The 57,671-nt window shown below is 62.3% G+C and carries 54 protein-coding genes and 1 riboswitch (1 of these 55 running past the window's edge); of the genes, 30 read left to right on the top strand and 24 right to left on the bottom strand.

The genetic code is table 11. The features are described 5' to 3' along the window. The 5 genes from QMG25_RS09865 to QMG25_RS09845 form a co-directional block, all read right to left on the bottom strand. Positions 1-2,445, bottom strand: partial view of a hypothetical protein gene (locus tag QMG25_RS09865; RefSeq protein ID WP_283459787.1) — the 5' portion only. The gene continues 849 nt to the left of window position 1, outside the view; 2,445 of the gene's 3,294 nt are visible here — the first part of the coding sequence; its start codon is at positions 2,443-2,445; the stop codon falls past the left edge of the window. After that, a complete protein-coding gene (locus QMG25_RS09860; protein ID WP_283459786.1) occupies positions 2,442-2,756 on the bottom strand; it encodes a hypothetical protein in 315 nt (104 codons plus the stop codon). The genes QMG25_RS09865 and QMG25_RS09860 overlap by 4 nt, the downstream gene beginning before the upstream one ends. 173 nt (positions 2,757-2,929) lie before the next feature. Next, on the bottom strand, positions 2,930-3,139 hold the full coding sequence (locus QMG25_RS09855) for a hypothetical protein (protein WP_283459784.1): 210 nt from the start codon (positions 3,137-3,139) through the stop codon (positions 2,930-2,932). A gap of 225 nt (positions 3,140-3,364) precedes the next feature. Next, the gene (locus QMG25_RS09850; protein WP_283459782.1) at positions 3,365-6,019 is read right to left on the bottom strand and encodes an AAA family ATPase; all 2,655 of its coding nucleotides are present in this window, start codon (positions 6,017-6,019) and stop codon (positions 3,365-3,367) included. A gap of 374 nt (positions 6,020-6,393) precedes the next feature. Next, the gene (locus QMG25_RS09845) at positions 6,394-7,008 is read right to left on the bottom strand and encodes a TetR/AcrR family transcriptional regulator (RefSeq protein WP_283459780.1); all 615 of its coding nucleotides are present in this window, start codon (positions 7,006-7,008) and stop codon (positions 6,394-6,396) included. Positions 7,009-7,100: 92 nt separating this feature from the next. On the opposite strand from QMG25_RS09845, the gene QMG25_RS09840 reads away from it, so the two are divergent. The 7 genes from QMG25_RS09840 to QMG25_RS09810 all read left to right on the top strand — a co-directional run bounded on the left by QMG25_RS09840 (position 7,101) and on the right by QMG25_RS09810 (position 14,970). Further along, entirely contained in the window at positions 7,101-7,973 is an 873-nt protein-coding gene (locus QMG25_RS09840) for a CoA transferase (protein WP_283459778.1), read from the top strand. 2 nt (positions 7,974-7,975) lie between these two features. Further along, on the top strand, positions 7,976-9,499 hold the full coding sequence (locus QMG25_RS09835; protein WP_283459776.1) for an acyl-CoA synthetase: 1,524 nt from the start codon (positions 7,976-7,978) through the stop codon (positions 9,497-9,499). A gap of 51 nt (positions 9,500-9,550) precedes the next feature. Next, on the top strand, positions 9,551-10,723 hold the full coding sequence (locus QMG25_RS09830) for a thiolase family protein (RefSeq protein ID WP_283459774.1): 1,173 nt from the start codon (positions 9,551-9,553) through the stop codon (positions 10,721-10,723). A gap of 28 nt (positions 10,724-10,751) precedes the next feature. Beyond that, positions 10,752-12,434, top strand: coding sequence for a long-chain-fatty-acid--CoA ligase (locus tag QMG25_RS09825; protein WP_283459772.1), 1,683 nt, complete (start codon positions 10,752-10,754; stop codon positions 12,432-12,434). Positions 12,435-12,518: 84 nt separating this feature from the next. Beyond that, positions 12,519-13,673 (top strand): acyl-CoA dehydrogenase family protein, encoded by a 1,155-nt coding sequence (locus QMG25_RS09820; protein ID WP_283459771.1) that lies wholly within the window; start codon positions 12,519-12,521, stop codon positions 13,671-13,673. Beyond that, entirely contained in the window at positions 13,670-14,125 is a 456-nt protein-coding gene (locus tag QMG25_RS09815) for a MaoC/PaaZ C-terminal domain-containing protein (protein WP_283459769.1), read from the top strand. The genes QMG25_RS09820 and QMG25_RS09815 overlap by 4 nt, the downstream gene beginning before the upstream one ends. A gap of 182 nt (positions 14,126-14,307) precedes the next feature. Then, on the top strand, positions 14,308-14,970 hold the full coding sequence (locus tag QMG25_RS09810; protein ID WP_502866378.1) for a response regulator: 663 nt from the start codon (positions 14,308-14,310) through the stop codon (positions 14,968-14,970). Between the two features lie 32 nt (positions 14,971-15,002). On the opposite strand, the gene QMG25_RS09805 is transcribed toward QMG25_RS09810, so the two are convergent. Next, on the bottom strand, positions 15,003-16,616 hold the full coding sequence (locus QMG25_RS09805) for a GAF domain-containing sensor histidine kinase (RefSeq protein WP_283459765.1): 1,614 nt from the start codon (positions 16,614-16,616) through the stop codon (positions 15,003-15,005). 250 nt (positions 16,617-16,866) lie between these two features. Here QMG25_RS09805 and QMG25_RS09800 point away from each other — a divergent pair, with 250 nt between their 5' ends. Next, positions 16,867-17,337, top strand: coding sequence for a pyridoxamine 5'-phosphate oxidase family protein (locus QMG25_RS09800; protein WP_283459764.1), 471 nt, complete (start codon positions 16,867-16,869; stop codon positions 17,335-17,337). An 87-nt stretch (positions 17,338-17,424) separates the two neighbouring features. Here the strand turns inward: QMG25_RS09800 and QMG25_RS09795 are convergent, their stop codons facing one another. Further along, complete coding sequence (locus QMG25_RS09795; protein WP_283459762.1) at positions 17,425-17,940, bottom strand: universal stress protein; 516 nt, start codon at positions 17,938-17,940, stop codon at positions 17,425-17,427. 223 nt (positions 17,941-18,163) lie between these two features. Between QMG25_RS09795 and QMG25_RS09790 the strand changes: the two genes are divergently transcribed. Then, positions 18,164-18,634, top strand: a complete 471-nt coding sequence (locus QMG25_RS09790) for a pyridoxamine 5'-phosphate oxidase family protein (protein ID WP_283459760.1) — start codon at positions 18,164-18,166, stop codon at positions 18,632-18,634. A gap of 171 nt (positions 18,635-18,805) precedes the next feature. On the opposite strand, the gene fbaA is transcribed toward QMG25_RS09790, so the two are convergent. Then, complete coding sequence (gene fbaA / locus QMG25_RS09785) at positions 18,806-19,840, bottom strand: class II fructose-bisphosphate aldolase (RefSeq protein ID WP_283459929.1); 1,035 nt, start codon at positions 19,838-19,840, stop codon at positions 18,806-18,808. Beyond that, positions 19,840-20,868 carry a LacI family DNA-binding transcriptional regulator gene (locus QMG25_RS09780; protein WP_283459758.1) on the bottom strand — a complete coding sequence of 343 codons (1,029 nt, stop codon included), beginning with the start codon at positions 20,866-20,868 and terminating at the stop codon, positions 19,840-19,842. The genes fbaA and QMG25_RS09780 overlap by 1 nt, the downstream gene beginning before the upstream one ends. A 114-nt stretch (positions 20,869-20,982) precedes the next feature. Between QMG25_RS09780 and QMG25_RS09775 the strand changes: the two genes are divergently transcribed. The 10 genes from QMG25_RS09775 (at position 20,983) to QMG25_RS09730 (ending at position 31,106) form a co-directional block, all read left to right on the top strand. Further along, a complete protein-coding gene (locus tag QMG25_RS09775) occupies positions 20,983-22,032 on the top strand; it encodes a substrate-binding domain-containing protein (protein WP_283459756.1) in 1,050 nt (349 codons plus the stop codon). Between the two features lie 246 nt (positions 22,033-22,278). Beyond that, positions 22,279-23,109, top strand: coding sequence for an ABC transporter permease (locus QMG25_RS09770; protein ID WP_283459754.1), 831 nt, complete (start codon positions 22,279-22,281; stop codon positions 23,107-23,109). Further along, entirely contained in the window at positions 23,106-23,897 is a 792-nt protein-coding gene (locus tag QMG25_RS09765; RefSeq protein ID WP_283459752.1) for an ATP-binding cassette domain-containing protein, read from the top strand. The genes QMG25_RS09770 and QMG25_RS09765 overlap by 4 nt, the downstream gene beginning before the upstream one ends. Beyond that, positions 23,887-24,852, top strand: a complete 966-nt coding sequence (locus tag QMG25_RS09760; protein WP_349307125.1) for a PfkB family carbohydrate kinase — start codon at positions 23,887-23,889, stop codon at positions 24,850-24,852. The genes QMG25_RS09765 and QMG25_RS09760 overlap by 11 nt, the downstream gene beginning before the upstream one ends. After that, a complete protein-coding gene (locus tag QMG25_RS09755; RefSeq protein WP_283459750.1) occupies positions 24,849-25,487 on the top strand; it encodes a nucleoside/nucleotide kinase family protein in 639 nt (212 codons plus the stop codon). Before QMG25_RS09760 ends, QMG25_RS09755 begins: the two co-directional genes overlap by 4 nt. Positions 25,488-25,875: 388 nt before the next feature. Further along, a complete protein-coding gene (locus QMG25_RS09750) occupies positions 25,876-27,027 on the top strand; it encodes a glycerol dehydrogenase (RefSeq protein ID WP_283459748.1) in 1,152 nt (383 codons plus the stop codon). Positions 27,028-27,202: 175 nt separating this feature from the next. Then, complete coding sequence (locus QMG25_RS09745) at positions 27,203-28,219, top strand: App1 family protein phosphatidate phosphatase (RefSeq protein ID WP_502866377.1); 1,017 nt, start codon at positions 27,203-27,205, stop codon at positions 28,217-28,219. 123 nt (positions 28,220-28,342) lie between these two features. Next, a complete protein-coding gene (locus tag QMG25_RS09740; RefSeq protein ID WP_283459746.1) occupies positions 28,343-29,194 on the top strand; it encodes a phosphatase PAP2 family protein in 852 nt (283 codons plus the stop codon). A gap of 116 nt (positions 29,195-29,310) precedes the next feature. Beyond that, positions 29,311-30,300 carry a diacylglycerol/lipid kinase family protein gene (locus QMG25_RS09735; RefSeq protein WP_283459744.1) on the top strand — a complete coding sequence of 330 codons (990 nt, stop codon included), beginning with the start codon at positions 29,311-29,313 and terminating at the stop codon, positions 30,298-30,300. Then, positions 30,297-31,106: a DUF1206 domain-containing protein gene (locus tag QMG25_RS09730; protein ID WP_283459742.1), complete on the top strand. Its 810-nt coding sequence runs from the start codon at positions 30,297-30,299 to the stop codon at positions 31,104-31,106. Before QMG25_RS09735 ends, QMG25_RS09730 begins: the two co-directional genes overlap by 4 nt. Positions 31,107-31,173: 67 nt before the next feature. On the opposite strand, the gene QMG25_RS09725 is transcribed toward QMG25_RS09730, so the two are convergent. The 9 genes from QMG25_RS09725 to QMG25_RS09685 all read right to left on the bottom strand — a co-directional run bounded on the left by QMG25_RS09725 (position 31,174) and on the right by QMG25_RS09685 (position 40,661). Next, complete coding sequence (locus QMG25_RS09725) at positions 31,174-32,598, bottom strand: NADH-quinone oxidoreductase subunit N (protein ID WP_283459740.1); 1,425 nt, start codon at positions 32,596-32,598, stop codon at positions 31,174-31,176. Continuing rightward, a complete protein-coding gene (locus QMG25_RS09720; protein ID WP_283459738.1) occupies positions 32,595-34,082 on the bottom strand; it encodes a complex I subunit 4 family protein in 1,488 nt (495 codons plus the stop codon). The genes QMG25_RS09725 and QMG25_RS09720 overlap by 4 nt, the downstream gene beginning before the upstream one ends. 5 nt (positions 34,083-34,087) lie before the next feature. Beyond that, a complete protein-coding gene (locus QMG25_RS09715) occupies positions 34,088-36,013 on the bottom strand; it encodes a proton-conducting transporter transmembrane domain-containing protein (RefSeq protein ID WP_283459736.1) in 1,926 nt (641 codons plus the stop codon). Then, positions 36,010-36,312: an NADH-quinone oxidoreductase subunit NuoK gene (locus QMG25_RS09710; protein WP_283459733.1), complete on the bottom strand. Its 303-nt coding sequence runs from the start codon at positions 36,310-36,312 to the stop codon at positions 36,010-36,012. The genes QMG25_RS09715 and QMG25_RS09710 overlap by 4 nt, the downstream gene beginning before the upstream one ends. After that, positions 36,309-36,887, bottom strand: coding sequence for an NADH-quinone oxidoreductase subunit J (locus QMG25_RS09705; protein WP_283459731.1), 579 nt, complete (start codon positions 36,885-36,887; stop codon positions 36,309-36,311). Before QMG25_RS09705 ends, QMG25_RS09710 begins: the two co-directional genes overlap by 4 nt. Next, complete coding sequence (locus QMG25_RS09700; RefSeq protein ID WP_283459729.1) at positions 36,887-37,825, bottom strand: NADH-quinone oxidoreductase subunit H; 939 nt, start codon at positions 37,823-37,825, stop codon at positions 36,887-36,889. Before QMG25_RS09700 ends, QMG25_RS09705 begins: the two co-directional genes overlap by 1 nt. Then, positions 37,818-38,945: a hypothetical protein gene (locus QMG25_RS09695; protein WP_283459727.1), complete on the bottom strand. Its 1,128-nt coding sequence runs from the start codon at positions 38,943-38,945 to the stop codon at positions 37,818-37,820. Before QMG25_RS09695 ends, QMG25_RS09700 begins: the two co-directional genes overlap by 8 nt. Further along, positions 38,936-39,286, bottom strand: a complete 351-nt coding sequence (locus tag QMG25_RS09690; protein ID WP_283459725.1) for an NADH-quinone oxidoreductase subunit A — start codon at positions 39,284-39,286, stop codon at positions 38,936-38,938. Before QMG25_RS09690 ends, QMG25_RS09695 begins: the two co-directional genes overlap by 10 nt. A gap of 532 nt (positions 39,287-39,818) precedes the next feature. Next, the gene (locus QMG25_RS09685; RefSeq protein ID WP_283459723.1) at positions 39,819-40,661 is read right to left on the bottom strand and encodes a M23 family metallopeptidase; all 843 of its coding nucleotides are present in this window, start codon (positions 40,659-40,661) and stop codon (positions 39,819-39,821) included. A gap of 5 nt (positions 40,662-40,666) precedes the next feature. After that, positions 40,667-40,870: riboswitch (cyclic di-AMP (ydaO/yuaA leader) on the bottom strand. 683 nt (positions 40,871-41,553) lie between these two features. Between QMG25_RS09685 and QMG25_RS09680 the strand changes: the two genes are divergently transcribed. The 4 genes from QMG25_RS09680 (at position 41,554) to QMG25_RS09665 (ending at position 45,060) form a co-directional block, all read left to right on the top strand. Continuing rightward, positions 41,554-43,167 carry an FMN-binding glutamate synthase family protein gene (locus QMG25_RS09680; protein WP_283459721.1) on the top strand — a complete coding sequence of 538 codons (1,614 nt, stop codon included), beginning with the start codon at positions 41,554-41,556 and terminating at the stop codon, positions 43,165-43,167. Positions 43,168-43,356: 189 nt separating this feature from the next. Further along, positions 43,357-43,692 (top strand): hypothetical protein, encoded by a 336-nt coding sequence (locus tag QMG25_RS09675; RefSeq protein ID WP_283459719.1) that lies wholly within the window; start codon positions 43,357-43,359, stop codon positions 43,690-43,692. 339 nt (positions 43,693-44,031) lie between these two features. Further along, positions 44,032-44,328 (top strand): FCD domain-containing protein, encoded by a 297-nt coding sequence (locus QMG25_RS09670; RefSeq protein WP_283459717.1) that lies wholly within the window; start codon positions 44,032-44,034, stop codon positions 44,326-44,328. A 36-nt stretch (positions 44,329-44,364) separates the two neighbouring features. Beyond that, the gene (locus QMG25_RS09665; protein WP_283459715.1) at positions 44,365-45,060 is read left to right on the top strand and encodes a maleylpyruvate isomerase family mycothiol-dependent enzyme; all 696 of its coding nucleotides are present in this window, start codon (positions 44,365-44,367) and stop codon (positions 45,058-45,060) included. A 94-nt stretch (positions 45,061-45,154) separates the two neighbouring features. Here QMG25_RS09665 and QMG25_RS09660 read toward each other — a convergent pair whose 3' ends face one another. Beyond that, positions 45,155-45,898 carry an SDR family NAD(P)-dependent oxidoreductase gene (locus QMG25_RS09660; protein ID WP_283459713.1) on the bottom strand — a complete coding sequence of 248 codons (744 nt, stop codon included), beginning with the start codon at positions 45,896-45,898 and terminating at the stop codon, positions 45,155-45,157. 114 nt (positions 45,899-46,012) lie between these two features. Here QMG25_RS09660 and QMG25_RS09655 point away from each other — a divergent pair, with 114 nt between their 5' ends. Further along, complete coding sequence (locus QMG25_RS09655; protein ID WP_283459712.1) at positions 46,013-46,285, top strand: hypothetical protein; 273 nt, start codon at positions 46,013-46,015, stop codon at positions 46,283-46,285. Between the two features lie 234 nt (positions 46,286-46,519). Next, a complete protein-coding gene (locus QMG25_RS09650) occupies positions 46,520-46,657 on the top strand; it encodes a hypothetical protein (RefSeq protein ID WP_283459711.1) in 138 nt (45 codons plus the stop codon). 81 nt (positions 46,658-46,738) lie between these two features. Here QMG25_RS09650 and QMG25_RS09645 read toward each other — a convergent pair whose 3' ends face one another. The 3 genes from QMG25_RS09645 to QMG25_RS09635 form a co-directional block, all read right to left on the bottom strand. Further along, on the bottom strand, positions 46,739-47,200 hold the full coding sequence (locus QMG25_RS09645) for a hypothetical protein (RefSeq protein WP_283459709.1): 462 nt from the start codon (positions 47,198-47,200) through the stop codon (positions 46,739-46,741). Between the two features lie 191 nt (positions 47,201-47,391). After that, complete coding sequence (locus QMG25_RS09640) at positions 47,392-47,940, bottom strand: cyclodeaminase/cyclohydrolase family protein (RefSeq protein WP_283459707.1); 549 nt, start codon at positions 47,938-47,940, stop codon at positions 47,392-47,394. Further along, entirely contained in the window at positions 47,940-49,631 is a 1,692-nt protein-coding gene (locus QMG25_RS09635; RefSeq protein ID WP_283459705.1) for a formate--tetrahydrofolate ligase, read from the bottom strand. Before QMG25_RS09635 ends, QMG25_RS09640 begins: the two co-directional genes overlap by 1 nt. A 455-nt stretch (positions 49,632-50,086) precedes the next feature. On the opposite strand from QMG25_RS09635, the gene QMG25_RS09630 reads away from it, so the two are divergent. Continuing rightward, positions 50,087-51,160, top strand: coding sequence for an alkene reductase (locus tag QMG25_RS09630; RefSeq protein ID WP_283459703.1), 1,074 nt, complete (start codon positions 50,087-50,089; stop codon positions 51,158-51,160). On the opposite strand, the gene QMG25_RS09625 is transcribed toward QMG25_RS09630, so the two are convergent. Continuing rightward, positions 51,157-51,315 carry a hypothetical protein gene (locus tag QMG25_RS09625; protein WP_283459702.1) on the bottom strand — a complete coding sequence of 53 codons (159 nt, stop codon included), beginning with the start codon at positions 51,313-51,315 and terminating at the stop codon, positions 51,157-51,159. The two genes, QMG25_RS09630 and QMG25_RS09625, sit on opposite strands and share 4 nt — an antisense overlap. 209 nt (positions 51,316-51,524) lie before the next feature. Here QMG25_RS09625 and QMG25_RS09620 point away from each other — a divergent pair, with 209 nt between their 5' ends. From QMG25_RS09620 to QMG25_RS09605, 4 genes are all read left to right on the top strand, one after another. Further along, complete coding sequence (locus tag QMG25_RS09620; RefSeq protein WP_283459700.1) at positions 51,525-52,166, top strand: DUF1684 domain-containing protein; 642 nt, start codon at positions 51,525-51,527, stop codon at positions 52,164-52,166. A gap of 1,415 nt (positions 52,167-53,581) precedes the next feature. Continuing rightward, entirely contained in the window at positions 53,582-54,211 is a 630-nt protein-coding gene (locus QMG25_RS09615; RefSeq protein ID WP_283459698.1) for a hypothetical protein, read from the top strand. Between the two features lie 18 nt (positions 54,212-54,229). Beyond that, positions 54,230-55,621: a sensor histidine kinase gene (locus tag QMG25_RS09610; protein ID WP_283459696.1), complete on the top strand. Its 1,392-nt coding sequence runs from the start codon at positions 54,230-54,232 to the stop codon at positions 55,619-55,621. Next, positions 55,618-56,244 (top strand): response regulator transcription factor, encoded by a 627-nt coding sequence (locus tag QMG25_RS09605; RefSeq protein ID WP_283459694.1) that lies wholly within the window; start codon positions 55,618-55,620, stop codon positions 56,242-56,244. The genes QMG25_RS09610 and QMG25_RS09605 overlap by 4 nt, the downstream gene beginning before the upstream one ends. Positions 56,245-57,124: 880 nt before the next feature. Here QMG25_RS09605 and QMG25_RS09600 read toward each other — a convergent pair. Next, positions 57,125-57,367, bottom strand: a complete 243-nt coding sequence (locus QMG25_RS09600; RefSeq protein WP_283459692.1) for a hypothetical protein — start codon at positions 57,365-57,367, stop codon at positions 57,125-57,127. Between the last annotated feature and the right edge of the window lie 304 nt (positions 57,368-57,671).

The following is a 57,671-nucleotide window of genomic DNA, read 5'->3' as shown; positions in this document are numbered from 1 at the left end:
GTCAAAGCCGGCGATCTCCGCGACGATGTCAACGGCCGGAGGCGCACTGGCAGAGGCGCGGACTTCCACGTCAAGGTGCAGGGCGTGCTCGTCCGAGGGTGCGAAGATGTTCGGCACACCCGGTAGCCCCCATGATGCAATGGCTGGCCGCCATTGCATCCGCGCAGTGACTTGTCCGCCTGCAGCGCCTTGGAGCAGGCTGGCCAGGCCCACTGCGTCCTTGGCGATGCCGGTCAACGCGGCGAGAGTCTGAACAGGCTTCTCCAACGCCGAGCGGACAGCAGCGGGGACGCCGGGGGCCCCGATGGCGTCCAGCAGCGGCTGCAGTTCGCCGGCGAGGGCGACGGCGGCGCTGCTCACGGCGTCCGGGTTGCCCGGCAGGCCCTGCACGGCGCCGACGAGCGCGTCGAGCCGTGTTTCCAGCGTGCCCGCCCGTGCGTCGAGCGCGTCCTTGGCATGCTGCGCCACGGCCCGGGCGCCGTCGTGCGCTGCCCTATTTACCTCTTGGTCCAGTCGCGTTTGCGCGTCGGAGAGTGCCTGCCCCAGTCGCTGGGCTTCGGAAAGCAGTTTCGCGACGGCCCCGACGGCGTCGGAGACGAATGCCGGCGCCTCCTCGAGCCCGGCGGCCTTCAGCAGATCCAACAGGCTAAACAGGCCGAAGAGCTTGGGCAGCGCGCCTGCCAGGAATGAGGCAGGGTCGAAAGTGCCGGCGTCGAACGGCGAGGGCCCGTTGCCGCTCTCCCCTATGGCTCCCAGTGCACGGGAAATGCCCTGTACGGAAAGGTTGGGCGCCATAAAACCGCCCGCCCGGTCCGAGCCGCTGGTGAAATCGACGGCCGCGGGGGCGCTCTTCAGTGCCAGTATGAGTTCGCCTGCGTTGGGGGCACCGGGTACGGGCTTGTCATCCGGCCCGCGCGAGGGCAGACCGTGGGCCAAGTATGGCTCGGCGAAGACAAGGTCCACGGCCGGAGCCTGCGGGGCGAGGTGCCGCATGGACGGCACAATGGCCCTCGCCTCGGTGAGGAACGGCCGTGCTGTGACGGCATCCTGGTCAATCTCCCCGTCAAAGACCAGGTGCCCCACCTCAACGGAGGTGTCTCCCGCCTTGACCTGCGCCGCCACTGCAAGCATCTGGCCGCGCCCTTGTATTTGGCGCACCGGGAAGTAGCGTGGGGAAGCTTTTTCGGGGCTGATCAAGAACGTTTCCTGCCTGCGCTGGCGCGCCTGCACGAACACCAGCGGTGCGGCCCAAGTCTTGGTCCCGCCGCCGCGGTCAACGGTGGTGAGCGTGAACGGGAATGGGACGCCGTTGCGGGTGGGCACGAAGGGCTCGTGGTCATCAGGGGGCTTGTCCAGATCCGGGGTGACCAGGGGACTCAGCGTGATTTGCCCGAACGGATTGTCTCGGTCCTCGGGCGGGTAGGAGCGCGTGGGCTGGCGCAGGATGATGAACCAGCGCTGCCAGAGGTAGGCAACCGGTGTGTCCCGGTGCTTGATGTCCCGCTCCGTGACCTGCACCAAAAAACACCTATGCCCAAACGGGAACAGGAACCCGGGATAGGCCACCCTGACATACCCGTCCCTGCCCATGAACGCTTGGTGCCGGTAGTCCACAATGTCCGCCGGAATCTCCCACGATTGCCGCCAGCTGAACCAAGCGCCGAGGCTGGAAAGCGCCAGCTCGCCGACCAACAGGGGTGTGGCGGCATTCTTGGGGTCCCCTCCATGGGTCTGCGCCACAATGGCGTGCCGGTCAAAGACGGTCAGGGACTGCAGGAACTCCGGGGCGTCCTGCTCCTTGTCGCGGTTCCACAGGGCACGCACAATACGCTTGGCCGCATCCTTGTCATCCACGTCATTATTGTCAGCTAGCGTCCCGTCATCTCGGCGCACCGTCAGGTGCGTGCGCCAGAGTTCTGCACGGTTCGGGGGGCCAAGAGGTGCGCTGCCATGGTTGAATGCACCCTGCGTGCTTGGGGAGATGATCAAGTGATACGGAGCCTCGATGGCGGTCTCAAGCTCACCCGGCTTCTCGACACCCCCGCCACCGGCTTCTCCGGCCGGGGTGGCATTGGATGAGACACGCAGCACCAAGCCCGGCAGCGCCTCAAGCAACGCTTCGAGCGTATAGGAAATGCGGCTGCCTTCAGGCAGCTCGTAGACCAGCCGACTTGGGCCGGCCGCGATGTGGCTGGAGGGCCGATCAGGTTTTGGTGGCGCGGGAGGCGGTGCGCCGCCCTGCCAGACCTCCTCACCAATGTGCTGGGGCGGGAAGTGGACCACGACGAAGGCGCTCGGGCCGGCAACGAGTTCTGCACCGGCGTCGGTGGGCTCCAAGGTGCAGCCTGGCGCCTCCAGGCGCAGATCGACGAGGTCCTGGGTGCGCAGGAGACGCACGTCAACCGGCCCTGGTTCCTCTGGTAGATTCTCCCCAAGCCGTCTCACAGCGCAGCCTCCACGACACTCGAGGCTTCCAGCGCCGGGCCCGGCACGGCGGCAGACCGTACGGGAAGCCGAAACGGTGTCTGCAAGGGGATGTCTTCCGCTTCGCCGGGGAGCTGCCCAGGCGCCATGGCCGGGTCCTCGGCAGGAACTGCGATCCGCAGTATGGTGTCGCCATCCCGCCCCGTGACGATGGCAACCATGCTGCCAGGCAGGATTTGCCCGCCGCACTCCGGCGCGGCCTTGGCGGCACTGCCATAATGGGCACGCTGCCACAACGCATTGTCGGCACCGCGAACATGGATGTTGCGCACGTCCTTGTTCGGCGAAATCGTCGCCGGACCACCCGTCGACCCACCGCACGGTCCCCCCATATTAAACCAACCGCTCCATGACATTTCTGTTCCATTCCGGGCCCTGACGGGCTCTCGTTGAGAACTGCTGCATTCGATGGCGGGCGCCTCGAGCAAGCCAAGACGGTGGAGTTTTAACCCGTCGACTTAGGTGGTGATTCTCCTCTTTCCGGAAACGTGACTTTCGCTCCGAGTGATTCGGCCGCTGCGCCCCGGATGGCTTCACGGGCCATATTCTGCAGGTCCTTGCCGATGTCGGACTGCAGCCTGGCGGCGAGGGCGTCGATGGTGTTCAGGATCTGCAGATGAGCCCATGGGTCCAGGTCCGGCCCCTGGGCTGCCATTGGACCAAGAGGTCGGGGATATGGAGACACACAGGGCGACGCGGAAACTCGTCGGAGACATTTGCATGGAAGCAGACGTTTGTCATGATGCTTGCCCTTGCCTAATTTCTTCCGGTGACCGGACCATCCGATCCGGTTACTTTCACCGTAGGGGCCGGCTTCATGTCCGTCATGAGCGGGGCACCACTCATCTGCGCCGCAACGTCTTCGTCAGCCGGACCGGCCTCAGCGTGGCGGCGGCGCAAATATTGACGCCAGCTCATGCCTGCCGGGGATGGCGAGTTTTTCATAGACGTGATGCAGGATGTTTTCCACCGTGCGAACCGAAATGACGAGCCGGTCCGCGATCTCCCGGTTGCCAAGCCCCATGGCCACCAGCCTGCTGATTTCGGTTTCCCGCGGGGTGAGGCCCGTCGGCTCATAGAGGTGCGAAAGTGCCGGAGTGCGGGCCCCCTCGCATATGGATGCCCACATGAGGGCGCGCTGCAGGGAGCCGGCGGATGCTGCGGCCTTCCCCTGTTGGCGTGAAGCGTGGGCGGACTGCGCAGCGGCCTCCGCCGCCAGCAACATGAAGCCGAGGTCGTGGAACCCGTCGGCAACCCGGTCCAGTGCCGCACCATCGCCGTCCGCGAGAGCCGTCGCGTGTTCGGCGTACAGCGCGGGAATCGCACCGCTGATTTGCGTGGCCAGCTCATTGAGCCTGTCGACGGCCCGCCGAGGCCGTCCGAACCGCACCAGCTGGTGAAGTGCCTGGAGCTCCCAGCCAAATTGTTGGTCCCGTCGGGCACGAGTGGCCGCAGCCAGGGCAAGTCTGGTTGCTAGATCAACTTCGCCTCGTGAAACGGCCAGCCAGGCCTGGCCGGATCCTCCCCACACATCCAACGCCCCCAGCCACGGCTTTGCATGCACGTCAGCCGTGGAAAGGGCCGCCGCCGCCAATGCAACATCGCCTGTTTGCGCGGCAGCATGGCCCAAGTGGCTCCATGCGAACCTCATCAGCCATTCCAAATACGGATGTCGCTCATCGATGGCCACGGCCAACCCGTTGCGGAAATATTTAGTTGCCGTCACGGGCAGCCCCCGGGCCAGACTGAGATCGCCCCGCCACACACTCCACATGCCGGCACCCACGCGCCATCCGGCCTCAACCGCTCGGGAATGGGCTGCATCGATCAAGACTTCGGCCTCCGCCAAGTCTCCATTCTGGATCAGCGCACCAGCCAGGGACCCCTCGGCTTCGTCTTGGGACATGGCCCAGTCGCCGTGGAGTATCTCGGAGCTCAGACGGCAGGCTTCCCGGCCGCAATGCACTGCCTCCATCGTTCGGCCTTGTATCGACAGGGACTCGCAGCGCGATGTCATGGCCTTGGCTGTGGCAGAGGCTGATGCCCCTGAGTCATTGAGGACCTGTTCCGCCATGCCGAGGGCAGCTTCTGGAAGCCCCGCATACGTCAGAATGTTGGACCACTGCGCCGCCAGTATGTCCCGCCCCGCGCCTGCCCGGGCCCACGCGGACGCCAACACAGCATCCGCGTCTTCTGGTCGTTGCAGTCCAAACGCCAAGTTCCAGGCACGTGATGCCGCCAGCTCGGCCAGCAGGACACCCGGCACGTCACCGCGCATCAGGGCACCCAACAATTCTTCGGCTTCATGGGCCTTTCCGCGCAGGGTCAAAACTCGGGCGAGCACAATTTCCGAATCAATCCCGCCCCCAGCCTCCACAGACCCCCTGGCCAGTCTTTCGGCCATGACCAAATCAAGTGCAGCCAAGGCACGCAGTGCGCCCCTGCCCAGCAGATCCGGGTCCGGCACGGTACCGCCTGCCAGCTGCCATAAAGCCCGGCGAATAATCCGTTCCGGGCCGTCAGCGGATCGGCTGGCGGAGCTGTCAGCCTGCAGCAGGATCCGAGCCATCCGTGTTTGCGCCAGGGAGGAAGACAGTCTTCGGGCCACCTCCCCGTAGAACGGATGGCTGACACGGATTTCCGTTACGCCGTTGACGGACTCGGATCGGATGAGGCCCGCTTCCTCTCCAAACTCAATGAGTTCAGCGGAACAACCGGCAGTTTCCAACGTCCCCAAACTCAAAGGTTCGGCAAAAGCCACCAGGTCCACAAGTCTGCGAACCTCCGCGCGCTGCCCTTGGAGTCGGCGCATCACCAGTTCGTTCAGCCGTGCGGAAGGAGAGAGCTGACCCGTCCACCGCCAAAGACCGTTCACGGAACTGATCTCACTCTCTTCAACGGCCCCACGCACCAGTTCGCACAGGTAGAGGGCGTTTCCTCCGCTGAGGCTCCACAACCGCGACTCCGAAACCGAATCCGGTGTGCCAGCCACAAGGGATTTCAACAGTCTCACGGTGTCCATTCGATCTAACGGATATATGTCCAGACGTTCCCCCAGTCCGTCCTTCCACAACGCAGTCACGGCCTCGGGTGCCATCTCGTTGGCACGGATGGTGGCGATGATGAATGCCGAGCCTGTCACAGCCAAGTGGTGGATCAGGGCCGCAGAGGGCTCATCAAGTCGGTGTGCATCGTCCACGACGATGACCGGCGGCCTGTCCCCGGGAAATCCATCCCTCAACCAGGCGGAAGTTTGGCGCAGCAGCCGGTACCGGTCTCCGCCGTCGATGTCGGGGATCAGGTGCAGGACAGCGCCAAAGGGGATCGCGGAGGCCGACGCCGAGGCCCCAACCCAGAAAGGGACGCGTCCTTGGGATGCAGCCGCATCGAGCGCAGTTCGTGCCAAAGAGGACTTGCCTACACCCATGTCCCCTGCCAAAACGATTGCCCGGGACACGCCGTCGTGCATGGCCGAACGGATCGCTGCCAGTTCTTTCTCCCGCCCGACGAAACGCCGGGTCACCCCACTGTCCATCAGCCACCCCACCCCCATCCCAGCCGATGTACTTTCGGAAGCACCAAGAATTTTCGTCCAGACTGTCTTGGGCAACTATTCAAGCCAAGGATCTGCCCTGAAATCGATGACCAGGAGACCAGGCAGACGAGTGCTTCGCCGCAGTTTCCATGACGTGTAGCCATCATGATCCGGCCCGGTAGCCGTGTCAAGGGTACGCGTGGCGGACGATTTGCGGCAGCCTTGACCATCACGGAGCAGGCCAACTCGGAGAATTGGACGACCACCCGACCGGACGGGCACGTTCAGGCTGAGGTAGGCGGCATTGCAGGCAAGGGCGCCCCGGCAACCGCCGTTTCGCGGGCACTAAGGAGTCAAAACCGTGCGCAAGCGGCTCAGTTCTTGATGCCCACGGTGAGTTCGGGATGACGCTCGCCTGGCTCCCCCAGCTCGTCAACAATGCGGTTGACCAAGGGTTGGAGGAACAGCCGGCCAAACTGGCGGACGATCGTGGTGACCGTTTGCTCAGTCACGCTGCGATCCGTTGACACCAATCCACTCCCACGCAGAGTCTGTGTCTGTTCCGCCGTCAACGTCACGAGCCTGCTCAGCACGTCCCCTGGTTGGCCCGTGCCGGTCAACAGTGAACGGCGCAGGTAGTCAACAATGGTTGGGTTGACCCGCAGCATTTCCGCCACGGCGGCGTCTCGAAGAGCGACGATCTGCCGAGCGCTACCCGTCATCGAGGTTGACTTGAGCGTGTCGGCGAACAGGTTCACGACGAGCGTGTCCACTGCTTCGCGCAGCCCGTCCTTGGTTCCGTAGTGGTGGGCAACGAGCCCCACTGTGACATCCGCAGCTGCGGCGATTGCCCGCATGGACGTGCCGTCCTCACCGTGCCGGGCAAACAAGCTGAGCGCCGCATTGCGGATTCGCGCCTTTGACGTCAGGTCACCGGGTGACCAGGCAGTTGAAAGGGCATCCGGCTTCGTTTCCTTGTCTGTATTCACATTGCCATGTTAGACCACAAGCTATTGAACTTAGTCACTGTATGTTGTACAACTGTACAAACAGCTGTCAAAGAACGTGACAAGGAGCACATATGTCCCACCCCCCATTGGCAGGCATCGTCATCGTCTCCGTCGCCATCAATCTCCCGGGCCCCCTGGCAGCATCCAGGCTGGTTGAACTCGGTGCAAAGGTCATCAAGGTCGAGCCGCCGCAGGGCGATCCGCTCAAGATCGCCGCCCCCGCCTGGTACGACGAACTCACCGCCGGACAGGATGTCATCCCGCTCGACCTGAAGGATCCCTCCAGCCGATCCCGGTTCGAGGAACTGCTGGAGGGTGCCGATGTGCTGCTCACTTCGATGCGCCCGTCCGCCCTTGCCAGGCTCAACCTCGTGGAGACCCTCCGGCACCGGGGCATCGCCCTCGTGGAAATCGTTGGGCACGACGGCGAACAAGCCGAGCAGCCCGGCCATGACCTGACGTACCAGGCCGTGCACGGAACGCTCCTCCCCCCGGCGTTGCCACTCGTGCCGGTCGCAGACATGCTCGGCGCCGAACGCGCCGTAGTTGCCACCCTCGCGGCCCTGCGCCAGCGGGACCAGGGAGTCCAGGGCGTGCACGAGAGGGTGGTCCTTGACGCCGCAGCCCACGCGGCCGCAGCCGGAGTCCGGCACGGACTCACCTCCCCCGGTGCGGTCCTGGGCGGCGCCACGCCGTCGTACGCCATCTACGCAACGGCAGACGGGTTCATTGCCGTCGCCGCCATCGAGCCGCACTTTGCCGCCCATCTGGCTGCACATATAGGGCGCACGCGTAAAGAACTGACGCGGGAGTTCGCCTCCCGCCCCACCGTCCACTGGACGGAGCTCGGGCTGGCGCACGACATTCCCCTCGTCGCCGTCGCCCCACCGGGCAAACCCGCCGCCGACCATGCCCTCGCCACCACCGCCGCAACCCAGGAGTAACCATGCCGGACCTCGCAGGAATCCTCGCCCGCACAGCACGCGGATGCCCCAATCGAATTGCCCTGAGCTTCGCGGGGGTAACGCACACGTATGCAGAGCTTGACCGCCGCGTGAGCCAGCTCGCCCATGAGTTCATGGCCCGCGGCCTTGCCAAAGGCGACCGGCTCGTCCTCGTCTCCGGAAACAGCGACGCCTTCGTCATCGCGCTCTACGCAGGCCTGCGGGCGGGGGCGATCGTGGTCCCCGTGAACCCGCGGTCCGCCCCTCCTGAGATTGACTACTTCCTGAGTGACACCGACGCGAAGCTGCTGGTATTCGGGACCGAGGTTGCAGTGGCCATCTCCGCGTGGAAGGCCTACGACGGGCGCCAAGGGGATGTCCCAACGCTGTGCTTGGGAGCCGCTTCGGGTTACGAGGACGTCCTGGCCTGCTCGGGCGAACAGCCCGTCGAGCCGCCCGCCGTGGAGGTTGCCGAAGACGACGACGCACTCATCATCTACACCTCCGGCACCACCGGGCGGCCCAAGGGGGCCTTGTTCGACCACCATCGCATTATTTGGGTGGGCATCAACTCCTGCGTCGGCTTCGGCTTGCGGGTCGGGGAACGGCTGCTGCACGTGGCACCGCTGTTCCATTCCGCCGATCTGAACCTGGTGCTCATTCCGGGCATGATGCTCGGTGCCACGCACGTGATTTTGCCGGCATTCGACCCTGAAGCGGTGCTGGAGACCATGGAGAAGGAGCACATCGGGTTCTTCTTTGGCGTGCCCACCATGTACTCGTTCCTCATGCGCTCCCCCAGCCTCGCCACCCGGGATCTTTCCAGCCTTCGCATCTGCATGTACGGTGCGGCCCCCATGCCTGCCGGATTGGCGCAGCAGATCGTTGCGGCACTGCCCAACGCCTGGATTGTCCAAGCCTGCGGCCAGACCGAAGGAGGACCCGGCGGCATCCTGCTCACGCACGACGAAGTGTTGGAGCGGCCCTCCGCGAGCGGACGCTTCCCCATCGCGAACACTGAAGTCCGCATTGTCGACGCAGACGGAAACGACGTCGTCCCAGGCCAAGTGGGCGAGATGATCATGCGTGGGGAGACCATGATGAAGGGCTACTGGGGCAAGCCTGAAGCAACTGCAGCCACCATTAGGGACGGCTGGGTTCACACCGGCGACCTGGCCCAAGTGGACGACGACGGGTACATCACGCTCGTGGACCGGATGAAGGACATGATCATCACCGGCGGCCAGAACGTGTACTCCGCAGAAGTTGAAAACGCCTTGGCGGGCCACCCGGCGGTGGCCGACGTCGCCGTCGTCGGCCGTCTGCACGAGATCTACGGTGAGACCGTGGTCGCGGTGGTCACACTGAGGGAGAACCAACAGCTGACGCTCGAGGAACTGCGCGAGTACGCCCATGACCGGATCGCCGACTACAAGCTGCCCCGCGAACTTGTCATCGCTGAGATTCCGCGCAACCCGTCGGGGAAGATCCTCAAGCACCGCATACGCGATGAAGTCCGCGGCTGATTCATTCGTGGCTGGCCCAACCATCCGATCCGCACACCTTGGAGAACACTCATGAACCGAGAAGCAGTCATTGTCGACGCCGTCAGGACACCTGTCGGCAAGCGCGGCGGCCAGCTGCGCGCCTGGCATCCCGTGGACCTGCTCGCCCAGACACTGTCAACGCTTGTTGAACGCACAGGCATCGACCACGATCGTCTTGCCGATGTGATCGCCGGGTGCGCCATTCAGAGCGGGGAACAGGCCGGCAACGTGGCACGCAATGCCATTCTTGGAGCGGGCCTGCCCCTGGCCCTGCCCGGCACCACGATTGACCGCCAGTGCGGATCGGGCCAACAGGCAGTGCATTTCGCCGCCCAAGCGATCAAGTCCGGGGAATACGACTTCGCCATCGGGGCCGGCGTCGAGTCCATGTCACGCGTGGATCTGGGCCCGCTCTTCATCCCCGGCGGTCCGCGTGGGACGTGGTACGGGGAGAAGGCGCTGGCACGGTTCGGCGGCAACATTCCGGCCCAGGGACCCTCCGCGGAACTCATCGTCAACAAGTGGGGACTCACCCGCGCGCAACTCGACGACTACAGCATCCGCAGCCACCAACGCGCGGCGGCAGCAACGGCGGCCGGGTACTTCACCTCGCAACTGGTGCCATTGGACGGCCTCGGCAAGGACGGCACGGTTGCACCCATGACCCGTGATGAAGGCATCCGGGCGGTACTGGATCCGGCGAAGATGGCCGCCCTGACACCCGTGTTCTCGCCCGACGGCGCCATCACGGCCGGGAACGCGTCGCAGATGAGCGACGGCGCGGCCGCCTTGCTCGTCGCCGAACGATCCGTTGCCGAAGCGGCGGGACTGCGCCCGAGGGCACGCATCGTCTCGATGGCTGTCGCGGCCGACGACCCTGTCCTGCAATTCACTGCCGTGCTGCCCGCGACCCAGCGGGCACTGGATCAGGCTGGCTTGAACATCACCGACATGGACCTCGTTGAAGTCAACGAAGCGTTTGCCCCCGTTCCACTGCTGTGGGCCACCGAATTCGGCTACCCCGAGGATCAGCTCAACGTCAACGGCGGCTCCATCGCCATTGGCCACCCGCTGGGCTCCACGGGAGCCAGGCTGTTGACCCAGCTCGTCAACGAGCTCGAGCGCCGCGAAGCCAGATACGGGCTGCTGACCATCTGTGAGGGCGGCGGCATGGCCAACGCCACCATCATCGAGAGAATCTAAACAGCTAGGTAGAGGACGAATAATGTCAATGAACTCCCGATCAATCGTCTCCGGCTTTCCGTCCACCATGGGCGACGACGTCCAGCTCAACACCACCACACTGATTCGCCATGCAGCACGCACCCATGGGGACCGCGAGATTGTTTACCGCACCAACGACGGCGGCTGGGACCGGTACACCTATGCGGGCGCGTACGGGAGGATCCAGCGCGGCGCCAACGCACTGCGCTCTCTGGGCGTAGGCCCGGCGACCCGCGTCGGAGTGATCGACTGGAACAGTCGCCGCCACTTTGAGCTCTATTGGGCCATCCCCGGACTGGCCGCCGTCATGGTGCAGCTGAACCTGCGCCTCGGGCCCGAGGACCTCAGCTACGTGATCAGCGACAGCGACACGTCGGTCATCTGCGTTGATGAATCGTTGCTGCCGTTGGCAGAAGCAGTGGCGCCGTCCATGCCCAGCGTCACAACGTGGATCATCATGAGCGACAAACCAATGAACGAAATCCAGACGTCGCTGCCCAACGCCCACCACTATGAGGATCTCCTCGCCGCGAGCGAGCCGGACATCGACTGGCCCGAGGTGGACGAGCGCTCCGCGTACAGCGCGTGCTACACCACCGGTACAACCGGCCGGCCCAAGGGCGTGTTCTACTCACACCGTGCCATCTATCTGCACTCCTACGCCATTGCCGTAAACGTCGGCATGACACTTCACGACTGCACCATGCTCATCACGCCCATGTTCCATGGGCAGGCTTGGGGCCTACCCCAGGCAGCGACGCTCATGGCCAACAAGATTGTCCTGCCAGGCCGCTACTACGCCGAGGACACCGGGGCCTTGACCGACGCGCTCATTGCCGAGGGCGTGACCATCACCAACGGTGCGCCCGTCATCTTTCTCCCGATGCTCCACTACATCGAGACGCTTGAGGCCAAACCGGACCTCAGCCGTCTGCGCATGTTGTCCGGGGCCACCGAGCCGCCTTTGCCCATGATGCGCGGCTTCAAGGACCTCACAGGTGCCGAAACTGTCCACGCCTACGGCGCCACCGAAACGACGCCGCTCGTGACAATGAATACCTACAAACCCAGCGTCCTGTCACGCCTCTCTCCCGGCGAACTTCTGGACCTCAAGCGCAAGCAGGGGCTCCCGGTGTCAGGGGTGGACATCCGACTGATCGATGGGGACGGCAACGACGTCGCTTGGGACGGTGTCACCCAGGGCGAGATCTGCGTCCGCGGTCCGTGGGTCACGAGCAGCTACCACAACATGCCCGCCGAGGATCTGGTGGACCGATTCGTCGACGGCTACTGGCGCAGCGGCGATGTCGGAACCATCGACGCCGACGGGTACCTCAAGGTCACCGACCGCATCAAGGACGTGATCAAGAGTGGCGGCGAGTGGATCTCCTCCATCGACATGGAAAACCTGCTCCTGAGCCACCCGGGGATCGCGGCAGCTGCCGTCGTCGGACTTCCCCACCCAAAGTGGCAGGAACGCCCATTCGTTCTTATCGTCCCTTCCGGCAACGCAGATGTGAAGCTCGACGACGTCCGTGCGCACCTGTCATCCGCGTTCGCCACCTGGCAGCTGCCCGAGGCGATCGAGATCGTGACGGAGATTCCGCGCACGAGCGTGGGAAAGTTCAACAAGTTGCTCATCCGGAACGAACACGCCGCAGTCTACGCAGGGGCGCCAGTCGCTGACTGACGCTCCCCCACTCCCCGACGCGTTGCACATCCTCGCCAACGCGCAGCACACGCCGCACCTCACATGAAAACTGGAGCATCCCTCATGATTTTGGACGATTACCGCTCGCCTTGGCACACCGAAGAACTCGACGACCTCCGGGCCATGGTCCGTACCTTCCTGAAGAAGGAGTCGGCACCACACCACGCCCGATGGGCAGAGCAGCACGAGGTGGACCGGAATTTTTGGCGATTGGCCGGGGAAGCCGGGCTGCTGTGCATCAGCATCCCGGAGGAATACGGCGGCGGCGGAGGCAACTTCGCCCATGAAGCAGTGATCATGGAGGAACAGTCCCGCATCGCGGACGCCGCATGGGCGAACGTTGTGCACAGCGCCATTGTCGCCCACTACATCGCCGCGTTCGGCACCGAGGAGCAGAAACACCGCTGGCTCCCGGGCATGGCGTCCGGAGAACTTGTCGGCGCCATCGCGATGACTGAGCCCACAACGGGCTCTGATCTGCAGAGCATCCGCACCCGGGCCCGGCAGGATGGGGACAGCTACGTGGTCAACGGCGCCAAGACGTTCATCTCCAACGGAACCCACTGCGACCTGGTGATCATCGCCGCACGCACCAGCGAGGACACGGGTGGCAAGGGCATGTCGCTCATCGTCGCCGAAACTGTCGGCCTGGCAGGCTTTGAGCGCGGACGCGTGATGGAGAAGATCGGCATGCACGGCCAGGATACGCGCGAGCTGGCCTTCGTGGACATGCGGGTCCCGAGTGAGAATGTGCTGGGCGGGGTCGAAGGTCTGGGGTTTGTCCAGCTGATGCAGCAACTCCCCCAAGAACGGCTGGCCATCGCCGTCGGGGCAGCGGCGGAGTGCGAATTCGCCGTTCGCGAAGCGACGGCGTACGCGAGAGATCGGGATGCATTCGGTGCGAATCTGCTGTCCTTTCAGAACACCAGGTTCGTGCTTGCGGAGTGTGTCGCGGACAGTTTGGCCGCCCGCACGCTGGTGGACCATTGCATTGCGCAGCATGTCACTGGCGACCTCGATGCGCCTACCGCGTCCCTCGCGAAGTTCTGGTGCACTGACATGCAGAACAAAGTCGTCGATCGGTGCTTGCAGATCTTCGGCGGCTATGGCTACATGACCGAATACCCCATTGCCCGGCGGTTCGCGGCGGCACGTGTTCAAAAGATCTACGGCGGCACCAACGAGATTATGAAGGAACTGGTCGCGAGGTCGCTATGATTCCGAACCCACCTCGCTTCACCGCGGAGCAGCTTCCCGTCGGTGAAGCGGTAATCCTTGGCTCCCACTCCGTATCCGAGGCGGAGATCATCCGCTTCGCCTCGGAGTGGGACAGCCAGTACTTCCATACCGATCCCGCTGCAGCACGAGAGAGTTGCTTCGGCGGGCTCATCGCCAGTGGTCTGCACACCTTGTCCATCTTTCAGCGACTTGCCGTGGCGGGCCTGTTCAACCACTATGACGTCGTGGCGGGCACGGAGATTCGGGAGGTGCGCTTCCTGCACCCGGTGCGCCCCGGCGACGTTCTCGTGGGGGCGATGCACATAGGCTTGGTAGAAAATGACGGGCGCGGCCGCGCTGCGGTGGTCATGACGGGGACGCTCAAAAACCAGCACGGCGCAGTGGTGCTGAGCTTGCAGATGGAAGCACTGATAGCCAGCTCCGGTGAATGATTTGCGAAGTTGCAACGGCACCAGCGGATTGGGGACTTTGTACCATTGCACGCCCATGGTCCGTGGGGCAGCATGGAAGTATTCACTATCAGTGCGGACCCATGTCAAGGAGGGCGTCATGCCATCTTGGGCGATGCTCGTCGGGCGGGGATTCGGAGCTCTGCAAGGACATGACGGAGGAGATGACTGTGAGTCAGCAATCTGCCACTGAGGATGTGCCGCCGCCCATTCGCGTCTTTATCTTGGACGACCATGAATTGGTGCGGCTGGGCCTTGCGGAACTGCTGGAGGGGCAGGGCTTCACCGTGGTCGGGTCCTGCGGCACTGCGGCCGAGGCCACGCGCCTAATTCCGGCACTGCGTCCGGACGTGTCCGTGTTGGACGCGCGGCTGCCTGACGGCACCGGGATCGAAGTATGCCGTGACGTTCGTTCTGTCGATCCAACCCTCAGGTGCCTGATCCTGACCAGCTACGACGACGAGCAGGCTCTCCGGGGTGCCGTGCTGGCAGGCGCGTCCGGCTATGTGCTGAAGGAAATTGGTGGCACGGACCTGCTGACCGCCATCAAACTGGCCGCCAACGGCAAATCCCTGTTCGATGCTGCGCTGAAGCGAAAAATCATCGAAGGCCTGGCCGACCCCGTTCCCCCGGATCCCCGCATGGCCAGCCTGACCGCCCAGGAACGGCGAGTTCTGGCGCTCATCGGCCAAGGAATGACCAACCGGCAAATCGGGGACGAGCTCTTCCTCGCCGAAAAGACCGTGAAGAACTACGTATCTTCGCTGTTGGCAAAGCTTGGCTTCGAACGAAGGACCCAGGCAGCGGTGTACATCACCCGAAGATAGCCTTCCGGGCGGTGGATCCACCGGCCAACCGCTCAGCGAGCCCGGATGGAAGCAGCATGGTCCAGGGGCGCCGACCAGTGGAAGTTCGTTCCTTGTCCCACCACGCTTTCCAGCTGAAAGTCCCCGCCCAGGGTCACTGCACGGGCTTGCATGTTCGCCAGTCCGCTCCGCCCGCCAGTGGCTGCGATTCCGCAGCCGTCGTCCCGGACGGTGACACTCACCAGCCCGTCGCCGGCGGCGACGTTCACATCGATCTTCCCCGCCTGCGCATGCCTGACAGCATTGCTGACGCCCTCGGACACCACGGCAAGGACGTGCTCGGCCAAATCAGCGGACACTTGGGAGTCAATGGGCCCGGACAAGACGATCCGGGGCACGAAAGGCAGCACTTTGGACACTTTTTGCACTGTATTGACGATTCGGCTTCCCAACAGGTCCGTTTCCCCCGAAGAAGCCCGCAATGAGTAGATGGTCTCGCGCAGTTCCTTGATGGTGGCGTCCAGCTCATTGGTGATGGCGCCTATGCGCGCCAGTCCGGGCGCGTCGACAATGAAGCGGGCCAGGCTTTGCACGTTGAGGCCGGCGGCAAACAAACGCTGGATAACGACGTCGTGCAGGTCTTGGGCGATGCGGTCCCGGTCGCTGTACAACATCAACTGTTCGCGAAGCCTGTGTGCGTGGGCCAGTTCGAGTGCCAGCGCCGCCTGTGAACAATAAGAGGCAATCAACTCGGCAGCCAGCGAAGAAAACCTGGGTTGGCCCTTGTCGCGCACCAGCACCATCAGTCCATGGGCAGCACCCTCGGTGCCCAGTCGCGCAAGAAGTCCAGGACCCGTGTCCGTTGCAAACGCCGGGCCGAGCAGTTTCGACGCATTCTCGAAGCTGCTCGGCTGGCCTGACTGCAGGACCTTTTGCACGGCCCCGTGGTTGAGGTCCAGCAGCCGTCCAGTCAGTTCCGGGCTCCGGGCACCTGCGGAACCCGTGACTTCGTGCTGCCCCGCCTCGTTGGGCGGACTGGCGATGAGCACCAGGATGGACTCCGAAGGTTCAAGTGCCGTTTGCGCCACGAACGCAGGATCGGGGCGGGCTCCGTTCCCCACAGCACCCATCATGCCAACGGCAACGCTTTGTCCAGCCTCCATCCAGTCTGTGCGCAGCTGCGCTTCGTCAAACAGCTTCGCGTTCTCTATGGCGAACCCGGCGGCTCCGGCAAGTGCCACGGCCAGTGATTCGTCGTCTGCGGTGAACAGCCGTCCCCCTCTTTTTTCCGTCAGGTACAGGTTCCCAAAGACCGCGTTCCGGGCCCGGATGGGCACACCCAGAAAAGTTCGCATCGGCGGGTGGTGCAGGGGAAATCCGGAGGAGGACGGGTGGTCGCTCAGATCCGACAGCCGGATGGGGCGTGGTTCCCGTATGAGCAAGCCCAACACGCCATGCCCGGCGGGCAATGGACCAATAAGCGTCGCAAGGTTCGGGTCGATTCCCTCGGTGACAAAATGGCTCAGGCCCCGCCCTTCACCAATAACTCCCAACGCCCCATATTCGGCATCCAGAAGGTGGCAGGCGACCTGCACGATTCGTGTGAGCACCTCATCCAGACTCAGCTTTTCGGTGATGGAGATGACGGCGGAGAGCAGTTCCCGCACGCGTTCGTCGGAATGCCACCCGCTTGGTTCTGTTGCCGATGGCGCTGGTTCACCCTCCCCCGGGTGCGGATGTTCGATGGCTTGCCTCCGTTGACTGCCTGCTGCTGGTTAAAGTCCGTGGCTGAAACCGGGCGCCTGGCTGGTACCCGCCCCTTGTGGTCAGGATACGCCACCGTGCAAGAGCCCTGCCATGTACTGTGTGGGTCCTTGTTCCCTACTGGCAGCCGCGAAACCGGCTTATGCTCGTGCCATGACGAAGAAACCATCACCCACAAGCACGGAAGCGCTGCCGGTAAACGAATGCTGGGCACTGCTTCGCTCGGTCTCTTTTGGCCGGGTCGCCGTCTGGGACGTGGATCACCCCAACATCTTCCCCATCAATTTCACCGTTGACCACGGCACGCTTGTCTTTCGCACAGGGGAAGGCACCAAGCTTGCTGCGGTACGCAGGGGCCATCCCGTTGCCGTGGAAGCTGACGGAGTGGACCCGGACACAGGCCTGGCTTGGAGCGTGGTGGTGAAGGGATCCGCAGAACCAATGACTTCAACGGACAGCCTGTTGGACAGCTTTTCGCTCAAGCTTTTTCCGTGGCACCCCGGACGCAAGGACACCTTCGTGCGCATTTCCCCCACTTCCACCACCGGACGCAGGTTCCACGTCACCCCTCCAGCGGAGTGGTGGACTGCGTACGCCAATGCGCGCCAGACCTACCCGGAATAACATGGGGAGCCGGAAACCGGCATGGAAGCGAGCAGGCCGTCGATTAGTTTGGGCCTGCCCGCTTGCATACTCGGTTTTTTTGAAAACTCAGATCTCGCCGGTGGGCTCCTGCACCTCGAGATGCTCGGCGTCTGCCCCGGCCGCCTCCTGAGCTGAGACTGCGTCCACGGCCGAGTGAACCACCAGCACCGGGCACTTGGCATGTGCGGCACACGCCGAGCTGACCGACCCCAGCAGCATCCCCTTGAACCCTCCATGGCCCCGAGATCCAACAATGAGCATCTGCGCCTGGTTTCCTGCATCGATCAATACCTGTGCCGCTTGTCCTCGGTGGCTCTCGCGGACCAGCCCCTGGGGCGGATTGCCCCCAAAAGCCTCCAGCAGGGCTTGGCCTTGCTGTTTGGCGACAACTCCCTCGCTGTCCCACTCCGGAATGGAGTAGGGGGCAAATACCACTTCCGGGCGCCACGCCGAGACGGCCTTGATGGTCGCACCCAAGGGGGCGGCCAGCTTTTGCGCCCACTTCAATGCCAGGACGGATTCCGGGGAACCATCCACTCCCACCACAATGTGCAAATTTTCACGGGGCTTCGACGCGTCCACGGCGGCTACCTTCTTTCACCTGTCAACTGCTGGCCGCACCCCGGATGGCACGGCCTGTCAGCTCCAATGGTCGCCGCTGCACGGCAGCGCCGCACAGGGCACAAAGTCCCCACCCGTGCCGGTGACCTGCCGCTCTCGGTTCCGGCGCCGCTGTGGCCCGTCCCGCCTGGATTCGGGACTTTGTGCCCTGTCTGCCGGGACTGCCGGACCGTAGTGTCATTCCATGAGAGCAAATGCGGTGGCCCCGAAGGCCGTAATCCTGACAGCCACGGAATGCTGGACGTTCCTTTCCCAAACATCTGTTGGTCGGCTTGCCGTGACCGTGGACGGCCGTCCGGACGTTTTCCCTGTCAATTACCAGATTGATGGTGAGTCTCTCCTGTTTCGGACCGGTGACGGCACCAAGATGAACGCCATCAACGCTGATGGACGCGTCGCCTTTGAGGTCGATGCCGTGAATGAGAAGCTGGGAAAGGCTTGGAGCGTGGTCATCAAGGGGCACGCAGAATTCGCCTCCTCCGAGGGTCATGCCCTCAACACCACCGCACGAGGGCTGTTTCCCTGGCAAGGGGTTGGAGGTGCACACCTCGTGCGCATCCTGCCGGAAACCATGACAGGGCGGCGTTTCGCGCTCGACACGTCGGTGACCTCGATGGTTTCCCTCGACGAGGCCATCAGGGCCGGGCTTGAATAAGCCAAAACGTCCGGAGTCGAAAGCGGCCATGTTCTTCGATCTACGCCAAAATCCGCATGGATGGATGATGCCAGACTCGCCCACCCCGGATTCTACGAGATCGTGCCCCGAGTCCCCCCAGGACACCTGTTCAGGACTTTCATCATCAGCCTTTTTGCACAGTTCCTTTAGCTAGTTCAAAGACCGGCTGGCAGATCCGAGCTGTTGGGCGGCCTCCACGACTCGGGCCGACATGGCCTGTTCGGCAGGCGCCCCCCACGACCGCGGATCATAAGACTTCTTTATGCCCATCTCACCGTCTATCTTGAGGACTTCGTTGTAGTGGGACAGCATGAAACCAGCAATGGACCGTGTAAATGCGTATTGGGTGTCGGAGTCTATATTCATTTTGACCACCCCGTGGCTCACGGCTTCACTTATTTCTTCACGGGTTGAGCCGGACCCCCCGTGGAACACCAAGTCCAGTGGTCGGTCGGCACCCGCCTGTTGTGCCAGTGATGCCTGAATTTCACCCAGCAATTCTGGCCTGAGTTTCACCTTCCCTGGTTTGTAGGCACCATGGACATTGCCAAACGTCAATGCAGCCATATACCGACCTTTGTGGCCGGTTCCCAGTGCTTCCACAAGCTGTCGGACATCGTCAACGGTTGTGTATAGCCGCTCGTCAATGGCACCGACGATGCCATCTTCCTCACCGCCAACGACGCCAACTTCCACTTCGAGAATCGTTTTTGCCTGCTGGGACATGGTGAGCAATCGTTGTGCGATCTGCAGATTGTTGGACAGAGGCAGCGCTGATCCGTCCCACATATGAGATTGGTACAGCGGCAAAAGTCCACTCTTCACACGTTTGATGGAGTGCTCCAGGAGTGGCAAAACCCAGTCTTGGAGGTTGGCTTCGGGGCAATGATCGGTGTGCAGGGCTATCTTCACGTTGTATAGTTTGGCTACTTCGTGGGCATATAATGCCAGTGCCAAAGAACCGGCAACCCGATTCTGCACGACGCCCGACAGGTACTGCGCGGTGCCCACCGAGACCTGAATAATGCCGTCACTTTCCGCCTCGGCGAAGCCGGCCAGTGCCGCGTTGAGGGTTTGAGACGAGGTGACGTTGATTGCAGGGTAGGCGTATCTTTCTTTTTTTGCGGTGTCCAACATTTGCGCGTACTCGGCGGGGGTAGCGATTGGCATGGCATGCTCCTTGATTAATTGGTACAGCCGCAGGAATTCCGGTGGTGGTAGATGGTATGAGTCCTTAGAACCTGGCGGGGCCCCTCACTTCCTTCGATCCTGTCGATCAGGAGGTCCACGGCAACTCGGCCCATGCTCTTCACGTCTTGTTCGATGGCAGTCAGCCGGGGTTCAAATACATCGGCCCATTCGAAGTCGTCATAGCACACCAAGGCAACCTCATTGGGCACTTTGAGCCCGAGGTCTCTCAATGCGTGCATGCAGCCAATGGTCATGGCATTGTTGAGGACAACGAGAGCTGTAGGGCGTGACTCCATGTCGTGAAAAAGTTCGCGAACTGCACGATAGGCTCCCTTGGCCTTGGAGTTTCCCTCGATCATCGTCGTCTTGACCGGAAAATCGGCGTTGGATATGGCGGACTCGAACCCTTGGACACGCTCGATCGTGGACTGGATCCCCGGCAGGCCGGTCACCGCCGCGATGTAGGTGTGACCCAGATCAATTAGGTGACTCGTGATCAAGCGGGTGGGCTCGACATTGTCCGGGGCCACTTGGTCACAGTCCACATCGGCATGCCTGTCGATTAGCACCATCGGTGTTCCGTCGTTGATGACGTGTGGAAGATTCGAGGATTCGCTGTTCGGTGCCGGAGCGATAATCATGCCGTCAACCTGGCGGTCCAGAAGCGTTCCAAGAAGCGCCTCTTCACACTGCTCGTCGTCATGCGAATCACCCATCACCAGGCTGTAGCCGCGGGTGGATGCACGCTTCTCGATACTGTGAACCAAATTTGCGAAGTATGGATTTCTCAGGGCGGAAATGGACAGTCCAATGGAATGCGTGCGCGACGTCACGAGAGCAGTCGCCAGCGCATTACGACGAAAATGCGTCGTGTCCATCGCGGTCAGCACTCGTTGCCGAGTACTGGGGCTGACCGTGCGCGTCTCATTGAGGACATGCGAAACGGTGGTGATGGAGACACCCGCCTCACGGGCGACATCTGCCATTTTGCCCAAGAGACCTCCTGCGTTGAAATTGCGCATCTGGTGACACGAATCACGCTAATTTGTTTTAAACGCTTGCGCAAGCGTTTGCGGGAGTCTTACAGTGGAGCCACTCTACGGCAGATCCCTGCCTCACTGGCCAAAGGAGTCCAGATGGCGAAGTACAGCAGTTTCAGGAAGATTGCCCCGCACACCAGAATGCGCCGATCACTGTCGGCGTTGGCGTTGGCTGGTGCACTAGCCCTTGCCGCCACGGCGTGTGGCGGCAACGGTACCCCCGGTGCCACAAATGGCGGTGGTTCCGCTAACGTAAAAGTTGGGCTGATCACCAAAACCGACACCAACCCATATTTTGTGAAGTTGCGCGAAGCGGCACAGGCCGAAGCCTCCAAAAAGGGTGCCGACCTGATAGCGCTCGCAGGCAAGTTCGACGGCGACAACGAGGGCCAAGTAACCGCCATCGAAAATCTCGTCAGCCAAGGAGTGAAAGGCATACTCATCACTCCGAACTCGTCCACAGGTATTCTGGCTGCCATCAAGCAGGCGCGTGATGCCGGCGTCGTGGTCATTGCCCTGGATACGGCCACCGACCCGGCCGATGCGGTCGATGCCACGTTTGCGACTGACAACAAGCAGGCGGGCGTGTTCGAAGGCAAGTGGGTCAAGGGAACCCTGGGTACAAAGACACCGAAGTTGCTCATGCTCGATGGAACGCCCGGTGGCACGGTGGACACCTTCAGGCACGACGGGTTCCTGGAGGGCATGGGAATTGCGTCCGGCTCGCCCGAGATCGCAGGCATGGAGACGACCAACGGCGACCAGACCAAGGCACAAACAGCCATGGAGAACCTGCTCCAGCGTGTTCCTGACGCCAATGCCGTCTACACGATCAATGAGCCAGCCGCTGCTGGCGGCTACCAGGCCATTTCGGCCGCAGGCAAGACCAAGCAGATCACCATGGCATCGATCGACGGCAGCTGTACGGGCGTCCAAAACGTCAAGGCCGGCAAGATCGGCGCGACGGTTATGCAGTTCCCGGCCAAGATGGCCCAAGAGGGAGTTGACGCCGTGGTCAAGTTTGCCCAGGACGGCACCAAGCCGAGCGGATTCAATGACACCGGGGCACAGCTGATCACGGACCAGCCGGTCGAAGGGCTAGATTCCAAAGATACTGCTTGGGGTTTGGAGAATTGCTGGGGATAACTTCAGTAAATTGACGGTCTGGGCGCCATACGAGGGCGCATAGGCACCAGTGTCTTTAGGCTGCACGTCCCAGAGAGGCAACTCATGACCACCACGGATTCCATCAGATCCGGACCGCCGCGACCCAGCCGGGACTGGACTTGGGTAGCACGGCAACCGCTCGTGGGGCCGCTGGCTGCACTCATCCTCGCCATAGTTGTCTTTTCGATAGGATCTCCCCGATTCCTCACTCCCTACAATCTTTCCTTGATCGGTCAGCAGTCAATTGTGATCGGCATCTTGGCAGTAGCCCAGACCATCGTGATTCTCACGGCTGGCATTGACCTTTCCATCGGCGCCATCGCAGTGCTTGGAACAATTGTGATGGCCAAAACCGTTGAAAGCGCAGGCGGCGTAGGCGCATTGCTCATCGCCCTCGTAGTCTGCGTTGCCATTGGCGCGATCAATGGGTCCTTGGTGTCTTTCCTCCGTCTCCCCCCGTTCATCGTCACGTTGGGCACCTTCACAGCTGTAGCGGCGGCCAGCCAGTTGTATGCCGGATCTGCCACTTATCCCGTCACATCACCGCTCCTGACATTCTTCGGACAGGACTTCGGAATTGGCGCCTGGCGTACGACTCTGGGAGTCGGGGTGATGGTCGTTGTGTACCTTGTCTGCTTCTATGTCTTGAACCAGACTGCGGGCGGCCAGCACGTCTATGCTGTAGGTGGCAACCCAACTGCGGCTCGCTTCACCGGAATTAAGACGAACCGGACGCTGCTCATGGTCTACATCATGACCGGCGTGATAGCCATGATCGCTGCATGGGCGGCACTTGGAAGAATTCCCAATGCGGACCCCAACGCCTACCAGACTGCCAACCTGGACACGATCACCGCCGTCGTCATCGGCGGCACCAGTCTCTTTGGCGGTCGGGGGTCGATCGTCGGAACACTGATTGGAACTTTGATCGTGGGTGTCCTGCGCAATGGACTGACTCTGATAGGTGTCGACAACCTCTACCAAAACATCGCCACGGGGGTGCTGGTCATCTTGGCCGTGGCCTTCGACCAAGTGGCTCGCAGGAGGACTCAGTGACTACATCGCACACTCGCGTGCTACAAGCCCATAACTTAGTGAAGCGCTATGGCTCGGTAACAGCGATAAATGGGGCGGATTTTGAGTTGCGTGCCGGCGAAGTGCTGGCCGTTATCGGCGACAACGGGGCAGGGAAATCAAGCCTGATCAAGGCCCTCTCCGGTGCATTGGTCCCCGATTCCGGGGAGATCAAGATGGACGGCAAGCCCGTTCGATTCAAGACAACGCTCGATGCCAGGCACCACGGAATTGAAACGGTCTATCAGGATCTATCGGTGATCCCCGCTCTGGACATTGCAAGCAACGTTTTCCTTGGCCGGGAGGTTCGCAAGAAGGGATTTATGGGCAACGTACTTCGCCAACTCGACAAGCCTTGGATGCGGTCGGAATCCATGCGCCACCTTGCAGATCTGAAGATCGGCATCAGGTCCGCAACACAGACAGTTGAAACTCTCTCAGGTGGACAGAGACAGGGTGTGGCTGTGGTTAGGTCCGCGGCCTTTGGCAAACGCGTGATCATCATGGACGAGCCCACAGCTGCCCTTGGTGTTAAGGAATCCGGAATGGTTATGGACCTCATCCGTCAAATCCGGGAACGTGGCCTGCCCGTGATTCTGATTAGTCACGACATGCCCCACGTCTTTGACGTCGCCGACCGGATCCATGTACATCGCTTGGGCAAGCGCGCAGCCGTCGTCGACCCCAACGTACGCAGTATGGCCGAGGTCGTCGCCTTGATGACAGGCGCCCTCGAACCGACCGAGGAGGAGCGCAACGGTGGTGCATGAGTCTTCGCCGTCAGGGTCCTGCGGAGTCTTCGTCGGATTGGCGACCTTGGACATCATTCAACGGGTTCAGGAGCTACCGGGCCGCAACGCCAAAGTCACGGCATTGCGACAAGATGTCTCCGGAGGTGGGCCCGCCCTCAACGCCGCCGTCATCTTTTCCAGGCTCGGCGGAAGGGCAACTTTGTTGACCCGGCTGGGACAAGGCAGCATTGCAGCACTAATCCGTGAGGACCTTGAGATCAACGGAGTTGATGTGGTGGACCTCGCTGGGGACCTATATAAACCATCTGTATCAACAATCACTGTCGACGATGCTTCTGGGGATCGGCAGATTGTTTCGACCGACGCACGGCATGATCCATCTGGTCCCCAGGGAGTGACTTCAGCAGATGGCCGCCGTATCCGTGCAGCGTTGGAGGGACTGGGCCGGGCAGACATCATTCATCTTGATGGGCACCATCCAGATTTGTCTCTTGTCGCTGCGCGATGGGGCAGCGACTTAGCTATCCCACGCGTGCTTGACGCCGGTCGATGGAAACCAATAATGGAGGACTTGATCCAACTGTCGACAGACGTTGTCTGCTCAGCAAATTTCACTGTGCCAACTTGGGATCGCGACCTGTTGCCTTGGATCTTGGCTCAAGGGGCTGAACTGGCCGCGATTACGGATGGACCTCATCCGGTGAAGTGGATGACCGCCACTGAGGAAGGAAGCATCGAGGTGGCACAAGTCCGGGCAGCAGACACGCTTGGCGCTGGCGACTTCTTTCACGGCGCATATAGTTTTGCCCGAACGTTTCATGCTAACCACGGACGGAGCTCCGCCCGCTCGACATCACTGCGGTTCGCAGGAAATGTCGCCAGCCTGAAGTGTTCCAGTGTTGGAACGCGGGAATGGTTACACACGGTGGCTGACCAGGGCCTCCTTGACTTCTTGAGGACAGAACAAAAATGACTACTTCGGTTCACATCGACGAGCTGATTGAAACGGCTGCCACCATGGCAACCAGCGGAAATCGGTCAATCCTCGGGATTACGGGTGCCCCCGGTGCAGGCAAATCCACTTTGGGCAGCCGGATTGTCGATGCCCTGGGTCCAGACATGTCCATTTTGGTGCCGATGGATGGTTTTCATCTAGCCAATTCAGTGCTTGTGGCGACCGGCCTCCGACAGGTCAAGGGCGCCCTGGAAACCTTCGACGACGCGGGATACGTGAATCTGCTCCACCGAATTCGAGACCAAAAGTCGGAGGAAGTAATTTATGCACCCACTTTCAACCGCGATCTCGAGGAACCGATCGCGGGCAGCATCCTCATTCGGGCAGACGTTCCGCTTGTAGTAACTGAAGGGAACTACCTCCTGGCCGAGACTGGGGCATGGCCGACCGCCAGGACCTGGCTGACGGAATCTTGGTTTCTCAACCCAGAGCGAGACAGTCGGCAGCGCTGGCTCGTTACCCGTCACATGGACTTCGGCAAGTCTCAGGAAGAGGCTAGAGCGTGGGCCCTCGGATCCGACGAGAACAACGCAATACTGATAGAGTCGACGGCCCACCGCGCAGATCGGATCCTTCGGGTCGACGGACTCTAATTCCAGCGGGATGTCGGCTTGGTGGTTGTTTGGGTTGCGCAACCCGCAAGCACGCTTTCGATGCCCTGGAATCACCCCTGCCACCAGGTCGTATGCTTCGCCGCACCTATTCTGTTCCACGGGAACACTGGCATCCTCAAACGCGCCGAAAACTTCCCCGGTCCGGCCACGCCATCGAACAACTCGAAACCATCATCGTGGACGGCCGTGGCGTCGAAGCCTCCGCGCGCGCCGCGAGTGAAATGTGTGGCTCATCCGTCGCGCTGGGCAACACTGGCACCAGGATTTCCCACAAGTGGAACAGTCCCATGGATAACCCATGCGCTACTCGGTACGCTAATGCTGGTGGCTGTTCGGCCACATCGACGATGACGTCAAGGAGTTTCTCATGTCTGCTAGTAGTCCCATCCGCTCAGTCATCAGCCCCGGTCGCTATGTGCAGGGTCCGGGAGCCATGGCCCGGCTAGGAGAATTCGTGGCAACCATCGGAAGCACGCCCTTGATTGTTGCCGACGACGTCGTGTGGGGTTTCGTGGGGCACGATGCAACCTCGTCGCTGAAAGCGGCTGGATTGCCCGTCATCCGGGAAGCCTTCCGTGGAATGCCGACGGCAAAGGAAATCAACCGACTCGTCGAAGTGATCAAGAACGCCGCCGCCGACGTCGTTGTCGCTGTCGGCGGCGGAAGTACCATAGATGCTGTCAAATCATCCGGGTTTCTCGCAGGTATTCGGTGGGTGACAGTACCCACCGTCGCTTCCACGGATGCGCCGACATCTGCGCTGGCCGTCGTCTACACAGAAGATGGCGCGTTCGAGGAGTATCGGTTCTTTCCCCGCAACCCGGACCTCGTCCTCGTCGATTCACAGATTGTTGCAAATGCTCCGGCTGCGTTCCTCGCTGCGGGAGTCGGCGACGCCTTGGCCACCTGGCTCGAGGCCCGTGCAACAGCGGCATCCAGCTCACTGACAATGGCCGGGGGGCTGCCCACCCTCACAGGCACGGCTCTGGCCCGGCTTAGTTGGGATGTCCTCTGGGACAACGCACTGCCAGCTCTCGATGCAGTACGAGATCACCTTGTCACCCCGGCAGTGGAAAAAGTCATCGAAGCCAACACCCTGCTCTCCGGCCTGGGATTCGAGTCCGGTGGGCTGGCAGCAGCCCATGCCATCCACAACGGGTTGACTGCGGCACGGCAAACGCATGGACTGGCCCACGGGCAGAAAGTCAACATCGGCTCGCTCACGCAGCTCGTCCTTGAGGGTGCACCGACCAATGAAATACGAGACTTTGTCGAATTCACCACCCGAGTGGGCCTGCCCACTACCCTCACAGAGATAGGACTAACGGCGGAAAGCACTCACGAACTCGCGCTGGTCGCCAATGCCGCCACCGTGGCAGGCGAAACCATTCATGCCATGCCTTTCGAAGTGCGCCCCGCCGATGTCGTCTCTGCGCTTAAATCCATTGAGCGGTTCTCCCGTCGGATCCGCGACGAAGCAGGCCTCCCTGCGCCGAAGCCATACGTCGCTGCCCACTGACGGGAGAGCCACGAGCGGACCGGGTGAGAACGAACCGCGTGCATCGCGGCTGATTTGCTGCGGCAGCACAGGACTTCAGTCACTGGAAAGTCCGATTTCGTGCGAAGCTGGAAGCATGGCCCCAGCTTCGCACCAATCACCTCTCAAGACCTCTGCTGAACAGGATCGTGTCCCTGTGCCGGAACCTCCGGCACCAACTCTGCTCGGCTTGCTCATGCATGTGGCCGACGCCGTCCACGAAATCCGAACACGGCTGGCCAATGCCACCGGTTTCGCCCCCACCATCGTCGCTTACCCGGGCTACGGCAGCACCACGCGGGTGCGCGTGCTGGCCCGGGTGGTGCTGACAACCAAGCCCACCGCCGCCACGGGCAAGGTGCGCGGCTGGAGGGCCTTCACCAGCGTCCCCGTCCGGTACAGCGAGGTGGAGGTGGAGATCGACGGCGTCGTCCATGCGGTGCGCGCCGACTCCGGCGGACTCGTGGACGTGGTTGTGGACGCATCGTTGGAGCCAGGCTGGCACACGGCCTTCCTTCGCAGCGAGGTGGCAGCTCCCGCGGAGGCCGGCATTCTCATCGTGGCACCGGAAACCACGTTCGGCATTGTCTCCGACATCGATGACACCGTCATGGTCACGGCGCTGCCCAGACCACTGCTGGCCCTGTGGAACACTCTTGTCCTCAGCGAGCGGGCACGGACACCCACGCCGGGCATGGCCGTCTTGCTCGACAGGCTGGTCGACAAGCACCCCGAAGCGCCCATTCTCTACCTCTCCACCGGACCGTGGAATGTGGCCCCGGCACTGGCACGGTTCCTGGAACGGAACCTGTACCCGAAAGGCGTGCTGCTGCTCACCGACTGGGGACCCACCCGCCAGCGGTGGTTCCGCAGCGGCCAGGAACACAAAACCAGCAACCTGCAGCGGCTGGCAGCGGAATTCCCCGGCATCCGGTGGCTGTTGGTGGGCGACGACGGCCAGCACGATCCGGAGATCTACGCCGACTTCGCGCGCTCGCATGCCGCACAAACGGCCGCAATCGCCATCCGAGAGCTGTCCACAGGGGAAGCTTTGCTGGCTGGTCGCCGAGCCCACGAGGACGGGCCCGCCTCGGGCCACGGCGGCGTGCCTTGGGTTTCCGCACCCGATGGGTCCGGGCTCGCGGCGCAGCTGAAAGAGCACGGTATTCTCTGAAGCTGTCGATCCGGGCGGCTCGGCCTCCCTGGCGGAGTGGTGGTTCCCCGCAGCTCCATGCCGGGTGCTTCCAGCGTCCAATGCGGGGGAACTATTGTCACCGAAAACTGGCAAGATATGGGTATGGCGAAACAACAACCCCCAGGACCGACCAACCCGCAGTCCGGCCGGGAGGGCGAACTCACCGACGACCGATTCCTGGGGCAGACGGATCTTACCCGGTGGCGAGGGCCGGGCGGCCGCTGGCTCGCCGGCGTCGTGCGTTGGCTCAGTGCCCGGATGGGACCGCACGCCGCACTGATCCTCACGCTCGCCATCGGCGCCGCGATCGCCGCCGCGCTGACATATGTTTCCGCAGAAGTCTATGAGGCCGTCACCGAGGCCGACGACGTTGCAGCGCTGGACCATCCGCTGCTGGAGGCAGCCAAGAGTGTACGCTCACCGTGGCTGGACACGTTCGCGACGGGATACACCGACATCGCCGGGACCATCGGGATGCCCATCCTGGCGGCCACCATCATGGTGATCCTCGCCGTCAAGCGCCGGTCCTGGACACCGGTGATACTCATGCTCACGGCGACGGCGGGATCGCTGCTGATGACGGTTGCGGGCAAACAGCTGATTGGACGGGCACGCCCGCCCCTGGCGGACGCCATCCCACCCTATGAATACTCGCCCTCGTTTCCCAGCGGGCACACGTTGAACGCCACTGTGATCGCAGGCGTGGTGGCCTACCTGATCATCCTGCGTTTGGACTCCCTCCGGAGCAGGGTCCTCACGGTTCTGGCCGCCGGCTTCTTTGCCTTCACCGTGGGACTGAGCCGCATTTACCTGGGCCACCACTGGTTCACCGATGTGTTGGTTGCCTGGACCCTGGGCGCCGTGTGGTTGGTCTTGGTGATTACCGCCCACCGGCTGTACCTGACGGCCAACCGGCAGTCCGCCGACGCGGGGTCCGCGTCGCCGGAGCCGTGATGGGCCCCGGCAGTGGTGGCCGGCAGTGGTCCCCGGCCCGCACCCCGGGCTAGGGTTAGGATTCAATTCAGCGCCAATTTCCGCAAAGCAAGATTCCCCAAAGACATGAGGTCCCCATGGCAGAGAACCAACCCCGGCAGGGCAAGCGGGCCGCTGTGGTCATCAACCCGGTGAAGTCCCCCGACAAGCAATTCAAGGCCACGATCACCCAAGTGTGCACGGATGCAGGCTGGGAAGAACCCTTGTGGTTGGAAACATCCAAGGACGACCCTGGCCATGGTCAGGCGAAAGAGGCCTTGGAGGCCGGGGTCGACGTCGTCATTGCCGCGGGCGGGGACGGCACCATTCGCGCTGTGGCCGAGGTTCTCGCCGGCACGGACACCGCGATGGGATTGTTGCCCCTGGGAACGGGCAACTTGCTGGCCCGCAACCTGGGCATTGACGTTGCCAGCCCGGTCCGGGCGGCGCGGGGCGTTTTGGAAGGAACCGAGAGCAGGATCGACGTTGTGAAGGTGGTGGTCGACCATGCCGAGCAGGAGCAGATGTTCCTGGTTGCGGCCGGGCTCGGATACGACGCGTCCATCATGGCCAACACCGTGGACGGGCTCAAGGACCGTGTGGGCTGGCTCGCCTACGTTGAATCCGGCCTGCGGAACCTGCCGGGGAAACCTGTCACGGCCACGATCACCGTTGACGGCAAACAAGAGAAGCATCGCAAGGTTCGCGGCGTCATGGTGGGCAACTGCGGAAAGTTGATGGGCGGCCTCGAGATCTTCCCGAACGCCGTGGTGACCGACGGCATCCTGGACCTACTGACGTTTTCACCCCACGGGAGGTTTGGCTGGCTTGGCGTGGTGGTCGGGGTCTTTGGCAAGGGCAAGAGCCGCTCAGTGCGGAGCCTTTCGGGCAGGACTGCGGAAATCTCCTTGGACAGCCCGCAGGAATTCCAGATCGACGGCGACCACCTGGGCTCGGCATCTCACCTGCGGGTCACCGTTGATCCACTGGCGCTGACCATCCTGATGACGGCGTCACCTGGCCGGGACGAACTGACGGAGGAAGCAATGAGAAACGAAAACGCACCTGCCCCTTTGGACGCCGAGTGAAGGCCGGCAGGAAAGCACGCACGGCGGCCAGCCGCGCCGGCAACAGCAACACGCTGGCCATGATTGCCCGGATCGGGTTTGCCGCCAACGGGCTCACGCACGTGCTGATCGGATACCTCGCCATTCGCGTTGCCTTGCACCAAGGAGGCGAGTCGGACCAGTCCGGGGCGTTCGCGCAGCTGTTGAAACTGCCCGGCGGAATGATCGTTTTGTGGATCATTGTCGCAGGGCTCGCCGCGCTGTCCTTGTGGCTGCTGCTCCAAGCCGCTCTTGGCCTTGGTTCGTCCTCGAAGAAGCGCTGGGTGAGGAGCCTGGGATCGCTGGGCAGCGCCGTCGCGTACATCGCCGTGGCCTCGACGGCCCTGTCTTTTGCGCTCCGGCGTCCCAGCGATTCCTCGTCTTCTTCGACGGAGGCCAGCGGGACCATCCTTTCACTGCCCGGCGGGCAGGCGCTGCTCATCGCGGTGGGACTCGTTACCGTCGGCATTGGCGGCTACTTCATCTACAAAGGCGCCCGGCAAAAGTTTCGGAAAGACATCACGGTGCCTTCCGGTCGCTCCGAGCGGCCCGTCGTCGTGCTGGCCATGACCGGATTCATCGCCAAAGGCATCGCCATCCTCACGCTGGGCATCCTGTTCATCGTCGCGGCCGTCCAAGTGGACCCGAAAGAAGCCTCCGGCCTGGACGGGGCACTGAAAGCCCTGACTGAATTGCCTTTCGGAGAAGCAATCCTTGTGGGAGTGGGCGTGGGACTCATCGCCTACGGCCTCTACTGCTTCGCCTTGGTGCGCCTGGCCCGGCTGTAACACTTCTTGCGGCCTGCGCGAACCAACCGTCCGGCTGTCCACATCGGCTGTCCCAGCCCGAAGAGGACTATGCGTGGGTTGCCATCCACATTCCGGTCACGGCTACGCCCGCGGCGAGCACGGCGGCACCCAGTATTGCTGCAGTAGCCTTGACTGTTCGGGGGGCCTCCGGGACGGAGCCGTCCATGGGTGCGCTGCCCGGTCCGGGAGTTCGAAATGCGGGCCGGATCAGTCTGAGGTAGTAGACAAGGCTGAGCACTGAGTTGGCGGCTGCGACCACCACCAGCCAGGGCATCCCACCGTCCCAGGCCACGGTAAAGACGGCGACCTTGCCAATGAACACTGCCGTCGGAGGAGTGCCCACGAGGCTGAGGGCACTGACAATCAAGGTGCCGGTCAGCCATGGATGGGCTCTGGCCACCCCCGGCCAGTCATCAAGTTCCGCTCTCTTGGGGAAGCAGGCAACCACGGCGAACAGGGCCAGGTTGGTGAGCGCATAGAGGCCGATGTAGGCCAGCAGTGCCAGCGCAGCGCCGTCGCTGGTGGTGATGACGGCCAAGGGCATCAACAGGTAGCCGACCTGGCTCACGGTCGACCAGCCGAGCAGCCGTCGCACGTTGTTTTGTGCCAGTGCAGCGAGGTTTCCCACGGTCATGCTGGCGACGGCAAGAATGGCGACGAGCAAGGGAACATCCACTGTGCCCGGCATGACTTCGATCAGCCGGCCCAAGGCGACGAGCGCCCCGATTTTTGGCACTGTCGTCAGGAACGCGGCAATGGCGATTCCGGCGGCTTCGCTGGCGTCCGGAATCCAAAAGTGCCCGGGAACGGCTCCGGCCTTGAAAGTCAGTCCGATCAGCACCGCAACGGCGCCACCGGCCACAGCGACGACCGGGGCGGTGCTGAGTGCTTCGGCCATGCCCTGGTAGCTGCTGGTTGCGGCAAGCCCCGTCAGGAGAGTGACCCCGGCCATGAGGAGAACGCCGAACAGCGCCCCGATCAGATACGTTTTCAAGGTCGCTTCGGCGGCCGCGCCACTGCGGGACAACCCGATCAGCGCGTAGAGCGGGATGCTGGCCAGCAGGTACCCGGCAACCAAAACGAGCAGATCGGTGGCGCCCCCGATGACGACTGTGCCAAGAGTCGCCAACAGCAGCAGCGCGTACGTTTCACTTTCGCGCACCGAGCCGATGAATTCATGCCGGCCCAACAAGATGACAACGAGGGTCGCCAAGGGTGCGAGCACTCGGACGACGGCGGTGGAGGTGTCGAGGGCGTAGCTGCCGCTGAAGATGAACTCCGGCATGCCTGCCAGACCCGCCAGCCCGGCCGCCGCACTGACCCCTAGTGCGCCGAGGCTGAACCAGCGGGTGATGATTTGCCGGTTCCGGGGCAGAAAGCTCCCGCCAAGAAGGACCAGCACAGCTGCGGCGAGCAGGACAATTTCCGGGGCCAGGGCCGCATAGTCCATGTTGAGCGCCTTGGATGTCACGGCTGCAAGTTCCCGACGAGGAGTTCGGCTGCCGGTGCAATCATGCCCAGCAGTGGGCCGGGAACGATCCCGATAAGAACAACCAGCACCATCAGCACGGTCAGTGCCATGGTTTCCCGGCGGTGGAGGTCGGGGAAGCCCACCGAGAGCCCTTTAGTTTCGCCGGTAAACACACGCTGGAACGCGCGCAGAAACAGAACTGCGGTGATGAGGATGCCCGGCAGGGCAAGGAGTGCCCACGGGACTGTGCCGATGCTGCCGGTGAAGACTTGGAATTCGGCAATGAAGCCACTGAATCCGGGCAGCCCAAGCGAAGCGAATGCGGCGACGGCGAAGAAGCCGGCGAATCGAGGTGCGGGGCCGGCCAGTCCGCCGTATTTGCCCAGGTCGTAGGAGCCGGTGCGGTCGTAGAAAACACCGGCGAGCAGGAACAAGGCACCGGTGATGAGTCCGTGGGAGACCATCTGGGTCACGGCCCCGGCGATGGCAAGCTGTTGCGCCTCCGCGGTATTTCGCCCCACGACGCCTGCCGCACCGACGGCAAGGATGACGTAGCCCATGTGGTTGATGGAGGTGAAGGCGATCATTCTCTTGATGTTTGTTTGCACCAGCGCCACGAGGGCGCCGAAGATGACCGAAACAATGCCCACAATCACGATCACCCAGGCCCAGCTTCGCCAAGTATCGGGCAGCATGGGCATGGCAATCCGAACGAAACCGTAGGTGCCCATTTTCAGCATCAGACTGGCCAACACGACCGATCCGATGGTCGGAGCGTCGGTATGGGCCGGCGCCAACCACGAGTGGAACGGGAAGGTGGGTGTCTTCACGGCCAGGCCGAGCACGATCGCTGCCAGCACGAATCCTGCAGCGACAGGTGTGCCGGTGAAGGCGCCCCGCTGGGACAACTCCACCATGTCGAAAGTATGCGGGTCCGCCCCGAGATAGAGGCCAATGAAACCTAGCAACAGGGCAAGGGAGCCAAGAAAAGTATAAAGAAAGAACAGGAGTGCCGAACGCCGATTGTTGCCGTGCCCCCACCCGGCGATGACGAAGTACATGCCGACGATCGAAAGGTCGAAGAAGACGAAGAACAGGATCAGGTCTTGCGCGGCAAACAGGCCAAGACAGGTCGTTTGCAGGAAAAGGAAGAGTGCGGCCTGCGGTCTGGGCCGGTCATTCTCGCGCAGGGACCAGATAGCGCAGGCCACGAAGATGACACCGGTCAGTAGCAGCAACGGCAGCGAGAATCCATCGACGCCGAGGTGGTAGCTGCTGCCCAACTGCGGCATCCAGTTCACGCGTTCCTCGGCCTTCAACCCATTCACCCCCGTGCCGGCCGTGGCAGTGAGTACCATCAGCAAGGCTAAGTCAATGATCGTGGCGGCCAGCCACACCAGCCCGCCAGCCCTGGCCGGCAGGCCGCGCCAAACGGCCAGGGCCACCCCGACGATGACGGGAAAGAAGAGAATGATGCTGAGCACTGTGGCTACCTCACGACGATCAGAAAGATGAATGCGGCGACGGTGACCATGGCGGCACCGGCATAATAGTCGGCGATGGCGCCGGTCTGGGCTCGGCGAACCAAGTGACCAAGGGACGCCGTGCCACGTGTGATGACCCCGAGCGTGCGGTCCACTGCGTGATCCAGCGTGTCCGTTTCGGCACCGGTCCGCCCCAGCACGCGGCCAACACCGTTGACGCCGGCGTTGAGCCGGACATCGAGGGACCCCGCACGGTTGGCTGCGTCCCCCAGCATGCGTCCAGCCCCGGTGACGGCTGCGTTGAGGCGCCCATCCAGACGCGCCAGCGCCTCGGCGGTGACGAACATGGGACGCACCAGCACCGCTGCGGAGATTCGTTCAAGTCCGAACCAGTGGCTGGCGGCCGCAATGCTTGGGGTGCCGCGACGCAACACGAGACCAGCCACAACAAGGGCGATCACCGCAGAAGCGGCCAATTCCCACACGGTGCTTTCGGCCTCCGCCTCTGCATTCAGCAGCCTCCGGAACGGCTCGGACAAACCTGGCACGGCAAGGATTCCGAGCACCGCAGCCGCGACAGCCAGGACCACCAGCGGTGCGGTCGCTGCCGAAGGAATGCCGCGGGTGCCCGCCTGTTCCGTGTCCCACAGCCTTTGTTCAGTGTCAGTCCGTTCCTGCCGGGACGGTGCGGCCCAGACAATGGCTATCATCTTCGCTGAATAGGCGGCAGCCAAAGCCGCACCGATCAGACCCGCCGCATAGAGGGCGGGATGGATGTGGAGAGCGGCGGCGAGAATGGCGTCTTTAGCCCACCACAGTGACAGTGGCGGCAACCCGGCCAGGGACAGCGCCCCGAGCAGGAAGGCAGCCCCGGCCACAGGCCAGCGTCTGCCAATGCCCCGCAGGGCTGGAAACTGCTTCGTGCCCACAGCGGTAAGCCACGCCCCGGCAACGAGAAAGAGCAATGCCTTGGTGGCGGCGTGGGCGATCAGCTGCGCGGCACCGCCGGCAGTGGCACCCAGTCCGGCGGCCAGAACAACGAAGCCGAGTTGGGCGGCCGTCGACGCGGCGAGCAGCTGTTTGAGATCGCTCTGGGTCAGTGCGACGATGCCGAGCACCACCGCGGTTGCAGCACCGATCCATGCGGCCGCGGGACCGGCCCATCCCGAGGCCAGCAGCAAGGGTTCAAGCCGAAGCAGGAGGTATCCGCCCATGGCGACCATCGCTGCAGAGTGCAGCAGCGCGCTGACCGGGCCGGGTCCTTCCATGGCGCGGGACAACCAGAAGCTGAACGGAAGTTGTGCCGCTTTCCCCAGACCCGCGATGAGCATGCCTGCGGCAATGACGTGCAGCCAAGGGCCGTCCGCAGCCGCGAGGTCCTCCAACCGCCAGCCGGATCCGGCGACGACGGCGGCTCCAGCAGCGGCGTAGATGCCCAGGTCCGCGGCCCGGGTCACGGCGAACGCCACCAGCCCTGCCGGCATGGTTCGTGCTTCCTGCCAGCGGAATCCGATCAGGGCGTAGGAGGTGGCGCCCATGATCTCCCAGGCCGCAAGCAGCGCAGGCAACGATGTTGCGGTGACGGTGACCATCACGGCGGCGGTGAACAGGAGCATGAGTCCGTGGAATCGACCCTCCGGGCGCAGACCCTCGGCCCCCGCGAAGACCAAGACGAGCAGGGCCACCGCGGCAACAGTGGGCAGCAGGACCGCGGTGAGGCCGTCCACGGCCAGGGCGGCGCCATCCGGAGAAACGAACGGCAAAACCACGGCTGGCGCGGTCGCCGCGGCGACAACGGCGGTAGCGAGGGTAAGGCTTGCGACGGTGATGGACAGGCCGGTAGCTGCGCGGGCCAGCCGGCGGCCCGCCAGTAGGAGAAAAACCCCTGCAAAGGCGGGCAGTCCGATCATCAACAGCAGCGCCGCGCTCATCCGTGCAGCTCCGTGGCAGCATCGGTCATGTCCGAATTCCGGGACCGGTGAATCACCGTGGCGACAGCGAAGCCCATCGCCATTTCCACCGTCATCGCAGCGAGAATCACCACCAGCAGTGTCTGGCCGTCCGGTGTCGGGGCAAGGAAGAACCAGAGGGCCCCTCCTGCCAGGAGCACGCCGTTGATCATCACTTCAATGCCCATCATCACCATGACGAGGACCTGCTGGGACAGTGCACCATAGAGGCCGATGGCGAACAAAGCGGCTGCAATCAGCAGCACCAATTGCAAAGTCATCGGCCCAGCCCTCCCCGGATCGGATCCTCCGGCTCGGACCGCCCGTCGGCGCCACGCCGGTCGAGGTTGTCCCCGCGCCGGTCATAGCGGCCCCGAGGATTTGCCAACACCAGGGAAGCAATAATCGTGGCGAACAGAACCGGGCTAATGACCAGCATCACCAACATCTTCGATCCCATGAGGGACTCCCCCAGCGATGCCGTCACATTCGCAGCTGGCACACCCATCCGTTCAGGCCACGGAATCAGCAATGCCCCGGCCGCCAGCAAAACAAACACGAACACCGCAATAATCGCCGATCGGTGTTTGTTGTGCCTCATGTCCATCGGCATCAGGGCCGGATTCATCCCCATATACATCACCATGAACACGGCCATGATCGCCATCTCCATCACCATCATCAAGATGGTGATGACCCCGATGTAGTCAAGCTCCAGCTGGACAATGATCGCACCCACGGCGATGAAGGAAAGGGCCAACGCATAGGAGGCCCTGGCCATTGAATTGACGATGAACACGGCCGCCGCGCTCGCCACGGCCACTATGGAGAAGAACCAAAACAGGACGACGGACATCACAGGGCCCCTCCGTTGACGACGACGATGACGGCAGCAACAGCCACCTGGACCAGGACCAGCGGCATAATCAACACCAAGGCGACCTCCGCAAGACGCTCGGGTCGCAGCGTTGGAAACAGCCTGCGGACAGTGAGCAACAAGGCGACGACCGCGAGAGTCTTTATCACCACCCACACCCCGGCCGGAAGCCACGGCCCGCTGCCGCCACCAAAAAACAGCGGTACCGAAAACGCTGCTCCCGCCACCAGAATCATGTAACGCCCGGCCAGGACCACGAGCCGGTCCACACCACTGAGCTCACCGATCACCCCACCGGCTGCATCCCGCCCGGTGGCAGTCTGGAACGGGCCCCAGGAGGAAAAGGCCACGACAGACGCTGCAAAGACCAGAAAAGCGACGGGCATCCAGACCACGAACCAGAGGCCGCTTTGCGCGTCCTGAATATCCAGCAGGCGCAGGCTTCCTGCACCAATGGCCGGTGCAGTCAAGGCAAACATCAGCGGCAGCTCATAGGATAGCGCCTGGGCCAAAAAACGATAGCCGCCAACCAGCGACCACGCACTGTTCGCTCCCCACCCCAGCAGCCACCACAGCGCCCACAGCAGCACGTCCATGGCGTTGAACCAGACCAGTCCCACTGACAAGTCGGCAAACGTGAAACCTCCGAACGGAACCACCAGAACCTTTAGCACGGCCGCCACGACAAGCCCAGCGCCGCCGATCCGCCACAAGAGGCTATCTGCTCCGGGCAGGGTCCGTCGTTGTTGGCGCAGCAGCCGTGCACTCTCTTGGAGCGGTGCGACCCAGCCGGATGTGGTGGAGACCCCCCGGGTCCTGCCGTCCAGAGCGGCGTTGGCTGCCGCGGCCAAGAGCGCCACCGCTGCCAATGCGAATGGCAGCACCAAGACCCAAACGGCACCATTGACGCTATCCATGGACTGCCCCGCTCAGCTCCGCGATCCGGGAGGGCTCGACACATGCAACAATCAGCCGCGCGACGGAAAGCTCTTGGCCTAGCAACGCGGTACGGACGTCCTCGAGGCTCGCGGGCCACACTGAACCGTCCGGCTCAAGCTCCCCTTCAGCCAAATGCGCGGCCGCAGACTCCAGCCAGCCGAGCAGCACAGTGCGTGCGCCAATATCCACTGCCTTCGGGATTCCTGCCAGCGACCAACGCAGAGTTCGCGAACGCTCAAGCTGCCGGTACACCCGGCTCAGTCTCACCGCCATCTGCTCAGGCGCATTTCCGGTGATAAGTCCGTCGCGGATTCGCCGAACTTTCAGTGCCACTGTTTCCCACCCGGCGACAGCGAGCAGGTATCCGGCCGCATCGCAGAGCATGGCAGCCCGTGTTGTGGGCCCGGCCGGCAAACCTGCCGGGATTGCGTCCAGGGATTTGTTCGTCCCCGTGCCGGGAAGAAATTCCATGGCAGCGTCACCAATGACGTCACCGTGCAAAGTGCAATGCACCACCAGGCCGGCAGGCCAGTCAGGCAGGACCGGCCCCAGGGTGAGGTGGATGATGTCCATCTCCAATCCATCACGGTCACTTTCATCCCCGCTGGCCAGCGGAATCCCGGCAGGACCAGACATATCCATGTCCATGCCCATGTCCATCCCTTCCATGTCCATTGCGCCGTCTCCATGGCCATCACCGGAAGAATCACTTCCGTCGCTGTGCTCGGACTCAGCGGAGCCCCCGATGACGTGCTGCGGGCGTTGCCGGGCGTCGCGTGATTGTTGCTGCTCGTCGCGCAGAACTGCGGGGACAGCATCCAGTGTCTCGGATATCGCCGCGACCGCCGCAACGGACGTGCGGTGGCGAGGGCTGGGGATTTGGTTCCAGACGCCGTCGGCGATCTCAATGAAAGCATCCGGAGCCTCACCGACAATGAGCAGCACATCTGCATCGGCCGGGGCTTCGGCCAGAACCCAGCCGCGGGCCGCGATCGAAGCCTCCACCTGCATTCGCAGCATCAAATGCCCTGGAATTTCAAGAATAAAAACATGGATACGGCCGGTGGCCAACCGGGCAACAATCCCCTTCACACCCATCGGAAAGCCCCCTCTCGCCAAGCCCAAACGACACCAACAAGGAGCACACCCAGGAATACAAACATTTCTATAACCGCCTCAGCGCCCATCTGCGCCACGACCACGGCCCATGGATACATGAACAGCATCTCAACATCAAAGGCAAGGAATACCAGTGTCATCGGGTACCAACGGGCATGGAACCGGGACAGTGCATGCTCGCGTGGCAGCCATCCCGACTGGAACGGAAGCACCTCGACGGTTGCAGATGAGACGGAGACCACGCGGCCGAGCAAGTACAGCACACCGATGGCCGCCAAGCATGCACCAATCACGATGAACACGCTCAGGTAGGGGGACATTGGCGTTCCTCTCGTAAAAGGTGGACATTCCAACTTCCGACACAACATGGATCAATGGTGGCTACTCGCAACAGTTTGGCGATCCCTGCAGGGTCGCCTCGCTTGAAAGTTACTAGTTGCCAACCATACCCCCCAAGGGTATATTTTTGTTGCTATTTGCCATATTTTTTTGTCAGTCTCAGATGACTTCAGCCAATAGAAAGGTTCACGACGTGCATGCCTGCACGTGATCGGCGGCCTACATCCGTCGCCCATGCAGCCAACCCAAGTCAGCAGTACAAGTGTCGTCACCACCACGGGCCCCGCAGTTGCTGCGGGGTCCGAGGCTGCGCAGTCGTCACCTTCGGGCAGTTATACGCCGATGGCCAATCACGGAGATCGCGTCCCCGCAGCAGGGGCTCCCACACCGGAGCCTCCACCGCACGGGCTGGTCCTGTGCAACAACGACTGCGTCACCGGCACGCCTACTGACGTCCTGAAGGAACTCTCCCAGGGCATGCATGGCCTGCATATCCGGTCCAAGCGGGAAAGATCAGAGGAAGGGGGCCGGGTTGACGGTTTGGTCGTTCTCCATCACTTCAAAGTGCAGGTGGCAGCCGGTGGAGTTCCCCGTTGTTCCCACTGCGGCAATCTGAGCGCCGGCGCTGACCTGTTGGCCAACGCTGACTGCGATGCTTTCGAGGTGGTTGTAGGTGGTTTTGATGCCACCGCCATGATCCACGACGATGCGGTTTCCGCCCCCGTACTGGCTCCAACCTGCCTCGGTCACAGTGCCGGCGCCGGCAGCGAACACTGCGGTACCGCACGCACCGGAAAAATCAGTTCCTGTGTGTAATTCCCCAGCCGAGCCGGTCAAGGGATTGGATCGGTACCCAAAGGGAGAGGTGACGTTCAATTGGGCCAACGGCGGGAGCAACCCCGAAGAGGGTTGAGCAGCCGGGGCTTGCTCCACGGCTGCGGGCACCGGCTCCGCCGCCGGAACAGGCGACGCGAGCGCAGCGGCTGGGACCAGAGCTGCAGCAGGCGTGCCACCGGCATTCGGTGCCGGCGGCGCGGGCTTGCTGGAGACCTCCGGTTTGGCAAAGGTCACCTCAACATCTTTGTCGGCAGTCACAGACTGCTGCGAGCTTGCCGCAGGAGCGGCCGACTGGACGGTGGCGGTGACAGCAGAAGAAAGACGGTGCGATTCGGCATGGGCTACCGGCAGGGCCGACAGAGCGATGACTCCGGCCACCGCGACGATGCCCAACTGCTTGCCGCTATTGGACCGTTTGAAGGCTGGCTGTGAGATCAGTGTCCCGCGACGCAGGCGCAACGTGGGGCCGGATTTGGTGGTTGTGGCACGACGACGGCCGTGGTGGGGTGCTGCAGACAAGATGGTAGTCCTCTCGACGCCGGCGAAGTTAGCTGTCGGATTCGGGCGAGTGGCCTGCCCGGCCCGTTCAACAGGCACAGCCGTGAAGACAGTGACTCGTTGTGCGGGCTTCACCCCAAGGTGCCATGCGGCACCGGTGGTGGTTCCTCCACCCCCGTCTGGTGGCTGAACGGTCGTGGCCCGCCGACGGGGTTTGGCGAAGCGGTCCACGATCGCACCCTCAAGGGCACGTTTTTTTCCAGCCTAATCGAGAACATCCAAAAAGTTATAATTTCGTTACATACGCATTTGATGCCGATACTACTTCATTTGGCGTTGTTGCGCAGCTGCTGTCGGGCAGTCCACAACCGCCAGTCGCGGAAGTGGATTCGATCGGAGCCCCACGTCCCCAGTCAGCAGCGCCTGCACTGCACTGCTGATCGGGCACGTGCCCCGGAACACCGGGCTAGCGCCACCCAGGACGGTAATCTGTTCTTCAGGAACAGTCATGGTTTTCCCCGTCATTTGCTCTAGTGGTGTCCAACACCCACATCCATGAACTCGATATGAAGCCAATATGGCAGCCACCATCTGGCGCGGTGGGCAATGCCTGCTACTCCCTCAACCCACCCGATGCGGAGTACCTCAGCCACAGGAAGTACTTCAGCCGCGTCGGAGGCCTGGCCTTGATGTCCCGCTCCCTTCATCAGCACGTGGACCACACCTGCAACCAGCTTCGGGTCACCGGGCATCTCGACATCCACTGCTCGGCTTCGTTCGACGGGCTCCCCCGACCAACGCAGGGACGAAAGAATTCCTGCGGCTCACACCGTGGTTGCTCTCGACGGCGCCTGCTGGATTTGCTCTGGAAAAAGGGGTCCGTTACGAAGGTCGTCAGGTCTATGCTGGGGTCATGCTGCGGATCCTCATGGTTTCCATATTGCTTCTTTTGACAGCTGTTTCAGTGCTTCTGGTGGCCCTGGCGGGGCCGGGCTTGTGGGTGGCAGTGGCGATTTTTGCCGCGTTGCTGATCTTGGCCATTTCAGACGCAACACAAAAAAAGCATTCAATTCTGCGGAACTATCCGGTGATCGGGCACCTGCGCTACGCGTTCGAATACATTCGCCCAGAGCTCCAGCAGTACTTCATCGAGCGGAACTATGACGGCAGGCCCTTCGACAGGGACACCCGGTCCCTGATCTACGAACGGGCCAAGGGCACCAACCAGGAACAGGCGTTCGGCACCGAACGCGACGTCAACGCCGTCGGCTATGAATATCTGGTGCATTCGACGACGCCGAAGGAGCCGCCGGTGCATGCGCCCACCGTGCGCATCGGCGGGCCCGACTGCACACAACCTTATGAGATGGCGCTGTTGAACGTTTCGGCCATGAGCTTCGGGGCGCTGTCCGCCAACGCCATTCTGGCGTTGAACAAGGGAGCCGCGATGGGCGGCTTCGCCCACGACACGGGCGAAGGAGGGCTTTCCGAATACCATTTGCGCAATGGTGGCGATATTGTCTGGGAGATCGGCAGCGGATATTTCGGGGCACGGACCAAGGACGGCGATTTTGATCCGGCAATGTTCGCTGAAAAGGCCGCAAACCCGTCCGTTAAATGCCTCTCGCTCAAACTCAGCCAAGGCGCCAAACCTGGAATTGGCGGAGTCCTTCCGGCTGGCAAGGTCACCGCGGAAATTGCCAAGGCCCGCAGTGTGCCCGAGGGCGTGAAATGCGTCAGCCCGGCGGCGCACAAGGTCTTCTCCACTCCCCGGGAGCTCATCCAATTCATGGCAACCATGCGCGGGCTGGCCCAGGGGAAGCCCGTGGGGTTCAAGCTCTGCGTCGGATCACGCAAGGATGTGCTGGCCATGTGCAAGGCAATGATTTCAGAAGGCATAACACCGGATTTCATTATTGTCGACGGCTCGGAAGGGGGCACCGGCGCGGCACCCATGGAATATGAGGATCATGTGGGAACCCCCTTGACGGAGGGGCTCATGTTGGTCCACAACGCCTTGGTGGGAACCGGGCTCCGTGATCGGATTCGGGTCGGCGCCGCGGGCAAGGTGGCCACCGGCACGGACATCGTCAAGAGGATCATCCAGGGCGCCGACTACACCAACGCGGCTCGCGCAATGATGATGGCCACTGGCTGCATCCAATCCCAGCGCTGCCACACGAACCACTGCCCGGTGGGAGTTGCCACCCAAGACCCGCACCGGGCCCGGGCCCTCGATGTGGAAAGCAAGAGCGTCAGGGTGCAACTCTTTCAAGAGGCAACTGTCAACGAGGCACTTCGAATGATGGCATCCATGGGGACCGCCGGCCCGGACGAGTTGACCCCGCTGATGTTGCGACGCCGGATCGGCCACATGAACACGCAATCATATGCCGAACTTTACTCTTGGTTGTCGCCCGGCGAATTGTTGGCACAGGCGCCCGACCACTGGGCGGAAGACTGGGCGAATGCGGACGCGGATTCATTCGCTGCCCAGCGGGGCCGCAACGGAAGGACACTGCTGTGAGGACGGTGGCGACCATGACCGTCCAAGCCGCGGTGGGCCGCGGGTAAAGACGGTCTGGGTTGAAGGTCGGCTGGGCCTGGATCGGTTTACGGCACGCAAAAATTGGCAGTGTTTTCTTCAAGGAGAGCACCACTGACAGCCTTCAGTGATGTGGCAGTCTTTCCCCAAACGGTCACGAGCCCATCCCGGATGCCGTCCCTTCTTGAGCAGGCGGCCAGTGTCACCCTGCTCGTAGGGATGGGGACTCGGGACGCAAAAGAGCCGGTACTCGAGGTCGCCCGGAAGCTGGCTGCCCCCATGGTCTTGACGCTGAAAGCCAAGGAAGGGCTCGACGACGGCAACATCCATCAAGTTGGCCAGTCGAGGCTGATAGGAAACCCTGCCGCCCAACACGCCCTTGAAAGCCGTGATGCGCTCTTGATGGTCGGTACCGAGTTTCCCTACCGGGGCTCCTGCCACCAGGGCAAAACAGGTATCCGGATTGACTGCCACAGATTCAGCGTGGACTCAGGCATGTGCCGGTGACCAGAGGAGCTGTTGACCCAGAACGAGTCAGTGCTGTGCGCGGTCATTCTCTGCAGGTTGCTCGAGATGAGAAGCCTCTCGCCGCATGAGGCATGATGCATGCAAGGATTCGCTGAGATGTTCCGCCACCGTCGGGCCAACCTGACCAGCAGGGCAAATGGGGTCTCCGGCAACCCCATCGGCTTCCACGCGTTGTCAGCTGTGTCAGCCGGGGTGCAGTCGTCGAAGGCGTTCAAGATGGTGCCCGCCATGCGCAGCAGAAGGCGGTTGACCACAAATGCTGTCCCATCATGAACCAGCACGGCGGTCTTTTTCAGTTCCTCCTCAAGCCTGAACACGGTGCGGGCGGGAGGGCTCACGGAATTGAATGCCTTCAATGCTGCTTTCCACAGAATATTCGTGGAGCGGTGCGGAGACAGGCACCTTTCCATCGCCTTGCGTGCAATCCTGCGCCCGACCATGGTGGCGCACACTTTTCTCAGCTACTCCCCGGAGTCCTTGCAAAGAAGCATGAACCATCATGTGGAGCTGGTGGCTGCGGCGAAGGCCCGCGACGGGGAATGGGCTGAGGCTGTGATGCGTGTTCACATCCTGGCCGCCAAGAACGCCGTCGTTTCTGGGGACGTCAACCCTTAACGCCGTTGTTGCCGGGTGCTCCGGTATGCTCAACCCATGCTTCCGGAACGCTACTTAGCTCAGCTGGCCAGCACTCTCGATCGCCTGGTCAGGATTGCACACCAGTCGGACCAACTTCTACGCCGTCCTGTTCCCGCGTGTCCGGGCTGGACACTCGACGAACTTTTCGGGCACCTCGGCTCAGTCGAACGATGGGGAAGCCAGGTGCTGCTGGAAGGTAAATCTGTTGAGCGTCCGGCCGCGCCGGCAACAGGCGCTCCGACATGGTTCCTCGAAGGGGTGGGTGACTTCCTCGCGGCAATGGCAGCCATTGATCCCGAGGTCCCGTGCTGGAACTTCGGCCCTCCCCCGCGCAAAGCCGGATTCTGGCTGAGGCGCCAAGCCCATGAACACACCCTCCACCTCATCGATGCCTGCCAGGCAACGGATCTCGAGATGCCCGCACTCGATGAAGACTTCATGGTCGACGGAATCGACGAGGTCCTGACGATGATGACCCCGTTCCAGCTCCGGCACAAACGCATGCCTCCTGTGGAAGCGGCCGTAACCTTCAATGTGCCCGGTGCGGCCAGCTGGACACTTGGCGAAGGTCCTGCGCTGGCATCGATCAGCGCACCCTTGCAGGAAATGTACTGCGGCCTCTGGGATCGCACTAATCTCGCCAATACCTCAACCCTCGACGGTGATACTGACCTCGCACTTCGAATCTTGCAAGGACCACTCACGCCCTAACCGGACCACCGTTCTTCGAAATCTGCTTGAGGCAACAGCGGAAAAAATATGTAGGTCCCTCCAAACACTGGTGTCTGCAGGTTCCTGCGAAGGATCAGTAGAGCTTGTTGGCTCCGCCGTCGGCCATGAGAGTTTGGCCGGTCATGTACCGCGAATCGTCCGAGAGCAGGAATGCCACGATCGGTGCGACGTCCGCCTCGGGATCTCCAAAGCGACCCAGCGGCACCTTGGCCAGCGAATCCTTGTACATCTCCGGGTAGGCCTCGCTCCATGCCTTCACCCCTGGGGTGAGCGCCATGGGAGAGACCACGTTGACGCGAATGTTGTCCTTGGCCCATTCGTTGGCCGTGACACGGGATAGCCCGCGGATGGCTTCCTTGGCCGAAGCATAGGCAGCTTGGGTTTCCTGTCCGACCATGGCCGAGCCCGAACCGAAGTTCACCACGGAGCCGCCGTTGACGGCCAGCAGCGGGTAGGCAGCCGCCATGAACTGGCGGGTGGCGCGGAAACCTGTGTTGAAGGAGAGGTCCCACTGTTCCTCGGTCAGGTCGTTGAACATGGCTTGACGCGATGCATGGGCGTTGTTGACCAGCCCGTCCAACCTGCCAAAGATTTCGCTGGCCATTTCGACGGCGGTCGCCGCAACTGCCTTGTCGCTGACATCGCCCAAGACGAACCGGACGTTCTCCCCGAGATCCCGCTTGAGGGATTCCCCGGCATTGCCATTGACATCAACCGCAACAACTTTGGCGCCGCGAGCCACTAAGACCTTGGAAATCGCACCGCCAATTCCCGAAGCTCCACCTGTGACGATGATTACCTTGTTTTCGAGTTGCATGCTGACTCCTTAGTCTCCGTTATACGGGATCGGACAATCCCTGGCTGCGGATTGCCCATATACTTAATCACAAGATCTTGTGAGTTGGCTGGAAGCTTGCGAATGACTTGTCATGTGAAACTGAGGATTCATGGACATAGCTTCGCGCAAATCCTCTCCCAGCACATCCGATCCGCAGGATCTCGGTCGCCAGCCGAAACCACCGGCTGGTCCTTGCTCGCATCGCTGATGCACGTGGCTGATGCCGCCCACGAGGTGCTGACAAGCAAGCCCTGCGCCCAAGCCCACGTCCACGTCCACGTCCACGTCCACGTCCACGTCCACCAGCGGCAGGATGCGCGGCTGGCGCGCTTTCACCAGCGTGCCTGTCCCGGTCAGCGAAACTGAAGTGGAGATCGACGGCGTCGTCCAATGCGGTCCGCGCCGGCGCTGGCACAGTTTCTTGCACGAAACCTCTACCCGGGAGACGTTCTGCTGCTCACCGGCTGACGTCCGACACGCCAGCACTGGTTCCGCAGTGGACAACAACACAAGCACAGCAACCAAGGAGTCCTGCTCTCCACACACGACGGTCTCTACGCTCTCAGCTCCACCTATCAGGGTCTCATCGCCTTCGGGCGGATGCTGCTCACAAGTGCCGAAGGCACCACGTGGGAAACCTCCGCAGCGACGTTTGAACCAGCCGTGTTGGCCGGAACCGCACTCGGCCACGACATCACCAACGACACCGGACTCACCTTCTCCCCCGCGACACCCTAACGGTGCTTCGATCTCGGTCGTGGTGTTCTGCCTGGGCCGGCCGCCAGGGCATGGGTGCGTTGAAGACTGATGGGCGTGTATTTAGTGGATCAGGACCTTCAGCAAGATCATGGCCACTCCCAGTGCTGCTGTTCCCAGCGTTCCCAGAATACGGATTCTCCAGCTGCTGCCACGTTGGGTAAAGGCAATGTAGCCTAGCGCGCCGAGGATTACGACTCCGAGCCAGAGGGCAACCCACATCACCACGGCGTCGGGTGTAATGCGCAGCGCTCCGATCAGCAAGACCACCAAGGGTGCCAGTGCGGAGGTGAAGAATCCAACTGAGCGCTGCAGCGCATGCCGGAATGCCGCTCCGAGGGTGATCTCATCGCCCTGTGTGACGCCGTGGCTGGCAACGGTGCCGGCGTAGACGTGCGCCGCCCAAAAGACAATCACTGTTCCCAACACGCTGAGGAAGGTCTCCCATGATGTGGCTCCGTAGCCGCCGGAAACGACGATCATGCCACTGACCAGCAGGGTTCCGTAAACTGATTCTTCAGTCACGAAGCTTGCATGGGGGTCTGGCCGCTGTGCACGTGTCTTGGGGTGTGCAGATCCGGTCGTCGTTGATTCATCCTTTTTTGGCTTGGGTTTGCGTCTCCCCGCCACTTCTTTCGGTATTCCTGCCGGAAAGAACTGGGACCGAAGTGTTGTCGGCATGAGTCCAGAGTCCGCCAGCCGGAGGAATGCTGGTTTCATTTGAGGCGGTCTGCGGCAGTGCGCGCCAAGATGGCGGCCGAGTGTGCCCGCGGAAACGGATCATCCTCCCCGACGTTCGCCGCAGTAAGTTCCGCGGCCACCTCGGCAGCGACCACTGCGATCCGGGCTGCAGCCGTGGCATCCCAACGCAGGTTCTGGTTGCCGTCCGCGGCCAGAACCGCTGCGATCTGTGCAATCTCGGCAGCCGACTCCGCCATGAACGCCGTTCCAGCGGACACCGCAGCCATCGCAGCTGCCCGGTCGCCTGGTGCCGCCAGTGCCTCCACGTAGCCTGCGGCATCGGCGGTCACCAGCGGTTCAAGCCCCTCCCGCAGCTCATCGGCGCGTTGGGCGAGGTCAGCAACACTAGGGAGTCCGGAGCTTGAGCGGCGGGCCACCTTCGCGGTTAGCCCCGCCGCGAGAGCACCCAGTACAGCCACGGCGGATCCGGCGGCCGGCACGGAATCTCCGCTGGCAACATCCTCGAACAGCTCACGCAACGGACGGTCGAGGTAGTCGCCCGAAGCCCAGCCGGTGGCTTCCATCAGGAAAGCCCGACGATCTCGCCGGCCTCGTCGATGTCAATGCGCTCGGCTGCCGGCGCAGACGAAAGGCCCGGCATGGTCCGCATGTCCCCGCAGATGGGATAGATGAATCCTGCGCCAAGCGATGCCCGGACCTCACGAACCGGCAGCCGCCAACCTGTGGGTGCGCCCTTGATACTGGGATCGGCAGACAAGGACAGGTGGGTTTTCGCGATGCACACCGGCAGGTCGCCGAAACCGGCGCGCTCGTACTTTTCCAGCTGACGGGCTGCCAGTGGCGAGAGATCCACGCCGTCGGCGCCGTACATCTCGCGCGCGATCACATCGATCTTGTCCACGAGAGGGAGTCCATCAGCGTACAGCCGGTGGAAATTCGTCGGCTCACTGCAAGCTTCCGCCACCGCCTCGGCCAGTTCGACCGCACCCTTGCCGCCTTGGGTGAAGTGGTGGCTGATCGCCACGCGCACCCCCTCTTCCGCCGCGATCTCTATGATGGCCCGATGCTCGCTTTCGTAGTCGGTGGGGAAGGCATTCACAGCGACCACCGGCACAACTCCGTGACGGCGGATGTTGGCGATCTGCCGACGCAGGTTTGGCGCCCCCGCGAACACATCGTCAGGGTTTTCAACAAGCATTTCTGGCGGAAGCGGACGGCCCGCGACGACCCTGTGCTTGTCGGAGTGGGTTTTCAAGTCGCGCACTGTCGCCACGATGACGGCAGCATCCGGGGTGAGACCGGAGGCACGGCACTTGATATTAAAGAACTTCTCCGCTCCAATGTCGGCACCAAATCCCGCTTCGGTGATGAGATAGTCGCCGGAGTGAATGCCAAGCAGGTCGGCAACAATCGAAGAGTTGCCGGTGGCGATGTTTCCGAACGGACCGCAATGCACCAGCACGGGGGTCTGTTCCGCCGTTTGCATCAGGTTCGGCTTGACGGCGTCCTTGAGTATCACCGTCATTGCACCCGCCGCCTTGAGCATCTCCGCCGTTACGGGTTCCCCGGCGCCGTCGTAGCCGACCATGATTCTGCCCATCCGGTCGCGGAGGTCTTGCAATGACGTGCACAGTGACAGTGCCGCCATGACCTCGCTGGCAGCGGTGATGTCGAAACCGTCCTGACGCGGACTGCCGTCGGCAGGGCCGCCGAGCCCGGTGATGATGTTGCGCAACTCGCGATCATTAACGTCCAGAACTCGCCGCCAGGTGATCTGCAGTGGATCGAGTCCAAGGTGGTTCTTCTTCTGGAGGTGATTGCCGATCATTGCCGATAACAGGTTGTGGGCGGCGGTGACGGCGTGCATGTCACCGGTGAGGTGCAGATTCAGGGCCTCCATTGGGACCACCTGCGCGTAGCCGCCTCCAGCAGCTCCACCCTTGATGCCCAGCGTGGGCCCCATCGACGGCTGCCGGATGGTGACGACCCCGAGTTTGTCGATGTGCCTGAAGCCTTGGCCCAATCCCAGGGCGGTGGTGGTCTTGCCGGATCCAAGCGGGGTCGGCGTAATTGCGCTGACAACTACATATTTGGCCCTCGGGCGTTCACGCAGTTCCTCGATCGCCGCGAGGGAGATCTTGGCTGCTGCGTTTCCGTAGGGCTCCAACAGATGCGGACCAATACCCATGGTTGCCGCGACCTCATCCAAGGGGCGGCGGACCGCAGCGCGCGATATCGCCAGGTCCGAGGGCATGGTCTCCGTGCCGGGTGCTGATGATTTGACGATGTGATGTCTCCTATGACGTTCTCCGCACCGCTTCGGGGGCCCGACTGGGCCGGGTAGTTACCCAGCGTAACCACATGTGGCATTTCTGGACAGGCATTGCGGGAGAAATCTACAACACCGCAAAACCGACACGGGTGAGCAATGGGACGAACACACTGGATGCGCCAGCTGGTTCTGAGGGCATGTTCGCGACGGCGGCTCTGGGATCAGCCCGCAGGCGCCGTGGTTGCCGTCTTGCTGGACCGGCCGCCGTCGAACATCCACAGAGTGGTCTTGAGAACGTCCTCCCCTCCCGCACGTGGCAGTGTGCGAGAAAATCAGGGAGTGCGCCCCCGACCCATCGGTGACATGCCGGCCGGGAATACCTTTCGTAGCAGGGCGGTTGTCCACGAGGTCAATGCCAACCATTGCTTGGAGCAACCATGAACCTGTTTTCCCCCGTTACCCTCGGGGCCCTGGAATTGTCCAACCGACTCGTCATGGCCCCGCTCACCCGATCCCGTTCCGGGATTGACGGTGTCCCCGGAGACGATGTCGTCGAGTATTACCGCCAGCGCGCCTCGATGGGCATGATCGTCAGCGAGGGCACGTACCCGTCGTTCGCCGGACAGGGATTTGTCCGCCAGCCGGGCCTAGTCACCGACGCGCACATCGCCGGCTGGAAGCGGGTCACCGACGCCGTGCACGCCGAGGGCGGACTCATCATCGCCCAGGTCATGCATGCCGGGCGCGTTGCACACCCGGCCAACACGGGTGGCAACCCGGTCGTGGCTCCCAGTGCCATCGCCGTCGAAGGCGAGACTCGCACCTACGACGGCAAGCAGCCCTTCCCCGTCCCTCATGCCCTGGCCGCTGAAGAACTGGGCGGAGTAACGGCCGAGTTCGTCCAAGCTTCCCGCAACGCCATCGCCGCCGGATTCGACGGCGTCGAGCTGCACGGCGCGAACGGCTACTTACTCCATGAGTTCCTCGCCCCCTCCGCCAACCACCGCACCGACACCTACGGCGGCTCGCCGGAGAACCGTGCACGCTTCGTCATCGAGACGGTGACGGCCGTCGCGGAGGCCATCGGCGCCGACCGGACCTGGCTGCGCATCTCCCCCGAACACAATGTCCAGGGCGCACTGGAAACAGACGACGCCGAGACGCTGGCGACCTACGCTGCGCTCACCGACGGTATCGCCGCGCTGGGATTGGCAGGCCTGAGCGTGCTGCACAAGGACCCATCCGGCGCTCTGGTCCGGGAGCTGCGCAGCCGTTTCGGTGGCCCGTTCCTGCTCAACACCGGCTTCGGCACCGTCACTACGCTCGACGAGGCTCTCCTCGTCGCCGGCAGCGGCTGGGCCGACGCCGTCGTGGTTGGCAGGCCTGCCCTGGCCAACCCGGACCTGGCCCGGCGTTGGCGCGAAGGCCTTCCCCTGAATGAGCCTGACTACTCCACGTTCTACACCGAGGGCGCCAAAGGATACATCGACTACCCGTTCTGGCAGAATTAAGGCTCGCCAACAGCAGGAATTTCCACACAATGTTCGACGGTGGCACCAGAGGAGGTTCCGCCGTCGAACATTGCGCCCATGGCGCTGAAGGTAGACACCAGTTTGTGCGGCAACATGCCGACATGCTGCTTTCCTTTCTGCCCAAGTTCGCCCACGCTGGAATCATGAGCACACCATGCGCCCCAGCCCCTGTGCCGGACCTGCCTGAATCTCGCCGAACTTATGGCTACTTCCCACTACCCCTGGCACAGCGACTGACGCCAGACAACCGCTCGTTGTTCTCCTGCGGGTCCAATGTTCTCAAGGGCTGGATGTGCGCCCACCCGCCGACGTCCGCCATCGACTGCACGGAGTTGGGATAGACATGGCATCCGTTGAGCAAACAGCCGCTGATACTGCAGACTGGCGCCTGCGTACCTTCGCGTTGTATTCACAAGTGCGCGCCACGGCCGAGCACGATGGCGCATCGGTGGCCCATGAACTGTGGGTGCGGGAACGCGATGCAATGTTTGCCAGCCACCCTGCCTCGGCGCTGGATCCCGAAAAGAAAGCCGTGTTCGCTGGCCTTAGCATGGCACCTTACGATCCAGCGTGGCGGTTTTCCTGCGAGATCGACTCTGAGGGTGCTGGACAGGAAATGACGGTGGCCACGGGCACCGATGGCACGGTGTCGTTCGTGCGGCTGGGCACCTTTGATATCCCGGACGTCGGCAAACTAGCCGCGTGGCGGCACTCCGGATACGGCGGCGGCATCTTCCTCCCCTTCCGTGATGCCACGTCTGGAGCCGACGGCGGCAGCTACGGGGCTGGCCGCTACCTGCTGGACACCATCAAGGGCGCCCACCTCGGCGTCGAGGGTGAACTATTTACCTTGGACTTCAACTTCGCCTTCAACCCTTCGTGCGCTTACGACCCCGCTTGGGCATGCCCGTTGCCCGGCCCCGACAACCGATTAAGCGTGCCGGTTCCCGTGGGTGAGATGTACCTGCCACAACCTAGAACCTGACGTCCCAGGCAGCTGAGCCGTCCGAACAACCGACCCTCGCGAGACCGGCACAGCGCGCAGCCGCGCCGCCGTCCACTGGGCGACCCGGCGACCGTCACCATCCTCACATAGACCTTCTTGACCTCCGAGAAAGGATAATTTCCCCCATGAAGTCGCATGGTCTTCTCTGGATCTTCACAGATCCACAGGCAGCGCACTTGGAGTCTTGCTGGTTCTTGGCTGCCGAGTGGTTCCGCCGGATGATCAGCAGCTGCACCGTCAAGGTTTCGGAAGCCAATAGCAGAAACGGCTGGTCGTCATGCTGACGGCATGTGGATACGGTCGGTTGCCTCGTCGTCACTGACGTCAAAGATAGTCAAGGTGAAGGAGTACCAGTAGACCTCATCGATGCGACCTTGCAGGGCGAATTGATTTTGTCGAGGAAGCGGTGTTTGCGGGCCCGGGCATTGTGCTTAAGCTGGCGCATGTCGGCGACTTTACAAAGGGGCTGGGAATGGCCTTTTGGCTCACTGTCAGGGTGACCATGACGACGAGAGAAACCTTGGAGTGCCTTACCGTTGCCAGGTGCTCCATGGAAACCTGCTTCGGGAATTGGACCAGCCTCCTCGTGCTGAGTTCGCGCAATCGAAATCCTGACAATACCTGTCAAACAGTGCGCCGGTTTGTGTTGCGGTAGGCCCTGACAGTTTGTCGGCTGGCTCGGCCGCCAGTTTCCTTCTCACCGAACCACAATTCACTCAGCGCATTGAGGCGCATGTCTCGTGAGACTCCCTCCGGATTGCTGACGATCCGTTCCTTGAGTCCAGATCAGTGCGCGCTGTGCGCTGGCGGCGGGGGCGCCACAGGCCTGAACTGTTCTGGTGATGCCGTCGCTGTCCCGGTATCAGGCAAACGCTCTCCAGCCACCGACTACCAACTAGGTTCGTTTGATTTTGTCCCATGTTTCCACGGGGAGTGGGCGCCTAGCCTGGCACTCACGGAGGATCCGCCGTCGTGCAGTTTGCATCAATGTTCCTCCCTGGCGCGGAGCCAAGCATTGAGGTCTGCGGGGTATATGCAAAGGTGTCCGCCGATCGTGTGGACCGGGGTACCCCGCTGTTTTCCGTCAAGAATATGGTCTTGTCCAGTTTTCTTCATATCTTTTTTGGTCTTGTTGTTGGGCAGACGGGTGTGGCTGGCGGTCCGCACCCGCCCGCTGATCTCCCCGCGACGGTTTCACTTTGACTAAGCCGGCGTATCGAGCCGCGTCCCGGAGAAGCATGGCAACCGCCTCTGCCGGTCGGGAACCATTTGCGAGATGGTGGGACCACAAACTTCGAACGGAGAATCTGATGGTCCAAGCCCAACATGTGGGTGCCGAGCACGGCACATCTACGCGCGACGGTGTCTCACCCGCCGGGCGAACAACGATAGTCGTGGGAGCGGTGATCGCGCCGGTCATCTTCGTGCTGACGGAGGCATTCTTTCCCGTGCTTCCGAACACGATCGAGGAGGCATTCCGCGTTATGGCTGAGCAGCGTGAGTTGGTCTTCGCCAAGCGGATGCTCTCCGGGGTGAGTTCGGCGCTGTTCATCCTCTTGGCCGGGCCGATCGGGTTTCTCGTTCCGCTCTCGGCGCGGGGAGCCATCCTGACGCGAATCGGGTTGCTGCTGATGAGCGCCGGCGCGATACTCAACGGGTTGAGCCAGATCGTACAGGGGTATGCAACACACGCCGCGACCCGGACAGGGATCCCGACCAGCGTGGGCCAGGACATCGTGTTAACGATCGTTTCCGGCGCCGAGGGCGTGCTGTTGGGATACTGGGTGCTCATCCTCTTCGCACTGGGATTGACTGTCGTTGGGGCAGGTCTCCTCCTGTCGCGACGAGTCGGCAAGTTCATGCCGATCTTGCTCATGGCCGGGACTGTGGTCGCCCTCGCACTCAGTGAACTCGGACCTATCGTGTTGGTCACGATGGCGCCGTTCGCCATCGCGTTGATTGTTCTCGTCGTCAAGGCTGCGCGGAGTGGTTACCTCAACCCCTTGTCTGACCGTACGAAGTGAGGCCATAGTTGTTTTACCATGGACGTCCACGAGATCACCAAGCCCCGAAGCACCCCGCTGACGGTCACCGCGGGGCTGAGCGCCGGCACCGCAGTGCTCGGCGGGTCGGTGGTGGCGGCGGTCGCTCCCGAGCGGCTGTTTGAGCTGCATGCCATCGAGGACGTAAGTCAGGCTGTCATCTGGGCTTCGCTTGCCGTGGTGGTGGCTCTATCGGGTGGATCCAGCGTTGTCGCGATGGCCATGCTGGCAGTCGCTGGCAGCGCAGCACTCGCCGTCAGCGGCACAGCTTGGGTGCAGATTTCGCCACTGCTCGGAGCAGATCCTGACCTTGCGCTCTGGACCGGCGGATGGATCTGGGTCATCGCGATCACCCTACCCATCACCCTCGTTCCAATTCTCTTCATTCCGGCGAGTACCGTATCCGTCCGCTGGCGCAGGCTCGGGATCGTGGCAGCGATCTCCGGATGTGCGATCGCTATGGGAGCAGGTGTTCTGTGGCGGGCGGACACGCCGGTGTTTGAGGGCGGCCAGCTTGTGGGCTTTGCGATCGTCGCGACAGCGGCGCTGCTCACTATCGGACTTGTGGCGTCCGCTGCTCACTCGACACGACGACTGCGTCCCCTCTTGGGAGCAATGCTCGTCACCGTGCCTGCGCTGTTCGCAGTGCTGCTGCTCCCTGAGTGGTCTCCATTCGTCCAGCTCCTCATTAGTCCGCTCATTCCGGTCTCCATCGCCGCCATCACCCTGCAGGACCTGATCGCCGGGTTGCGAACGTCCAAGCAGCAGGTAATCGAGGCGCGCGCTGACGAACGGGACCGAATCTCGGATGACCTTCACGACGATCTCGGCCCACTCCTGTCGGCGATCGGAATTCATGCCGACATCGCAGCACTCCGGCTCCGATCAGGCCGCCCAGACTCGCTCGAGGTAATTGAAATGGTTCGGTCCGCAGCAGATGAAGCCCTGCAAACTCTGCGCGGTGTGCTCGCTGATCTAAGCCCGATCCGCATGAACGGCCGCAGTCTCGAGAGCGCCGTCAGGCGTCTCGCTGACGAGATGGCAGTGGTAGGCGTGGAGATCAGTGTGCAGTCGGACATCGACGAAAATCTTTCTGAGCAAACTGGCATGGTCGCCTATCGCATCATCGCCGAATCCCTCACCAATGCCTTCCGTCACGCTCATCCGACCCGTGTTTCGATCGAACTCTTCCGCGTCGACAAGGGACTTCGAATACGGATCACTGACGATGGTCCCGGTCCACGACAAGCTGGCTCACATGGCGGTCGTGGCCTGGCCTCGATGGAGAAGCGCGCACTTTCGTTGGGAGGCTCTCTCGTCGTCGACTTCGACGGCGCATCAACCATCGTGAGAGCCGAGCTTCCCGAGAAGGCGAAAGTGCCACGATCGTGAAGATTCTGGTCTGCGATGATCACGCGGTCTTCCGGGAGGGGTTCACGCTTCTTCTGAAGGAAATGGGCATGGATGTCGTCGGCGCAGCAGCATCCGGCGAGGAACTGCTCGACCTGGCCCATACAAACGCCGTTGATGTATTCGTAGTCGACCTACACCTGCCGGGCATTAGCGGGATAGAGGCCATCCGCCGGCTGCTTCGCGACGATCCCGGCCGGCGAGTGCTTGTACTTTCGATGGTTGCCGACGATGTCGCCCTTTTCTCAGCGCTCCGTGCCGGTGCCACCGGGTACCTGCTCAAAGGCGCGCACAGTGCGGATGTGCACCGTGCGCTGGAGGCAGTCATGGAGGGGAGTCTATTCGTGGATGCGCCCCTCGCACGCCAGCTTGTCCACGGACTGAGCAGCTCCGAGGGGATATTTCCTCAGCTGACCTCACGTGAACGCGACATCCTCATCGAGCTCTGCCACGGTCGCTCGACGGATGCGATCGCGGCTTCCTACTTTCTCACGACAAAGACCGTGCGCAACAACGTGTCGAACATCATCGCCAAGCTCGGGGTCGCCACACGGGCGGAAGCTGTCGCAAAGGCGCACACAGCCGGCTTCGATGCTCCTGGCTGAGAGAAGCCCCACGATTGACCGCAAGTTGATGCCTCATCGAACAATGGCTGGCTGCAGTGCCCACAAGCCGGTTCCTCAAAGGTCGAGGCCCTTCTGCCGTGTAGTCTGAGATCCTAGATTTGAGGGAATGCCTGGCTCGAATGCGCAATGTTAAGGCGCTCCTTTGGAGCAGCCCTTGGACCTGTGGAGGGTGATTTTTCCGTATCGCGCGATAGATGAGGCAGCGAGCAGGTTTATCGCAATCAGGAAGACCCATGCACCATGCTTATTCTGACCGGCGGCATGATGATGTTCTTGGAGCTTGTTGTTGTGACTCTGAGCATCCTTAACGCACTCTGCAAGCAGTTTCCGCGGATCCAACGCCTAATGTGAGCCGGGTATGCATCAGGTCGTGGATTCGGGGAGTCTTCATAAAACGTGCTGTTTGGGGCGCCTGCACCGTCGATAACTAGTACCTCTGCCAGTACACGCTGTGCGCATTTCTCCCGTTTGTTCCCGTGGTGAAGAGGATGCCACTCCCCTGCCGGCCTGCAATCAAGGGAATGAGAATCTCTACAAGGTCCGGGGCCAGGGAGACAGTCTGCTTCCTTGCTCCAGTTTTCGTGGGTCCAACGTGGAGGCCGTTGCTGCCGTCGCGCTTCCACGCTGTGCGCAATTCTCACAGTCCCCGGCTAGAACACAAGGTCCGCGTCCGCAACGGTCACAGCTATCGCCTCACCGAAACGCGTAGCTGTCACGACGAAAATTGTGTGACACCCTTGCAGCGTTCAGGCATCTGGGACGAGCTTTGGCCAAACTTTGAGTACGTCAATAAGCGAGCGTCGACTTCCACGGTGGCGACAGAGGGCAACTGGACGCCACGACAAGGATTGTCTGACAGCTACTTCAGGTTTACAGCCGTTTCCATCGACGAAAAGATCAGAGAGTGGTTGTTCTTGATGGTTTTGGCCGATTTGCCATTCGATTGCATCTCACGAATCCAGTGTGTGATTTCACGGAAGTAGCTTTCATCGATTGGGATGGCACCAAGCCCCGGCGTGATGTGAAGATCCAGCAGGGTTTCGTTAGTGTACGAAGTCCCGAAGGGTGGTCGAACCAGCAGGTCCAGGTGTTCCTGGACCACCTGGGCAGCTGTGGGCGCTTGCTCAAGGACCTGGTGTAGGCCTCCTGGGCGACCGCAATGAACAATCCGTCGCCTGACAGGACCTTCGTCAGCAAGGCTGATGCCTAACAGTAATCGAAGGCTCGAGGGTGGCAGGAGCGGAGCTCAAGGGGCGTGGCTCAGGTTGCTGTTAAAGATTGTGATCTCTCGGGACATCGGTGACAGTTCTGCCTCAGGACTTTGGTGACACTTGATGTCTCAGGACATCGGTACCGCTTCGCGTCCTTAGCTTGAGCTGCGGAAGCGGGCACGGGCTTGGCTGATT

Origin of the sequence: Arthrobacter sp. H35-D1 (assembly GCF_030063185.1) — a bacterium.
Classification (GTDB): Bacteria; Actinomycetota; Actinomycetes; order Actinomycetales; family Micrococcaceae; genus Specibacter.
This window is presented reverse-complemented; position numbering and strand designations above follow the sequence as displayed.

Bases quoted from the DNA above. Each gene is read 5' to 3' on its own strand.
- QMG25_RS09835 (WP_283459776.1), top strand. From the start codon at position 7,976: ATGCCGGACCTCGCAGGAATCCTCGCCCGCACAGCACGCGGATGCCCC.
- QMG25_RS09675 (WP_283459719.1), top strand. From the start codon at position 43,357: ATGCCGTCCCTTCTTGAGCAGGCGGCCAGTGTCACCCTGCTCGTAGGG.
- QMG25_RS09810 (WP_502866378.1), top strand. From the start codon at position 14,308: ATGACTGTGAGTCAGCAATCTGCCACTGAGGATGTGCCGCCGCCCATT.
- QMG25_RS09855 (WP_283459784.1), bottom strand. From the start codon at position 3,139: ATGGCAGCCCAGGGGCCGGACCTGGACCCATGGGCTCATCTGCAGATC.
- QMG25_RS09830 (WP_283459774.1), top strand. From the start codon at position 9,551: ATGAACCGAGAAGCAGTCATTGTCGACGCCGTCAGGACACCTGTCGGC.
- QMG25_RS09800 (WP_283459764.1), top strand. From the start codon at position 16,867: ATGACGAAGAAACCATCACCCACAAGCACGGAAGCGCTGCCGGTAAAC.
- QMG25_RS09775 (WP_283459756.1), top strand. From the start codon at position 20,983: ATGGCGAAGTACAGCAGTTTCAGGAAGATTGCCCCGCACACCAGAATG.
- QMG25_RS09740 (WP_283459746.1), top strand. From the start codon at position 28,343: ATGGCGAAACAACAACCCCCAGGACCGACCAACCCGCAGTCCGGCCGG.
- QMG25_RS09840 (WP_283459778.1), top strand. From the start codon at position 7,101: ATGTCCCACCCCCCATTGGCAGGCATCGTCATCGTCTCCGTCGCCATC.
- QMG25_RS09680 (WP_283459721.1), top strand. From the start codon at position 41,554: ATGCTGCGGATCCTCATGGTTTCCATATTGCTTCTTTTGACAGCTGTT.
- QMG25_RS09665 (WP_283459715.1), top strand. From the start codon at position 44,365: ATGCTTCCGGAACGCTACTTAGCTCAGCTGGCCAGCACTCTCGATCGC.
- QMG25_RS09710 (WP_283459733.1), bottom strand. From the start codon at position 36,312: ATGACTTTGCAATTGGTGCTGCTGATTGCAGCCGCTTTGTTCGCCATC.
- QMG25_RS09635 (WP_283459705.1), bottom strand. From the start codon at position 49,631: ATGCCCTCGGACCTGGCGATATCGCGCGCTGCGGTCCGCCGCCCCTTG.
- QMG25_RS09620 (WP_283459700.1), top strand. From the start codon at position 51,525: ATGGCATCCGTTGAGCAAACAGCCGCTGATACTGCAGACTGGCGCCTG.
- QMG25_RS09750 (WP_283459748.1), top strand. From the start codon at position 25,876: ATGTCTGCTAGTAGTCCCATCCGCTCAGTCATCAGCCCCGGTCGCTAT.
- QMG25_RS09735 (WP_283459744.1), top strand. From the start codon at position 29,311: ATGGCAGAGAACCAACCCCGGCAGGGCAAGCGGGCCGCTGTGGTCATC.
- QMG25_RS09610 (WP_283459696.1), top strand. From the start codon at position 54,230: ATGGACGTCCACGAGATCACCAAGCCCCGAAGCACCCCGCTGACGGTC.
- QMG25_RS09695 (WP_283459727.1), bottom strand. From the start codon at position 38,945: ATGGGTGTGAAGGGGATTGTTGCCCGGTTGGCCACCGGCCGTATCCAT.
- QMG25_RS09825 (WP_283459772.1), top strand. From the start codon at position 10,752: ATGAACTCCCGATCAATCGTCTCCGGCTTTCCGTCCACCATGGGCGAC.
- QMG25_RS09705 (WP_283459731.1), bottom strand. From the start codon at position 36,887: ATGTCCGTCGTCCTGTTTTGGTTCTTCTCCATAGTGGCCGTGGCGAGC.
- QMG25_RS09640 (WP_283459707.1), bottom strand. From the start codon at position 47,940: ATGGAAGCCACCGGCTGGGCTTCGGGCGACTACCTCGACCGTCCGTTG.
- QMG25_RS09650 (WP_283459711.1), top strand. From the start codon at position 46,520: ATGCTGCTCACAAGTGCCGAAGGCACCACGTGGGAAACCTCCGCAGCG.
- QMG25_RS09755 (WP_283459750.1), top strand. From the start codon at position 24,849: ATGACTACTTCGGTTCACATCGACGAGCTGATTGAAACGGCTGCCACC.
- QMG25_RS09820 (WP_283459771.1), top strand. From the start codon at position 12,519: ATGATTTTGGACGATTACCGCTCGCCTTGGCACACCGAAGAACTCGAC.
- QMG25_RS09660 (WP_283459713.1), bottom strand. From the start codon at position 45,898: ATGCAACTCGAAAACAAGGTAATCATCGTCACAGGTGGAGCTTCGGGA.
- QMG25_RS09815 (WP_283459769.1), top strand. From the start codon at position 13,670: ATGATTCCGAACCCACCTCGCTTCACCGCGGAGCAGCTTCCCGTCGGT.
- QMG25_RS09790 (WP_283459760.1), top strand. From the start codon at position 18,164: ATGAGAGCAAATGCGGTGGCCCCGAAGGCCGTAATCCTGACAGCCACG.
- QMG25_RS09700 (WP_283459729.1), bottom strand. From the start codon at position 37,825: ATGGATAGCGTCAATGGTGCCGTTTGGGTCTTGGTGCTGCCATTCGCA.
- QMG25_RS09850 (WP_283459782.1), bottom strand. From the start codon at position 6,019: ATGGACAGTGGGGTGACCCGGCGTTTCGTCGGGCGGGAGAAAGAACTG.
- QMG25_RS09780 (WP_283459758.1), bottom strand. From the start codon at position 20,868: ATGCGCAATTTCAACGCAGGAGGTCTCTTGGGCAAAATGGCAGATGTC.
- QMG25_RS09715 (WP_283459736.1), bottom strand. From the start codon at position 36,013: ATGAGCGCGGCGCTGCTGTTGATGATCGGACTGCCCGCCTTTGCAGGG.
- QMG25_RS09690 (WP_283459725.1), bottom strand. From the start codon at position 39,286: ATGTCCCCCTACCTGAGCGTGTTCATCGTGATTGGTGCATGCTTGGCG.
- QMG25_RS09630 (WP_283459703.1), top strand. From the start codon at position 50,087: ATGAACCTGTTTTCCCCCGTTACCCTCGGGGCCCTGGAATTGTCCAAC.